Here is a 55,809-nt window from a genome sequence, read left to right as displayed (position 1 = left end):
CCAATATCGATACCAATATAATTAGTGTATAATTTCATAATGCCTCGAATTTGATTGTTTAGGATTGTAAGCGGACGTACTTTAAGGAGTCCAATCAACTATTCAAACGTTTCGAGAGCAGGGCCAGAGTACCTTGATCTCCGCGGTTGCTAAACCAATCCTTCGACGGTCGCTCACGCCCGCGCTCTTTACTCTTGAAGTAAAGAGCTACTCTCTTATCCGACATTATATAAAATTTTAAACTTACAATCCTTCGCGCAAAAAGACGTGCTCAGAACGAATGTTAACGACCCTGCCCTGATGAGGAGTTGGGTTGTGATGACGAGGATGGTTCATCCCACGAGTCATCGAGAGAGTCATCGAGAGAGTCATCCGAAGATGAATCCTCCGTTGTTGTAACTTTTCTGATCGCGTCTAGTTTTGCATAAAGTGCGACAAGTTCAGGTGGTCCTGACAGGGGTTTTACAGGCTTTTTTTTTCCCCTATAGTAGGTGTTGTATTTGAGGCCGCGTTGGCTTCTCTTTCTTTTAATACAGCGGCTAATTCGCTAAATAGTGATCCTGTAGATGCTTTCGCCGGTTTAGGAAAGAAGGTCGGCTTTACTGGGGTTGTGGTAGCAACAGCAGGAGCTGGTGGACTAATTATTCTTGGAGGTGGCGGTGGTAGTGGTGCCGTAGTGGTTGATTGATTGTTGATGATTGGTGCGGGTTCTGGCTCAGTCTTAACAACAGGAATTACTGGTGCGACAGGAACCGGGGCGGTAGATGTTTCTGTATGCTCTGTTACAAATACCACAGGAGGTGGAACTGCTTCAGGCTTTTTACCCGTAACTTCGCTCAGAGTCTGAATTAGAGCAGCAAAAGAAGACAATTGTTCTTGTGCGGAACTGATTTGCGGATGCAGGTCCCTAAACATTTGTTCATTACGCACCTGATCTTTCAAGAGTCGGTTTTCAGTTGATAAGCGTGCATTTTGTTCTTTAAATTCAGCAAGTTGTCTTTTCAACAAAGCAATTTCGGTGCTATTGGCTTGTTGCGACAATGCAAAAGCTTGCTGAGTGGTTTCCAGAGCCTTTTTAAGGTCTATCAACATGCGTTCAGATTTGGTTCCTTCTGGAGCTACCTGGATATGGACCGGTGTTTGGCCATCCATGCTACTAATAGGAGAGTAACTTTTAGTGGCCTCATTGTATTTGGTTAAAAAATCAATCCAGCATTCCAGTAGATAGCGATTAGTGTTAGCAGAAAGCAGAACAGTGACATTGAGGTGGTCAATGATACTGGCATCATGAAATGATTCCTGATTTGAATCAATGAGAGCCAGCAGCTCATCAAAAAACTGACTTATCTGGGTGTGATTATGTTCTTTGGCCCAGGTGTAAAAAGCGGGTGTACCTTTAATTTTGTAATTGGTTACAAAATCTTTAAATAGTGGAAGAAACTCCTTGCTGATGGGCATACATCACTCCTTTCCCTGGAACTTATAGTGCTTCATTTAATAACAATTGATCTTATATTTCAATAAGTGTGAATTAATTTTTTCATTTTGATTGAATTCAACCTTTTTTTGGGGGAGAGTGGCAATCTCAATAACCCGCGAGTATATTAGGAACCTATTGTTCCTTCAGGAGTAGTTATGTCATTGATGCAAAAGACAGATTTATTTGACCCAATGCAATTAGGCTCACTCACTTTAGCCAATCGTATTGTCATGGCTCCCTTGACCCGCAGTCGCGCAGGTAAGGGGGACGTTCAGGGATTAATGCATGCAGAATATTATGCTCAAAGAGCGTCCGCGGGTTTAATTATTTCTGAAGCAACACAGATTTCACCTCAAGGGAAGGGTTATGCTTTTACTCCTGGTATGTATTCACAAGAACAGGTGGCAGGATGGCGATTGGTTACTGAGGCGGTGCACGCAAAAGGCGGAAAAATATTTGCCCAGTTATGGCATGTAGGACGTATTTCGCATCCTGATTTACAGCCCGATAACCAGCTTCCGGTTGCCCCATCAGCAATACGCCCCAATGGCAAAGCCTTTACTGAAACAGGGTTTAAGGATTTTGTCACTCCGCGCGCTTTAGATCTTGGGGAAATTTCCGGTATTATTGATCAATATGCCCATGCAGCTGCCTGTGCCAAAGAGGCGGGGTTTGATGGTATTGAACTGCATGCGGCTAATGGCTATTTGATAGAACAGTTCCTGAGCGACAAAACAAATCAGCGTGCAGACAGGTATGGCGGCAGTATTGCGAATCGCGCCCGTTTACTGTTTGAAGTGCTTGATGCCCTCGTTTCCGTGTGGCCTTCAGACCGGGTAGGTATACGCCTGTCACCCGTCAGTCATGCCAATGATATTGATGACAGTACTCCTATGGAAACTTTTTCTTATGTAGTGAAAGGGCTCAATGCTTATAATCTTGCCTTTTTGCATTGTGTGGAGGGAGAAACCATAGGGCCACGTACTATCCCTGATGATTTTAGTTTTCCAGAATTACGATCGCTATTTAAGGGTATTTACATGGCGAATAATGGTTATGATTTGCAGATGGCAATTAAGGCACGTGAAGAGAACACGGCAGATTTGATTTGTTTTGGTCGTTTGTTTCTGGCGAATCCTGATTTGGTCGAGCGGCTGAAAACCGGAGCGGAACTGGTTCAGGCCCCCAAAGAAACCTGGTATGGTGGTGGGGCAAAAGGGTATACGGATTGGCCGACATTGTCCTAGATACCAACCCCATCGTCACGTCGTCCTGAGCGCGTCTTTTTGCGCGAAGGATCTCCCAATACTGGCACCATGCCGTTTTCGGGAGATCCTTCGCGCAAAAAAAGACGCGCTCAGGACGACGTGCATCTGTGTGAGTAATCGTTAAAACGGCCTGGTCTTCATCCAGCCCGTAATACTGTAACGGGGTTGATTCGTCAGACACACTTCATGCGGTAATTCACTGTTAAAACAAATGAAACGATTTCCTTGGGGAACAACATTTTGCAGCAGATTGTCCTGTCTGTCGTAAAGTTTTAATTCTCCGCCAAATTCATGACTCCAGTGTTCATTCAAATAATACACACAGGAAATTTTGCGGGTTTTCTTTGCCACAAATTGATCCACGTGTTTTTTGTAATAAGCGCCTGGCTGATAGGCTGCAAAATGCGTTTCAAATTCAGCCAAACCTAAAAACAAGGTTTGATTCAGGATATTTGCCAATACATTCGCCTGATTTAAATAGGCATGCACTGAGGGCTCATCAGATTCCTCTTCCAACCAACAGATTTCGTCCGTTCTGATTGCTTTATTGTGTTGCGCCTCGAGAGTTAAGCCAATCTTTGCTTGTCTGAATGAACCTTCGTGATGGAGTTTTTGTGCCAGTACACGTAACGAATGATAATGCTCCAATTCCAGGAAATTATCGATAATGTGAAAACCCTGGGTACATACATTATGGCTAATCAACTCGGAATCAAGCACTTTGGTTTCCTTGGGTACACAAAAGAAGGGCAATTTTACGTGATGACTCGGCAGATGCAAATAGTTTTTCACTATCTTGAGAATCGGGCTTTTCCTTCAAGCATGATTTGGTACTCGCGCCATTGTGGCATAAATTGCGTCATTAAGGCATAAAATCGTTGATTATGGCTGGCTTCATGCAGGTGAACCAATTCATGGACGATCACATATTCCAGGCAGATAGGGTGTTTTTTGATAAGGTTCAGATTGAGCCAAATCCGATGCGCGCGAGTATTACAGGAACCCCAGCGCGTCTTCATTTTTTTTATACCCCATTCAGCGACGTGTACCCCAATTATTGCCTCCCAGTGCTTTATTAGTGCGGGTATTACTGTTGCAAGCTCCCGTCTGTACCAACGGTCAAGAAGCATTTGTCGCTGTTGTTGGCTGGAATTGTGTGGCACATAAAAATGAATCAATTCATCCTTTTGTTTTATTTGGGGAGGACCGTTATGCTCCTCTACAATTAATAAAAGAGTGTTCCCTTTAAATTCAATCGTAGTTCCAGTTTGTAATACTTCTTCTTGTTTGTAAGAAGAACGTTGGCGAATACGCTCTTGCTGGCTACGAATCCAGTCCCTTTTTTCCAGCAAATGCTGTTTTATCAATCGCTCACTGTAACGCAGTGGAGCGCTGACCTTGATTGCCCCATCAGGTGGATAAATCCGTAGGTTCATGTTTTTAATGTTTTTTCTTGATACTTCTATGGAAATACCATCAATTTCAATGATCATGCGCAGAATATAATATTGACGATGTGCTGATTATACACATAAGCGCTTCAGAAATACTCTATTTGTAGTTGTAGCCCAGCCTGCTTGCAGCCGGGATGGTGCCACCTCGATCCCGGCTGCAAGCAGACCGGGCTACGCACTGTGCTACTGCGGAGCAACTTCCTTCCGAATTCACGTCGTCCTGAGCGCGTCTTTTGGCGCGAAGGATCTCCAAATATTGGCACCATGCTTTTCAGGAGATCCTTCGCGCCAAAAGACGCGCTCAGGACGACGTAGATCGGGGAACTGGCACAATCTCTCGGAAACACCTTGACCTAAGCGTGTCTTTTAGGGCGTTGTGCGCTTAGGACGCGCACACCGACCGCATGGATGCAGGTTTCCCTAAAAGACACGCTTAGGTTAAGGGGTTTCTTGCACCGGACTTTCGCAGTGGGCTTTCTGGAGCCTATATCAAAGCTCATTGCCACTTCGATCCCGGGCTACAAATCTTTGCTATTTCATCGATGGGGAGGTTGAGGGGGCTTGTGGTGCTTCTTGTAATTCGCGGGCTGCCTTTTTTAACAGGGTTTGTTGAGGTGAATTTAGAGGCAATATCTCAAAATCAGAGGAGTTCTTTTTCACACTATTAGTTATTTTGGCAAAAATATAATTCACGACCTTGATGAATGTTTGTATCGCATTATCTGGATTAGTGTTTAAAGTTTTCTGAACATGGGGTTGTTCAAACTGTTGCCTGTAATTCTGTAATTTTATAATGGGCTTCTCAGTGCCTTCGAGCTCCATGCCCAGCGTCTTGATTGTAAGATAACTTTCTGAGGCTATTCTTAATTGTTTTGATACTTCAGGGAACTGTTCTGGCTTATTTATTACAGCTGTAGCGAAGGATGCTACGTCAAGCTCACCTGTGTTTGCAGAAATAAATGGTTTTGTAACAGTGTCAGGAAGTTTTTTTGCTTCGACCTTTAAGGCATCAGACAAGTGCTGCAGGCAGGTAATATTATTAACTTTTAATTTTCTAATAGTGTTTTCTGCCGCCGCATCGTATTGCTGCGGGGGAGCCTTGTATTTCGCTGCGCTTATCTTTGTTATCGTACCATCTATAATCTCATCAGAAACTGGAAGTAGTTTTTCAGTCACCCGCTCTTCGCCCATAAGAACAGCATATATATTCATGGCTTTTGCCAGTGCATCACATTTACATATTTCGTACGTGTTTTCATCAATCTCGGCTTGCCCATACCAAACTATCCTGGCCTCAGATAATGCTCCGATTAACTGTACCTCTGGCAATTTCATCTCTTGAAATTGAGTGCTGTTCTTGCTGATTTTGTTAATTTCTTTTCGTAAATCATCCAATAACATACCGGGAAATTGTTCTTGAAGAAAACTGCCAAAACTCAGCATTACTTCAATGCTTTTTTCTGGATGACTTTTATTATTCAGAGATTTATTAATTTCTCTGATATGGCGCTCCAGGCTTTTGTCCAGATCTTCAGGGTATGCAGTTGCACTCATTTTCTACCTCATTAAAATTTAACGCTCTGCGCCAATACATGGGCTGTCTATATATTCGCCATTTATATCTAAAACCATATTCACACTGGCACGTTGATATCGTGCCAAAATATCGTATTGCTGTTTGCTGATATAACCATAGGAGTTACCGCAATACACTAAAGAGGTGGCTCCTGGTTTAGGTTTCACCTGAACTGGCAAATCACAATCCCAGCGAAATTTGCTTAAATCGCAATTCGCCAGGGCGACATTGAAAGGGAGTAGTAATAAGATCAAGGTGACATGCCATTTATTGTTCATTGTTTTCTCCACCTGAAACCGTTTTCTTTTAGTATAGGATAAGTATTGAGAATAAAATGAAATGCGAACAAGAATTTTATTGAGCATTTATTGCATATAGTGATATAAATAAATTATATGGCTTTTCTTATCTACGGACAGATATGCTTTCATCAAGCTCTGAATATATTCAAGCTCTTCGTGAGGGAAATTATCTTCGTTTTCTGGAATGGCCTCAATTTATTGCCCAACAGTACGCCACAGCTGATTATACCCAGGATGCTGATGATACTTTAAATCTTTTGATCTTTGAGTGGCTCAATAATGGATTTTGTGACAATGATGTGCAACATTTAGCGATTCTTTATGCAGTACACGATATGGAATCCAGGCCGTTAAGAGAAAACCTGTCCTATGCGGTTATTGCCATTTCAATTGCAGCCTTTCAATGCCGGGTGTATCTGAATAATAATTTACTTCCTCACTATCTTTGCAAAGATAAAATGAATATCAGACAATTATCGAGCTTTATGAAAAGCAAAGCTGTTCATATGGACAATGCTCTTTTTGCTGAGAAAGTAACCGCAGAACAAGTCAGATTTTTCAGTGAGGTGGAAGCGGTTGATAAAAATGCAGTGAATAAAGCCTGCGAAAAAATTAACTCAATTGTTCAATTGCGTTATTTGATCGAAGAATACCGCAGAACTCTGGAGCTGGCAGAGCTTCCAGAGGATCAGTTAAAATCCACCCGAATCAGCGTTATTATCAGGCTAGGACGATATTTGGATGAACAAATGGAATTAACTCCTGAAGTTACAGAAGAAATTGCTTCGTATGTAAAGAAACTATGGGAGATGCATCCGACAGTTTTTGAAGAAGATTATTTAAAAACCTTATCGCCACTTTCTTTTGTTGATAATAGCTGGAAACTAGTTACTGATTTTGGATTAAGATTTTTTAGCGTGTTACAGCTTAACACTACTACTCTTGCTATTACGGAAGCTCCCACAGATGCCCCCAAAAATGCGTAAAAGATCAGCTCCTATCAGGGAACGTTCGAGCAAGAGACAAGATCGTACTGCCATTAAGTTAAGAAATTCCGCCGTCCCGCGGCTTGTCCGCGGGACGGCGGAGTAGCGCTTAACTTAATGGCAGTGAGACAAGATCTCTCCCTGACCTCTTACAAAAACTCTTAAAAGGATTCCTGAGCAGTCACGAAGTCCTCATGCTTCAGTAAGGCTTCTTTATAAGAAATAGCAGAGGGATTTCCCATGTATCCACCCAAATTGCTTTTTCCCACCACGCGATGGCAAGGTATAAATAAGGTAATAGGGTTACGTTTGCAGGCTTGGCCTACCGCTCTGGGACTGCTTTGTAATTTGAGTGCCAGTTCACCGTAAGTTAATGTTCGACCGACCGGAATTACAAGAAGGGCATTCCAGACTTTTTGCTGGTACGCGCTACCCTGAGGTTTTAGGGATAATTGAAATCGATGGTGAGGATCAGCAAAATAACTTTTCAACTCTACAGCAATCTGTTGCGCTAAATGATTTGCAGCAGGTGTGGCAGATTTTTGAGTAAATGAAGTGCTATAAAGAAAATGCTCATCATGTCCTACTTCAATATTCCCCCAAGGGGTAGTGAAAATAGACTTGATGAGCATTGAATTCAAGGAATTAATCGCCTTTTTTACCAGTTAACTTTTCTTTGATGCGCGCAGCACGGCCAGCCAGGTTACGCAGGTAGTATAATTTGGCACGACGTACATCACCACGACGTTTTACAGTGATGCTGTCAACGATAGGGCTGTAAGTCTGGAATACACGTTCAACACCAACGTTGTGTGAAATTTTACGTACAGTGAAGGCAGAATTCAGGCCACGGTTACGTTTTGCAATAACAACACCTTCAAAGGCTTGTAAACGTTCACGAGTACCTTCAATTACCTTAACCTGAACCAGAACAGTATCTCCTGGATTAAACTCAGGAATTACCTTGCCTTGCATTTGCTCAGCATTCAATTGGTCAATAATATTAGTCATGGACTACTCCTCAAATTGGCTCATCCTTATGGAAATCACCATGTTCGCATTATAACTATTCAGTATCGCTTCTTAAGATTCACGATACTCGCATTTAAACTCATCAAGCAATTGCTTGTCTGTTTCGCTTAACTGTACTTTTTCAAGTAAATCAGGGCGCTTAAGCCAGGTTTTTCCCAGGGATTGTTTCCTGCGCCATCGCTCTATATCCCTATGGTTGCCACCGGTTAAAACGGATGGTACTGCCATCCCGTTTATCACTGCTGGTCGGGTATAATGAGGACAGTCAAGCAAGCCATTCATGAATGAATCCTGCTCTGCTGAACCAAGATGCCCAAGGCTACCAGGTATCAAGCGAATGATCGCATCAATAAACACCATGGCGGCCAATTCGCCGCCACTTAAAACAAAATCCCCTAGCGACCATTCTTCATCCACATGATGACTAATGACACGCTCATCAATTCCTTCATATCTGCCTGCAATAAAGAGCAGGGCTTGTTCGTTTTCTGCGATTTGATTCAAATCGCTTTGCCGAATTACTTTACCTTGCGGGCTTAAATAAATCGTTTTGCAATTATCCGGCATGTTACTTCGTGCATGCGCAATGGCTCCTTGCAGTGGCTCATACATCATGACCATTCCTGGTCCGCCACCATAAGGTTTGTCATCAACATGCCTGAAAGGCTTTGATGACCAGTCACGCGGGTTCCAGTGCTCAATTTTAGCCAAACCCTGCTCTATTGCCCTGCCGGTAATGCCGTAATTCAAACCTGCCAATATTTCCGGTATTAAGCTGATTACTCCAAGATGCAGCACTTAGAAATCCACATCCCAGTCAACAGTAATAACGTGTTGGCTATCATCAATATTAATAATAAACTGGCCAGGCAAATAAGGAATTAAATGCCTTTTTTCGCCTTGTACAACCAATACATCATTCGAGCCAGTTGGCATTATTTCCATGACTTTCCCAAATGATTGTCCTTTTTGGTTGATCACATCCATGCCGACTAGCTGATGCCAGTAATATTCACCGGGTTCCAATGAAGCCAGCTGTGATTTTTGCACAGCAATTTCTACATTAGTAAGGTGTGCTGCCAATTCACGTTCAGGATAACCTTCAATTTGAGCTACTATGGTTTTGTTATGAACTTCAACATGTAGTAACTTAACCGGTTGCCACTGATTGTTTAAAAAGGCATGCCAGTCAGTATACCCCAGGATATTATCACGAGGTTCTGTAAAGGAGTGAACCGTAACAAAACCTTTAATACCATGTGGCCGGCCAAATTTGCCGATTACTACCCAGTTTGCCTGATTATTCACGTTATTAAGCAGCTGTCTCAGATTGTTTATTAAATTCTTTTACCAATGCACTGACGCGATCTGACAATTGTGCACCCACATTTTGCCAGTGAGTTAATTTATCCAGTTCAACATGCAGACGAACTTCTTGTCCACGTGCAATTGGGTTAAAATAACCAATACGCTCAATGTAACTGCCATCGCGACGCTTGCGGCTGTCAGTAACAACCATGTGATAAAAAGGACGCTTTTTGGCGCCGCCTCGTGATAAACGTATAACGACCATTGTTTTCCTCTACTTTAAGAGTGGTTACATAAAAATGCCGTGTATTGTACGAAAATTAACTCGACATGTGAAGTAATTCTTTCGAATTATTTAAAATCATCTGGAAACATACCTTTCATCCCAGCCATACCACCAATTCCCCGCATCATTTTTTGCATTCCGCCGGGTTTGGTAAACTTTTTCATCATCTTTTGCATTTGTTCAAATTGCTTTAGCAATCTGTTTACATCCTGAATTTGTGTTCCTGAACCCTGGGCAATACGTTTTTTACGTGAGCCGACTATGATTTTGGGAATACGTCTTTCTTTAGGGGTCATTGAATTGATAATCGCAACCGTTTGTGCCATTGCCTTGTCATTCACTTGTTGCATGGCTTGCTGCGGCATTTGACTCATGCCAGGCAGTTTGCTCATCATGCCTGCAATACCACCCATATTATTCATTTGTAATAATTGCTGTTTAAAATCTTCCAGATCAAAGCCTTTGCCTTTTTTCAGTTTTTTGGCTAATTTTTCACTGGCTTGTTTGTCTGCCTTACGCTCTACTTCTTCAATCAGGGTGAGAATGTCTCCCATTCCTAATATGCGTGAGGCAATACGCTCTGGATGGAAGGGTTCCAAAGCTTCTACTTTTTCACCACTACCAATAAATTTAATGGGTTGTCCGGTAATTTGTCTTACCGACAGGGCGGCACCACCACGGGCATCACCATCGGTCTTGGTAAGGATTACCCCGGTTAGCGGCAGAGCTTCATGAAAGGCTTTGGCAGTATTTGCTGCATCTTGCCCTGTCATGCTGTCTACTACGAATAGTGTTTCTATGGGAGTGACTGCCTGGTGTACTGCTTTTATTTCCGCCATCATTTCAGCGTCAACGTGCAAGCGTCCGGCGGTATCAATAATCAGTACATCAACATACTGCTTTTTCGCACTTTCTAATGCTTTTTGCGCAATAGTAACGGGCTTTTCACTGGCTTCTGAAGCAAAGAAAGCAACATCAACCTGTTCTGCCAGCACTTTAAGCTGCTGTATCGCTGCAGGTCGGTATACGTCCACGCTGACCAGCATTACTTTTTTGTTTTCAGTTTCTTTTAAATAACGAGCCAGTTTTGCAGTGCTGGTTGTTTTACCAGAACCTTGCAAACCTGCCATCAGGAATACAGCGGGCGGCTGAGTTTTAAAGTCTAATTCAGCACGTTCGTCACCCATGATATGAATTAATTCATCATGGACGATTTTAATAAAGGCCTGGTCAGGATCAAGGCTTGTTAAAACTTCCTGTCCCAGTGCTTTTTGCTTTACTTGTTCAATAAAGTCTTTAATAACAGGCAACGCAACATCAGCTTCGATAAGCGAAAGGCGAACTTCACGCAAAGCATGCTGTATATTGTCTTCAGTTAAACGACCCTGTCCGCGCAAATTTTTAAAGGTGCGGGTCAAACGTTCGGTTAAGTTATCAAACATAGAGATTACCCGAAAAAAAACAGGTACTATAGCACAGAGATCTGAAAATATGCCACATCATGCTTCTTCTTAATAAATAAAGTCTGCGATTTGCTACGAGAAACTCTTGAGCCGTGGCTCAGCGTAGCCTGGTCTGCTTGCAGCTGTCTCTTGAACACATTTTAGTCTATGCCCTACACCAATGCTAAATTCGGTCTCTGTGCTGCAACAAAAATTCCGCTTCCTCACGGTCGCGGCTCGGTTTTCGTGCGTTCGTAGATACTTCATCGTGCACCGGAAACCGAGCCGCGACCGTGAGGAAGCGGAACAGTTATACTGGCAGGGACAGCATTTCTGCCTTGAAAGCCTTAGGGCAAGACGAGAGATGTCGGAGTCAATCCCAGATTGTGTGCTCAGAGAGGTATAGAAGAGTCAGCTGCTTGTCGCCGGGACTGTGCATATTTGATCCCGGCTGCAAGCAGACCGGGCTACAAAAGCGGTTCAAATACTTTTATACTGCTGAATCCTAAGGATGGAATGAGAGTTAACAGACATGCATGTCGTTTTATTAATTATAATGTGTTTAAGCGCGGCAGCCTTAATAACGGTCCTGATAAACACAGGACTTAATGCACTCAAAAGAATAAATAAAGAAAGCCTGAGCCATGAGGCAATACTTAACTTGCTAACCCAACTTGGGTATTCGGACGATTTCGAAGGGGTTTGTTACGGGTTCAGCCTGAACTGGGCTTTGGCCGTTGCCGAAGGTCAGGAGAAAGAGGCTTTATTTTATCAACAAGTCAATCTTCTGCGTGCCCACCAGTCTGATTTACCTTCAGCTTTGGCGCGAGTCGAATACAAAAAGCAAGTGCAGGAGCGATTATCTCCTGAAGAACAAATAATCGAAACCTTACCTGCGCTCTGTAAGAAAATCTGTACCGCACAGGATCCTATAATGTATAAAAAAACATATGGGAAACTGGTTTGGCAGCCTGATATTACAACCATTTTACAAACCATTGATACCGATGCTTCGAGCATCCGCCAAATCTTCTATAAAACGCATACGTTTTCTTCCCGACAGGAAGCTGTTGATTATTTTGAGTTGTTGAAAAGAATTGGAATCGGTAGCGATGTAGCCGTAGTGATTTCTACCGCAACCCATGCGATGGGGTTTAAACGAGAAGGGAACTCATGGTTATTTCTCAATATTAATGATTTATACCAACAACAGAAAGATAAACCTTATTTTACCTTTACTTCAAAACAACTGGTTCAGGAACTGTATCGGGTGAGTACCGCCAAACCCCTATCACGCAGGCTTACGGTGAATACCGATTTTATTGCCTTGAAGCCAAATAAACAGTTATCCATCGCATTGGATAATCAGTTCCCTGTTTTTCCAGCGGGTCCCAGAGCCACGTATAAGGAAAAAGTTTCGTTTATGGCGCTGGCTGCCTGGCAGGGAGATATAGCGACGGTAAAACGATGCGTCAGCTCCGGGCTGTCTATTTTTTCGCGTCATCAGTTTAGTGATGACTCACCTATATTTACAGCCATTCTGCAAGGACGGCGTGATGTGGTAAAAGCCATGATGTCTCCCATACAACACCACGTGAATAAACACCGTAAAAAAGATGGTACTACTTTATTACACATAGCATGTGAACATGGGGGCAGTGGTATTGTAGAGGATTTATTGAATGTTGAGGGCATAGAGGTCAACTCCAGAGATAAACGAGGCAGAACTCCTCTCATGTATGCCTGTAGGTCTGATAATGTTGCCATGGAGGAGCGTCTGTTTGAGTTGCTGTTTGAAAAAGGAGCCTCTCTTACTATGAAGGATAAGGATGGCTTGACGGCTCTGGATCATGCGCATGCGAATAAACACCGTGTTGCGATGAGAATGATCAATGAAAAACTACACACTGTTGTGCCCACACCAACTCCTGCACCAAGTGCTGGATATTCACCCATGAGCTTTTTTAACCGGGCCTCTAGTAACACGCCTTTGACTCGATACAATCCCTCGGATACGATACCCGATTTGGGCTCGGGCCGTTCTACTCTTCAGGGGACTGCACCACACAGCCATTAAAGAATTCCGCCGTCCCGCGGCTTGTCCGCGGGATCCNGGGTTCTAAGCTCGGATCGAGATCTCTGGATCCCGCGGACAAGCCGCGGGACGGCGGAGTCGCGACAGTGGGGGGCGACGCTTTTAGTAATGTGTTTTGGAGTTGTCATGCGGATTAATTGGGGTTTGATCGCGATATTCTGTTTCGTGGGTTGCGCAGCTAATTCAGGTGGTGCTGTAAATGTATCGGGGACTATTGCACCAGTGGGGGTGTTTGGTTCAGATAACCAGCACCATTTGGTTTATGAATTAAACATGGAACAAACAGCAGGTGAGAACAGCCATCACTATGAATTGATGAAAATTGAAATATTCAATAAAAAGAATCATCAGCTTATTGCTCAATATGAAGGGGAACGCCTTAAGCCATTGGTTTATTTAATCCGTCCGGATGGAACCAGCCTGAATACCACAGAATTAGACAAGGAAGGCCAGTTAATCGCTTTTCCTTATCTTGCTTTTGCCAACAAAAAGGAAATACCTTCTCAGCTCATTCATCGTCTTCAGTTTATTGATAAGGCAGCAGCCGGGAAAAAAAGTCGGTTTAAAGCGGTAATAAAACGCAGTAAAGAGGCGGCAGATGAAATTGTTTCACCAGTTCAGGGGGGCGGTTGGCTAGCCTGTAATGGGCCAGGTATTTTAAGTAGCCATCGTTTTGCTTATTTGAATGTCCATGGCACTTATTTTCTTGCCCAGCGGTTTGCAATCGACTGGAATCGTATTGATGAAAAAGGGAATGTTTTTTATCCTGGTTCTGACAATAAAATGAATGAAAGCTATCTGGATTATGGGGCAGATATTTATTCTGCTACGGCTGGAACGGTCAGCAAGGTACGCAATGAATTTTTGGATAATATTCCGGGCGAGATCCCTGAAGCAGTCCAGAATGTGGATAATGCGTGCGGTAATGAAGTTACCGTAGCCATGGATAATGGCCATTATGCCCATTATTGTCATCTTAAGCCGGATAGTATAAAGGTAACGACAGGTGAGCGAGTTAAACCGGGACAACTCCTGGCCGCCTTAGGTAATTCAGGCAATTCAATGGGACCTCATTTGCATTTTCATATAAGTGACAATCCGTCTGTTCTGGGCTCAGAAGGCTTACCTTTTACTATCAGCAATTTTGGTTTGCAACTGACTCCTGAGGTAGTTGAAGAAACGGGTATTCTGGATTTTCACCCCTCTGAAACATCATTAATGGATATTAATCTTCCTGGCGAAATCAAAAATAATGCCATGCCCATGCAAAATGGGGTTTACTATTTCAGCGAACATTGACGCCAACGTGATGAGCAAAAGGAAGGGTTTTGTAGCCCGGTCTGCTTGCAGCCGGGAGCGCGTCAGCACAATCCCGGCTGCAAGCAGACCGGGCTACAAACCCTGCCAGGATTTCTTGCCTGGTGGCACTTGTCTAAAAGACGTAAGTAACTTAACCCGATCCACGTCGTCCTGAGTGCGTCTTTTGGCGCGAAGGATTGATCTCCCTCAGCATTCCCCGATCCACGTCGTCCTGAGTGCGTCTTTTGGCGCGAAGGATTGATCTCCCTCAGCATTCCCCGATCCACGTCGTCCTGAGCGCGTCTTTTTGCGCGAAGGATCTCCCAATATTGGCAGTCCCTGACATCATTTTGTTTCTTCCTGAAAACTGCTATGATATTTTTTCATAAATATTTATGGTATGGAGTGCCTGTGGATATGCAAATAAAACGTCTGATGATAGCTGTATCTGCCAGCTGCCTGTTTTCTCTTTCTGCAGAAGCCTGTACCGATTTTAAATTGACGGCTAAAGATGGAACTGTGCTTATTACGCGCAGTATGGAGTTTGGTGCTGATTTGCAATCCAATTTAAGAACTTCTCCACGTGGCACAGAAGTGACGACAACTACGCCTAATAAACAACCAGGAATGAGTTGGAAATCAAAATACGGTTATATCTATTTAGATGGGTTTAATATTGATGCTGCTTTTGATGGCATGAATGAAGAAGGGCTAACCTTTGAATATTTATATCTGCCCGGAGAAACCCAATACCAGTCCATTCCAGAGGGTAAAGACAGCCAGGCAATACCTTATACTCAGTTTGGTAACTGGGTTCTGGCTAATTTCAAAAGCATTGATGAAGTCAAAGAGGCTTTAAACAACGTGTATGTCACCGATCAAAGTTTACCCCAACTCGGCAGTGCAGTACTACCTGCTCATGCATCAATTTATGATGCCAGTGGTAAAGGGATAGTTGTTGAGTTTTATAATGAAAAAATCAACGTGTTTGATAACATGGGCATCATGACCAATTCGCCCAAGTACGATTGGCATACAACCAATTTACGCAATTTTATTAATTTATCTCCGGTCAATGCAGAAGCCATTACGTCTAATGGTATTACTTATAATTCTGTCGGTCAGGGTTCAGGGGCCATTGGTTTGCCCGGTGATGCGTCACCACCATCGCGTTTTGTCAAAACTGCCTTCATGGTAAAAAATGTCTATGAAGCAGAAAACAGCAAAGAATTGGTTAATCTGGCAGAGCATATTATTAATAATGTTGATTTGCCCGCAGGCTATGTTCGATCTATTAACAACGGCCAAACTGCAACAGATACAACTCAATGGGTAGTATTTAAAGACATGACGAATAAAATGCTTTATTATCGTACATATCATGATATGACTTTGCGAGCAGTAGCCTTGAAAGAGCTGAATTTTGCTGAAAATGCACCTGCTTTGAAAATGCCGCTTTTAAGTGAGCCATTTCAAATCAATATGACGGAGCAATTTTTAAAAGCGTCAAAGTAAAAAATCGCCATTTTGTTTATTTTTTAAACCATTATTAAGATTTCCTTAAGGTTACTCCCATATAATAGGTTTTGACCAAAAACAGACTGCATTTATTTAATATTTTAAAGGAATGTAATGAGTAATAAAAAACACTCACTCACTATTTTTAGCCTGACTATGATTACAGTGGGCTCTGTAGACAGTATCCGTAATTTGCCAGCAACGGCTCTTTTTGGCAGCCAGTTGATATTTTATTTCATTTTGGGCGCTGTATTTTTTCTTATTCCCACTGCATTAGTCTCTGCTGAATTAGCTTCAGGTTGGGCGAAGCAAGGTGGAATTTATATTTGGGTGAAAGAAGCTTTTGGTAAGAAAACCGGGTTTTTAGCGATTTGGTTGCAGTGGATTGAAAATGTTATCTGGTATCCCACCATTTTATCTTTTGTTGCAGGAACCATTGGATATTTGATTAATCCGGCATTAACCAGCAATCCTTATTTCCTCTGGGCTGTTATTGTGACCTGTTTCTGGGGTGCAACCATTATCAATTTAAGAGGAATGAGTTCTTCAGCGGCGTTCAGTACCCTTTGCTCTCTGGCAGGTTTACTCTTGCCTATGTCTTTGATTATTGGTCTTGGTGCTGCCTGGATAACTCAGGGCAATCCATTACAAATTAGTTTTGATGTGCCGAGTATTGTCCCCCATCTTTCAGATAAATCCATGCTGGTTTCTCTGACCGCGATTATGATGTCTTTTTGCGGGATAGAGATAGCTACTGTCCATGCGAACGATGTGGAAAATCCTCAACGTGCCTTCCCTAAAGCCTTAATGTACTCGGTTGCCATTATTTTAAGTACACTGATTTTGGGTTCTCTGGCTATTGCCATAGTCTTACCTGGGAAAGATATCAATTTAGTTGCAGGTATTATGCAGGCTTTCGAAGCATTTTTTGGTTCATATAATATGCACTGGATGATGCCTGTGGTGGCTGTCATGCTGGTGTTGGGTGGCCTGGGAGGAGTGAGTAACTGGATTATTGCTCCAACGAAAGGGCTATTAGTGGCTGCGGAAGATGGTAATTTACCAGAAGGTTTTCAGCGTACTAATGCCAATGGCGCGCCGGTAGTTATGTTAATTGCCCAGGCTCTTATCGTTACCGTACTCTCGGCACTCTTCCTGTTTATGCCCAGCGTTAACGGCTCTTACTGGCTCTTGACTGCACTTGCGGCACAACTGTATATGCTGATGTATTTCATTATGTTTATTGCTGCTATCAAATTGCGTCTCAGCCAGCCAAATCATCATAGGGCATTTAAGATCCCTGGTGGAATGGCGGGTATGTTGTTCGTAGCTGGAATTGGTATTATAGGTGTTCTAACGACTTTGGCGGTGAGCTTCATTCCTCCAGAAGGCATTAATGTTGGAAGCATGGCCCGTTATGAAACCACTCTGATTCTGGGATTGATTTTAATGTGTGCTCCTCCGTTCATTACTACCTGGAGACAAGCTAAAGATGCGGATTTCGAACCAGCAGTCTAGTCGATTGATATGAAAAATCTGCACTCACATTCATATGATCGTTTGTCGGATAAAACATCGTTTCCTGAGCTGAAACCATGAGGTATTTGGCTGAATTACTGACAGAGTTAAGTTCACGCCTCCCGGAGCTGGAATGGAAAATCAGTGGCTTAAGTGTGGCTCTTTCCAGCCATAATTTGCCGAAAGGGCTGTTTCGTCATGGCGTGGAGCTGACTGGCTCTGGTTGCATTGATGAAATTAAAGAAGAAATTCACAAATTATCACAACAAACGAATGAACGCAGCGCTCATTTTCTTGCGGAGCGAATCAAACAGAAAATCAATGTTCTCGTTGCTTTATGCCAGATAGACAGCAAGAAAAATAAACCTCAGGCGAAAGCACATTTTGGTTTAACTATGTTAAGCACCCGCCAGCAATGGATCCAGAGTCTGGAAGCAGATATCAGTACTTTGACCAAACAGCAGCAAGCCATGACCAAATCACTGCAACACATGACTCAGAGTTCGAATCCTGACGCCATTCTGACTTTGCGCGCGGAATTGGGTGAAGTGGAGAGACGCTTGACTCTGGCACAAGAAACGTTAAACCGGGCCATCCTGTAAAGCGCGTTTTGCCGATTTTTGGCAACATCCCTTTTGTTCGAGAACATAATGCGTTAAATTAGTGGCGCGTGATTTATATAATAATAAGGAGTTATTCCGATGTCTGATAAATTTACTCATATTACCAAGGATATTAGTACTCAGTTAGCTAAACTTCGTAAGGAAATGCCAGAAGTTATGTCGGGATTTTCTGCTTTAGCGCAAGCGGCGACAAAAGATGGTGCCCTGGATAAAAAAACTAAAGAATTAATTGCTATGGCTTTGGCTGTTGCTAAACAATGTCCTGGTTGTATTGGTTTCCATGCCCAGACATTAATTAAATTACAAACTTCTCGTGAAGAATTACTGGAAATGTTGGGAATGGCTGTTTATATGGGCGGTGGTCCATCTTTGATGTATGCTGCTGAAGCATTGGAAGCTTTCGAAGAGTTCAGTCAGTAAGATTTATGCCGTAGCCCGTATTAGCGAAGCGTAATACGGGATTCTGAGCCCTTCCCAGCTCCACGTCGTCCTGAGCGCGTCTTTTTGCGCGAAGGATCTCCCGAAAGCAGCATTGTGCCAATGTAGGGAGATCCTTCGCGCAAAAAGACGCGCTCAGGACGACGTGGAGCTGATGGGACAGCATCTAGGAATCATTCTCTAATGCGACAATAAAGAAGCCACATGCGCCATTTGTTTGTCTGCCGGGCTTTGCTGACAGGGGAACTGTTTACTGATTCCCAACAAGGCAACCTGGGATACGGTCATGGTATCCTTATCACTGCGTTGGCTTGATATTTCTTTATAAGTCTGTTGAATCAACTCATTCATAGTAATCGAATTAAGCTGCACTCCCTGAGGCAAACAAAAAATAGGTTTTCCCTGCATTTTGGCGGCATCATTGGCTTGGGTTAATGTTTCTGCAATGCTTTCACAGGTAATTGTCAGAACATGACGGGCTGATCTTGCCCATGCCTGAGCTTGCGGGTCTGCCTTGATTTCCATTTGCGGTATGTTGTTGGCAATGTTCATATAATTATTAATGGTATCAGCATGAACATTACCAAAAATTAAACTCAAACTGATTAATAGAAAACGCATAATGAATCCTTAAAGTCCTGCATGATTATTTAACAAATAGTAGGATGTTGGGGTATCCGGACATCTGTATGGACCACATTGTATGAATGTACTGATTCCGTTGGCAAGAATCAAGAGCAGAAAAAAGCACATCAAAGCAATTAACCACTTATTATCTGTTTTATATTGGGGATTTAATCCGTCCTCGAGAATAAGGGCTACCGCAATAAAAAGACTTATCAGCATAAAAGCAATGGCAGCCCAGGTATAAAAATGAAGACCCAATAAGGTATTGCCAAATCCCGGATCATCAGGAGCCAGATGCAGATAAAGTTGTCTCATGGCAATGGCTAATCCCAGAAAAGCCTGTAACAGCATCATGCCATAATGAGATGCTTTAATACCTAAACGTAAATTCATCATAAGGCAAATGCCTATGCCGGCAAAGCAGATTCGCTGTAATAAACAAAGAGGGCAGGGCAGATCGTGATTGAAGATTTGATCGGCGAAGGCGAGAATAAACATGGCACATACAGCAAGCAGCCCCAGCCCATTGGCCCATACATGCAGTTTATTTTGTATCCTCATAGCGTCACCAAATGAGTGTGTAAATTAAAGCAAAAGGTAATGAGTAATAAACACAAAAGAAATTGTAATGGGATGCCATGGTTCGGTCTAAAAATAATTTGCAAGCCGATAAGTAAATAAAGCAAAAACAGCAGTATCATCATGAACGCCACCATCGCTTTTATTGAACACAATAAAAGTATAGTGGGTCATGCGATTATTTTCGAACTTCCTATGCTGTTGTTTTTTTTATTTTAAATCCCATGCGGCGAGATAAGGCCCAACTTGAATCCTATAAATAAAAAAATAAATAAACTGACTGAGAGGCCTATCCTCAGAGTCAATGCCCTAACCGTGCGTTTTGAGTTTCCTGCATCCTGGATCAGGAAAAATAAACCGCTGGCCAGTGAACCTGCGATAATAATCATTACAAAGATGATGAACAGTTTAGTGATCATTTGTTATACTCCCGAAATTGCTGCCTTCAGTCGGAAGTTAGCCAACCTTTTTGAGCAATTGATAAACGATGCCTAGTTTAACCTGTTTTAATGTTCGTTTCACCCCAAATTGGATAATGATTGTTCTCGCCACCGTGTTTATTGCCTTATTTACGCGTCTGGGCTTTTGGCAAATACAACGGGCGGATGAAAAAGCAACAATGCTGGCAGCGGAAGAAACTCGCGCCAGACAAGCGCCTGTGTTTTGGAATGAAACCAAACAATTACCCTTACAGTACCAACGCCTCAAAGTGGAAGGTGTTTATTTAAAAGAAGTTTTTCTTTTAGATAACCAGCACCATCAGCATCAGTTTGGCTATGATGTCTTGTCTCCTTTGCAGCTTGCTGATGGAACGGTTCTCATCGTCGACAGAGGCTGGGTGCCAGGTGATAACAGCAGACAATCGTTCCCTGAAATTCAAATTCCGCCTGGAACAATCAAAATTCAAGGCAGTTCCTATTTTCCCAGCAAAAATCAATGGCTCCTGGGTGAGGGCATAGAGGAAAAACAACATGGAATTAAAATTATTGAAGCTTTGGATACAAATTTATTAAGCCAAATTTTGCAAAAAAAAGTCTATCCGTTTATTATTCGCATGGACAAGCAAGATGCATACGGATTTGTGCGTGAATGGGCGATAGTATCCATGCCTCCGCAGCGGCATTTAGCCTATGCCCTGCAATGGTTTGCTATGGCATTCGTTATTCTGATTATATTTGTAGCCTTAAATCTGAAGAAAAAAAATGAAGAAACACGCCTCTAAATATTATGTTTTATTGTTGTTAACGATTATGTTTGCTGCTCCGGGCATAGCCGCCTATGTTTTTTATCAGCACCCATCCTGGTTAGGAACGACACGAGTGAATAAGGGCACTTTGCTCTCTCCGTCTTTAGAACTCAAAGCCTTTAATGAAAAAGCGAAATGGAAAATCGTATTATTCAACCCCGGTCAATGCAAAAAGGAATGCCTGGAACAATTAAACCTGTTGGCGCGCGTGCGTTTGGCTTTGGGGCGGAGACTGTATGAAGTGGATGAATGGCTTCTTCTTGATGAACAATCGGCTGCCCAGGCTGAAGAAATGCGGCCTGTGTTAAAAGATCAGGACATTCATGTTGCCACCTTATCAGCAAAAGAACAGGCAGAATTATCTTCTTTGTCTGCCGAAGACAGAATATTTATTGCCAATCCGGGACAATTTCTGATTCTTGGTTATAAAGCCAACGTTAATCCAGACGATGTCTATAAAGACATGAAACTGCTGCTGAACACATCAGAAAACAAGGGTGATACAGCGAATGCAAAATAAATCAATTCGAATTGCGGCGAGTGTTGCTGTCCTGTTAGCCTTATTTGTGGTGATGTTAGGAGCTTATACTCGATTAACTGATGCGGGCCTTGGTTGTCCTGACTGGCCGGGATGTTATGGTCATATGGTACTTCCTTCAGCAGAGTCTGGATTACAGGAGGCTCAAACCAAGTACCCGCAAATTCCTATTGAATCAAGAAAAGCATGGACGGAAATGGCACATCGTTATGTTGCCGGAACCTTGGGCCTGCTCATTTTCTATATTGGTTTTAGTGTGTTGCGTAAACGCTATCAGGGAAAAAATCTTCCCTGGCACTTGCCCGTAGCGTTACTGGTACTGGTCGTATTCCAGGCCGCTTTGGGGATGTGGACGGTTACTCTGAAATTATTACCTGTAGTGGTTATGGGGCATTTACTGGGTGGTATATTAATTGTTGCCTGTTTAAGTCGTTTTCGTCTGCAAATGAGTTCCTTACAAGGACAGGATTTGCCGCAATGGCGCATCTGGTTACGGTTGGCCGTTATTATAGTGTTCTTCCAGATTGCTTTAGGGGGATGGGTTAGTTCCAATTATGCGGGTATTTCCTGCATTGGATTCCCAACCTGTAATGGGGAATGGCTGCCTCCTTTACATTTTGCTAAAGGATTTAACTTATTTGCGTCTGTTGGTACTAACTATCAGGGCGGGGTTCTTGATAATGAAGTGCGTGTCAGCATTCAGTTTATTCATCGGATAGGGGCTGTTTTGACTGCCAGTTATCTGCTTATTCTTGGCACATTGATTTTATTTAAGTCCTGGTCGCGCTATTTAAAAATAACTGCTGCCTTAATGATGCTTCTCGTCTTGCTGCAATTTACTTTAGGCATAATGAACGTGGTTTATTTATTGCCTCTTGATATCGCGGTTGCCCATAATGGGATAGCTGCATTATTACTTGCCTGCGTCTTTTGCACCTTACATTTTACCCGAAGGGGAGTGACTTATGATCACTGATACACAAACACAACGCGCTGTTGATTGGCGTGACTATTTAGAGCTCTGTAAGCCACGTGTTGTTTTGCTGATGCTGTTAACCGTATTGGTCGGTATGTATTTGGCCACACCAGGCTGGATCAATTTATCTTTAGTCGGGTTCACCTTGCTTGGCGTTGGTTTTTGTGCAGGCAGCGCGGCTGCTATTAATCATTTGGTTGACCGTCACATTGATTCCATCATGGCACGGACTAAAAAGAGACCTATTGCTCATGGGCGTGTTTCTGTAACCCAGGCAATATACTTTGCTCTCGTGATTGGTGTGCTTGGCATTGTTGTTCTGGTCACATTTGTTAATAAATTGACAGCACTGCTTACTTTTGTTACTTTAATCGGCTATGCGGGTGTTTATACCGGTTATTTAAAACGAGCGACTTCACAAAATATAGTGATAGGTGGTTTAGCAGGGGCAGCGCCTCCTTTATTAGGCTGGACTGCTGTGACCAATCAGTTGGATCCGCAAGCACTGCTGTTGGTATTAATCATATTCACATGGACACCGCCTCATTTCTGGGCTTTGGCTATTTATCGCTTTGAAGAATACAAACATGCTGAAATCCCAATGCTTCCGGTGACTCATGGTATTCAATTTACCAAATTGAATATCTATTTATACACCATTTTATTGTTGGTAGTCAGCGTATTGCCCTTTGTTGTTGGCATGTGCGGATGGATTTATTTGGTTGGCGCCTTAGTACTTGGCGGCCGTTTTTTATTTTGGGCACATAAGTTGTATCGCACAGAAAAGCCGGTGGTGGCAATGCAAACCTTCAGGTTTTCTATCGTGTATTTGATGCTTTTATTTGTATTTTTATTAATAGATCACTATATATAAGGGGTTAATATGAGTGAAAAAAGAAAAGGTGTTACTCTGACTGTAACCATTTTGTTGGCCCTGGCAGGATTATTCACCGGTATTTTTGTATCACAACATCTTCATTTTAAGAAAAAAGTAGATGTGGCTCAGTTTCATGGTACTTATCTTGAAAACCCAAGAACGGTGAATCAATTTGCATTGACTGGAACCGATCAAAAGACTTTCGATAATGCCAGTTTACAAGGGCAATGGACTTTAGTGTTCTTTGGATTTACCAATTGTGGCTATCTCTGTCCCACTACTATGGCGGAGCTGGGTAAAATGTATCGGCTTCTGGAAGAGAAAGGTGCGAAGAACTTACCTCATGTTGTGATGATTTCCATAGATCCTGATCGCGATAATCTGGATAAGCTTGGACATTATGTTCAGTCTTTCCATGGCAGTTTTTACGGGGCAAGAGGTGATGAAGAGTCGGTAAAACTGATGACCCGTGAAATGGGCATAGCCTATGCGAAAGTGATGAACAAAGACGATCCTGATCCACAAAATTATGATGTGCAACACAGTGGTGCAGTGATGCTGTTTAATCCACAAGGCGAACTGAATGCATTCTTTACAACGCCCCATCATGCGGATTTACTGGCCAAGGACTATATGTTACTGGTTTCTTAAGGTAATAAGTAAGTTCCTGCTTCAGTATGGTTTTTATGAACAATACTCCCTCCGCCGTCCCGCGGCTTGTCCGCGGGACGGCGGAACTTAATGGCCGTGGTTATTGGGCATGTATTCTTTTGTTCATAAGTAGTTAAATACCCCCTAAATAACATGAAAAATTAAATTCTCATATTTTATTAAAATAGGAGGAGAATTTTTATTTTTTAAACTAGGCTTTAGTTGAAACAATAATAATAAAATTGAGGAACCATTCATTCATGAAAATTGCAATATTAGCGACTAACCCCAATTTGTATTCCCACAAGCGCCTGAAAGCGGAAGGGGAAGCGGCTGGTCATGAGGTTAAAATTATAAACCCCTTATATTGTTATATGAATGTTGCGGCTTCCAACCCCAAAGTGCATTATCGTGGTGGTGCTTCTTTACCTCATTTTGATGCGGTAATTCCAAGAATTGGCGCTTCAACTACTTATTATGGAACCGCCGTATTACGCCATATGGAAACCATGGGCATTTATACTGTAAATGAATCCATTGCTATTTCTCGTTCTCGCGATAAGTTCCGTTCCTTGCAGGTTCTGGCTCGCAAAGGTATTCCCATGCCCTTGACCAGTTTTGCCCAGTCACCAGATGATACGGAAGATTTGATTCATATGGTGGGCGGTGCTCCTTTAGTGATTAAGCTTTTGGAAGGAACTCAAGGCAAGGGTGTGATTCTGGCCGACAGCCATCAATCTGCGGTCAGCATTATTAATGCCTTTAAAGAAATGCATGCCAATATTCTGGTGCAGGAATTTATTGAAGAATCTCGTGGCACCGATATCCGTTGTTTTGTTGTGGGAGAAAAGGTAGTTGCTGCCATGAAGCGTCAGGCTAAAGACGGAGAGTTTCGGGCTAACGTCCATCAGGGTGGTAAAGCAATGAAAGTAAAATTATCACCACAAGAACGAGCCATTGCCATTAGTGCTGCGAAAACCATGGGATTAAAAGTAGCGGGTGTTGATTTAATTCGTTCCAATCATGGTCCCCTGGTTTTGGAGATAAACTCCTCACCAGGTCTTGAAGGCATCGAAAAGGCAACAGGTATCAATATTGCGGGAAAAATTATCGAATATATTGAAAAAAATGCAAAACCTATCAGTTTAAATCATCGATTTCATGGCTAGGGTGTGTCCTCACACCCTAGTGGGCTCCTTTAGAATCACTTTTACCCAATAACCAATCTGCATTGACCTCAAGTTCTCTTGCCAAGGTATTTAATAAAGCATCATCAGGATTGGTGATGCCATTAAGCAGGGCTTCAGCCTTGAATTTGGGAACTTTAATCAGCTTGGAAAGCGCGTCTATGCGTTCAGGAGTAGCTTCCGGGACACCAATACTGTCTAACTCTCTATTCAGTCGTTCTGAAAATCGCTTATTAAGCATTAGAGTCTCCTGTTGATGACCTTAATTCCATAATTAGCAAATTAAAACCATGTTGAATAAATGTTTATTTATTTGATATAGCATAAAAATCAGGTTTTGCAATTTTAGCTCTTTAATTTTGATTGACGCTTGAATAGAGTGATGTAAAATCGAAGCAATTTCATAGGGCTTACGCAAACTTGCGCCATAACCGGATTTTATAAAATGTTTAGGATAACCAATGCTGGAAAAAACAGATTCAAAATATCCCTGTGATTTTATTTTGTTTGGCACTTTGGGGGACTTATCCTGCCGTAAGTTATTGCCGGCTCTGTATCAATTGGAACGCGCTCAATTACTTCATCCGCAAACGCAAATTATTGGTTGTGGTCGGGAAGAATTATCTCTGGTTGCTTATCTTGATTTGATAAAGAAAAAAGTACAAAGTTTTTTAGCGGATACTATTGATGAAGAACTATGGCTCCGCTTGACGTCAAGAATGTCTTACTGCTCGCTTGATTTCACTGATCTTAATGCATTTCAGAAACTGGCAGATTATGTGAAGCCTGCACAACATGTTGCCATTTCCTATTTTGCCATTCCTCCTGCCTTATATGCCCAAACCTGTCATGGGCTTTCTTTATTAGGCTTGACCACGCAGCCTTCGCGTGTGGTTCTGGAAAAACCAATAGGCCAGAATCACGAATCATCGCAAGCGATTAATGATGAAGTGGCTCGTTATTTCGCAGAAAATCAGATTTATCGCATTGATCATTATCTGGGTAAAGAAACGGTGTTAAATCTTTTAGTGCTGCGCTTTGCCAATTCCATTTTTTCTTCTAACTGGGATCATCGGGTTATCGATAAAGTTGAAATCACCCTGGCTGAAGAAATAGGGGTTGAAGGGCGTTGGGACTACTACGACAAATCTGGCCAGGTCAGGGATATGCTGCAAAATCATGTATTGCAGATATTAGCCTTGGTCGCGATGGATCCTCCCTTAAGTCTGGCATCGGAAGATATTCGCAGTGAAAAATTAAAAGTATTAAAATCATTACGGCCAATTAATGAAGGCAATGTCTGTACTCACACGGTTCGTGCCCAATATGCTGCTCATTTAGCCCACGAAAAAGAAATCCCGGGTTATCTTGAAGAGGAGGGAGCGAATCCACAGTCTGATACCGAGACTTTTGTAGCGATTAAAGCCTATATTGATAATTGGCGCTGGTCTGGGGTACCTTTTTATTTGTTGACAGGAAAGAGGCTGGCGAAAAAGCAAAGTGAAGTCGTCATTTATTTTAAGCATCAATCGCATAATATATTTCATCAATTTACAGCAAAATTGCCCCCTAACCAATTAATTATCCGCTTGCAGCCTGACGAAGGTCTGGAAACTCGTATTATGAGTAAAGTTCCGGGGTTGGGGGATGGTATGGAATTACAGGAATCCAAACTGGATTTAAACTTCAGCGCTGTGAGTAATGCGCCTCGCATCATTGATGCTTATGAGCGATTGCTGCTCGAAGTCATGCTGGGCAATCAATATTTGTTTGTAAGCAGAGAAGAAATTGAACAGGCGTGGAAATGGATAGATGGGATCAGAAATTCATGGGATGTAAATCGTTCACCGCTTCATTCCTACCCTTGCGGAACCTGGGGACCTGCTGAAGTGGTCACTTTATTTGATGGTCAGGCTCATATTTGGGATAAACAGAATGCAACTTTATAGCTTCAGTGATGCACAGTTGTTAAATACGGATTTGGCAAATCAGCTTAAAAATATTTTATGTGAGGCCATTGCCTTACGTGATCATGCCTACCTGGTTGTTTCTGGAGGAAAAACTCCAGTTGAGTTATTTAAACTTTTGGCTCAGACCCCTCTACCCTGGGATAAAGTGACTGTAACCCTGGCCGATGAGCGCTGTGTCAAAGCTGATGATGCCGATAGCAATGAACGTCTCGTCAAAGATTTTCTATTACAGCATCATGCTGAAAAAGCTCGCTTTATCAGTTTGTATGATGGTCAGAGTGATTCGGCCAATCATTTAGATACAGTTGAGAGCAATATTGCTTCCTTACCTACCTTTGATGCCGTTATTCTGGGAATGGGAGAAGATGGGCATACTGCCTCTTTGTTTCCTTGTAGTGATGAATTGGCTTCGGCCTTGAATGACGAAGCAAAAGCACTACTTTATATTCAACCTAAAACAGCGCGCCATAAACGAATCTCTTTGTCCAAACCCAGGCTTATTAATAGCCGTATTATTTTCATCCAGTTAATTGGGCAAAAGAAGCGTTCTGTACTGAGTCAGGCTTTAGCGCAACGTGATCCTGGCATTATGCCTGTAAGTGCATTTTTAAATAATACGAATGCTAATGTTCAGGTCATGTACGCACCACAATAAGGAATACTTATGCATCCGGTCGTAGCCAAGGTCACTCAAACTATTTCTGAACGCAGTGCGAAAGGCAGGGCATCCTATCTGGATCATATTGCCAAAGCCCGCGTTACAGGGCCACAGCGCGGTGCGCTTCACTGCGGTAATTTGGCGCATGGTTTTGCGGCTTGCGCCAAACAAGATAAAACTGCTTTGCGTGGTGATGTAAAAGCCAATATTGCTATAGTCTCGGCTTATAATGAGATGCTTTCAGCACACCAGCCTTATGTCACTTTTCCAGACCGGATTAAAGAAGCAATCTCTGCTGCTGGCGGAGTCGCACAATTTGCCGGAGGAGTCCCAGCCATGTGTGATGGGATCACTCAGGGTCAGCCCGGAATGGAATTAAGCTTATTGAGCCGAGATGTTATTGCACTGTCTACGGCTATAGCCTTGTCCCATAACATGTTTGACGGTGGCCTGTTATTAGGCATTTGCGATAAAATAGTCCCTGGCTTATTAATGGCTGCTTTAAGTTTTGGGCATTTGCCCTTTATTTTTATACCAGCAGGCCCAATGCCTTCGGGAATATCCAACCAGGAAAAATCACGAATCCGTCAGTTATATGCTGAGGGTAAAGCGGATAAAAATGCCCTTCTTGAAGCAGAGGCTGCCTCTTACCATTCAGCCGGAACCTGTACTTTTTATGGCACTGCCAATTCCAATCAGTTAATTATCGAATTGATGGGTTTGCAATTACCGGGTTCGTCATTTGTTAATCCAGGTACCGCACTACGTGATGAGTTAACCAAGGCCGCTGCAGTACAAGTTCTGTCATTAACCGATTTAAATGATCACTACATGCCGATTGGACAAATGATTGATGCTAAAAGTATTGTCAACGGCATAGTCGGGTTGCTTGCCTCAGGAGGCTCAACGAATCATACCATGCATCTGGTTGCCATAGCGGCAAGGGCTGGTTATACAATTAATTGGGATGATTTTTCACAATTATCAGCAGTAACTCCTTTAATTACCCGCATTTATCCCAATGGTCAGGCTGATATCAATCATTTTCAGCGTGCGGGAGGAATGGCTTATTTTGTCAGGACATTGCTGGATGCAGGATTGGTTCATCACGATGTGAATACGGTGGTGGGTTATGGCTTGGAGCGTTATACGCAACAGCCAGTATTAGAGGATAATCAGCTTAAATGGCTTGATGGTCCCGTTGCTTCAAGCAATCCTGAAGTCTTAACCGCCACCGCCGCACCATTTAAACCACAAGGAGGATTACAAGTGCTCAGTGGTAATCTGGGGCGGGCGATTATTAAAACCTCCGGGCTTGGCGCAGGGAAAGAGGTGATTGAAGCGCCGGCAGTTGTTTGCACGAGTCAGGCTGAATTTGAACAGTTATTTCAGGCCGGTATGCTCAACAAGCATTGTGTCCTGGTATTGCGTTTTCAGGGGCCTAAAGCTTGTGGTATGCCTGAACTGCATCAACTGACTCCAAAGCTTGGGGTATTGATGGACAGAGGGTTTCATGTGGCGCTGGTTACTGATGGACGTATGTCTGGTGCATCAGGCAAAGTTCCCGCAGCAATCCACGTGACACCGGAAGCAGTTGATGGTGGCCTGATTGCTAAAGTAGAAACAGGGGACATGATTTTAATGGATGGAAATCGCGGTATCTTGCAGCTTTTACTTTCTGATGAAGAATTAGCCTTACGAAAAGCGGCTACTTTAAACGCGGAACAGGTTAAGCAGAATTCTTATGGTATGGGGCGTGAGCTTTTTGGCAGCTTAAAAGCTCAGTTCACCGGGGCAGAGCAAGGAGCCTGTAGTTTGTTTATAGGGAAAGAACATTGTTATGATGCATGATGATTTAAAACACTATGCAATTGTTGCCGATATTGGTGGAACTTTTGCCCGCTTTGCCCGTGTCAACCTGCTTAATTTACACCGGGATAAAATAGCAATATATACCTGCGCCGATTTTGCCAGTATAGAGTCTGTATTCATGGCCTATCAAAGCACTCATGCCCTGAAGGAAATTACTCAGGCAGCAATTGCCATTGCGTGTCCAGTACTTGATGACTGTATTTGTATGACCAATTGCCATTGGCAATTTTCAGTGAAAGCATTGAAAAATAATTTAAACTTGTCCCGTTTACAGGTGCTTAATGACTTTAATGCCATCGCGATGAGTATTCCTGCTCTGGCACAAGATGAACAACTGCAAATTGGTAATGGGTATGTCTGCACCGCTAAAATGAAGGTGGTACTTGGCGCAGGCACCGGGCTTGGTGTTGCTTCGCTGGCATGCAATCAGGGTATTTATACTGCTTATGCCGGCGAAGGTGGCCATGCTGACTGGGGCGCTAAAACCGAACAGGAATGGTTTATCTACACTTTTCTAAAAAACAAATACACGCATGTCTCTTACGAGCGCTTGTTGTCTGGCCATGGCCTGGAAAATTTATATCAAGCCATTGCCGCATATCAACAGCAGGAACGCCCAGCCTTGAAAGCAGCTGAAATTATTCGTTTGGCTGTAAGTCAGGAATGTTCTATAGCCCGTGATGCGGTGAGCCAGTTCTTTGCAAGTCTTGGAACGTATGCAGGCGATCTCGCATTAACTTTTGGTGCTTTCGGGGGTGTTTATATTGCTGGTGGCATTGTACCGCGTTTACTTTCCTTAATGCCCCATAGTGAGTTTCGTACCCGCTTTGAAGACAAAGGCCGTTTTAGTGATTTTAATGCCTTGATTCCTACTTTTGTTATTACGGCAGACCAACCCGGCATATTAGGGGCAGCGCTGAACTTAAAACAATCATTAATAGGAGAATATGATGTCGTTTCCTGATTGGGCTGTGCAACCTGCCAAAATATTTAACGCATCTCCTGTGATTCCGGTGATTGTAATAAACGATCTGGAACAGGCTATTCCGCTTGCCAGTGCATTATTTGCTGGTGGAATTCAGGTGTTGGAAATAACGCTGAGAACTCCGGTTGCAGTACAAGCCATCCAGTTACTGACGGATCGTTTTCCTGATGCATTGATTGGTGCAGGCACTGTAACCAATCCGAATCAATTAGGGCAAGTCATTGAGGCTGGTGCCCGGTTTGCTATTAGCCCTGGGCAAACTCATGCCTTGTTAATGGCTGGACGAGAAGCGTCTATTCCGTTAATTCCAGGTGTATCCAGCGTTTCTGAATTGATGTCTGGCCTTGATTGTGGTTATACCCATTTTAAATTTTTCCCCGCAACTGCGGCTGGCGGCATACCGATGCTGCGTGCTATTGCGGGACCTTTTCCTGATGTCCGATTTTGTCCAACTGGAGGGATTAACGCAACGAACTATAAAGAATATCTGACGTTACCTAATGTATCTTGTGTAGGCGGTTCATGGATAGTACCAGAACAGGCAGTGACTAATGGCGATTGGTCTTTAATCACTGAACTGTGTTTGTCGGTTTAACGAGGTGATACTTTAAGGAAGGTGTAGCCTGGATTAGGCGATAGCCGTAATCCGGGATGGCGTGGTACTGCTTTCCCGCATTACGCTGGCGCTAATGCGGGCTACACATTCTTTCAGTAACGCCATTATTTACTAGGCTAAGACAGTCGATAGAAAGACTTGAACAAGGAGTTAAGCATGGCTTGGGTTGTTGCGATAATAGGTTCAATTGCCGGTTTTTTATTTGGTTATGATGAGGGTATCATTGCGGGTTCCCTGGATCTTGTGAAAAATCATTTTAATTTAACAGCCACTCACATAGGCGTGATGGCTTCAGCTTTACCCTTTGGGGCATTATTGGGTGCTATGCTGATTGGTATGTTCATGGCTTTGAAAGGTGCCAGACGTTTCGGACGTCGCGCTTTGTTGTCCTTTGCAGGCTGCCTGTTCTTTTTCGGAGCTTTAGGGGCGGGGCTTGCTGACTCCATTAGCATATTAGTCCTGTCACGTTTAATTCTGGGATTGGCGATTGGGATGGCTTCAGTGCTGACTCCTCTGTATTTAGCGGAAACAGCATCACCCAAATCCAGAGGTGCTGTAGTGGCTATTTATCAGTTGGCCATGACTATTGGGATTGTAAGTTCTTACTCAGTAAATTATCTGTTAATCGAGCATCAGGCCTGGCGAACCATGTTTGCGTCAAGTGCCTTGCCGGCATTGTTGTTGAGCATAGGTATTTTGTTTATGCCAGAATCTCCGCGGTGGTTATGCAGTGTGGGTAAACGCGATGCTGCGGCTAAATCCTTAAGAAGATTACGTAAAAGCCAGGTCATAGATCATGAGTTGCGGGATATTGAAACGACTCTGGCGCATGAGCCTAAGAAAAGTAATTGGCTGTTGCTGTTCAGAAGACCATTGTTACCTGTTCTGATGTTGGGCACTATGTTGTTTTGCCTGCAGCAATTAAGTGGTATCAATGTCGTTATTTATTTTGCCCCGGAAATCTTCAAGAATTTAGGCCTGGACAGTACAACAGGGCAGATATTGGCAACTATGGGGATAGGTATTGTTAATTTACTGGTTACTGTTATCGCAATTTTATGTGTTGATAAATTAGGTCGCCGCAAATTATTGCTGATTGGCTTTACTGGAACCTGTCTCAGCCTTTTTGCCTTATGTATGTTTTCAGTAAACCAGGTTGTCTGGCTTCCCTATTTATCAGTTATTTGTTTAACTGTTTATATCTTTTCATTCGCTATCAGCATAGGTCCTGTTCCTCATATCGCGATGGCAGAAATATTCCCTTTGCATGTGCGTGGTGCTGGTATGGGCTTGTCCGCAATGAGCAACTGGACTTTTAACACAGTAGTTATTTTCAGTTTCCCTATTTTGCATAACATGTTTGGAATAGAGTTCACTTTTGCCCTTTATGCCATCATTTGTTTCCTGGGCTTGATTTATACCTATTTTTACATGCCGGAAACCAAAAATATAAGCTTGGAGCACATCGAAAATTACGTAATGTCAGGCAAACCATTACGCTTTTTAGGACGCGAAGACGAAGCATTGGATAAGGTGTCAAAGGATGCCGTTTTAAGTTAAGAACCCGTAGCCCGGTTGCTTGCAACCGGGATCGAAGTGGCACTTTAATAAGTTCGAGTATGAAAGTCCTGTGCAAGAAACCCCTTAACCTCGCCTGTCTTTTAGGGAAACCTGCATCCATGCGTTCGGTGTGCGCGTCCTAAGCGCACAACGCCCTAAAAGACAGGCGAGGTCAAGGGGTTTCCGAGAGACCGTGCCAATGTGGTAGTAACCCGGATTGTGCGTGTAGCCCGGTCTGCTCGCAGCCGGGATCAAATTGGCACCATGCCGCTTTCGGGAGATCCTTCGCGCAAAAAGACGCGCTCAGGACGACGTAGATCGGGTGAAGTTGTTCCGAAATAGCACGGTGTGTAGCCCGGTCTGCTTGCAGCCGGGATCGAAGTGGCAATGAGCTAATTCCCGTATTACGGCTACGCCTAATACGGGCTACACTAGCTATTCCAGCTTTTTTTCTATCTTTGCTCTCAAATCAATAGCACGTAAGACCGAAACATAACTCCAGGTCAGAGAGTATGCTCCTTGTTGAACGCCGGTGTTTAAATTAATTTGTTCGCTTAAACTCATATCTGGGGCATAGGTTTTAATCAGTTTTAAATAATTATCGCCTGTCTTCAGATAGCTGGTAATTAAGGATTTATTTCCATTTTCAGATGAGAGCTTATTGGCAAGCGTATAGTAATACTCAGCCATAGTTGCCGTAAGGATAAACCATGGGTTTCCTGTACTGCCAGTCTGATAACCATCATAAGTATCACCTGGATAGCGGCCAAACAAAATAGCTCCGGGCTGGTTGTCATTAATGGGGAACATTAAATTAAATTGTTGATGCAAAGCGTTCACCGTACCTTTGACATAAGTATGGTGAGGGGAGAACGGACCTTTCTCCTGTGGATTGAGCAAAATACCCAGGATTACGGATGAGTCGAGTTCCAAGGTTTTTTGTGGCCCTGGATGTGGTGGCAAGGTAGCTTTAATCAGCTTGTTGTTGCGATCCAGATGTTGTTTTAAACGCTCACTGATTAAACGCGCTTGCAGCTCATAAAAAACAGCGGCTTGTTTATCATTAAGCCTGTGGGCAAGGGCTGCGCCTTCAATCAACGCTTTCTGCTGAGCCATGGCTGTAAAAAAATGATGGCCAAAGATTTCTTCCCACAGGTCAAAATTCGCATCCTGCCAATGATGGGCGGTGTATTCCAAATCCATTTTAATTGCACCCATAGTTTGTGGATTCATGCTTGGATTGTAGAGATTTTGAGTTACATATTCTGTTTCGTTGTTGTCGAGCAATTGCTGAGCAAAACGTGTTAAAACCGAGGCGCGCAGCGCTGGGCCATCATTTTGCGGCCTTCCCCATGGGCCATCAAAGGGATAACCATCAATGTAGAATTTTGGCTCACCTAAAATGTCCTGGCCGGGAATAGGATCATCACGATGTTGAATGGTTCTTGTCCATGAAACATAGTGTAACAGGTGCTGTTTGTATTTTTCTGAATGTGCTGATTCATACCAATGTTCAATCAGGGTCATGGCTATAGCAGAATCGCGTACCCAGTCATAATAATAATTGGGGCTGACCTGGGATGGTGAGGCTACTATTGCCCCATTGGAATGAATGTTTGCAAAAAAATTTCGTTTTAAACTCTGGACTTCAGTAGGGGTGAATACTGAACTCATGGCTTGCGTGACGACAAAAATCATTAAAAAAAAGATCCGTTTCAACATAATCCCTCACAGAAAAAAGTTATAAAAATCAGGGTCGCCATAGTACAGGAAATGAAATCTGGAGGCTATATTATTCGATCTCCGTCGTCCTGAGCGCGTCTTTTTGCGCGAAGGATCTCCTGAAACCGGCATGGTGCTAATATTTGGAGATCCTTCGCGCAAAAAGACGCGCTCAGGACGACGTGGATTTGGGGAAGGCAACGGGGCTCCCTCTCATTTTTTAATATCGATAATAGCTTCAATCCATGCGGGAGAGTCATTCAGGCATGGGATCAGATTAAACTCTTTTCCACCTGACTCTATCCATTGTTCTTTTGCACGCAGGCCAATTTCTTCCAATGTTTCCAGACAGTCTGCAACAAAAGAAGGGCAGCAAATGGCAAGATTTTTGATTCCCTGCGCAGCAAGTTCGGTAAGCACTTCATCTGTATAGGGTTTTATCCAGGGAGTTTTACCCAGGCGAGATTGAAAAGAGGTGCTGTATTGGCCGGTATGTAACTGTAATTCGTCTGCTAACTGTCGGCTTGTTTCATAACATTGTGCTTTATAACATCCCTGATTTGTAACTGAGACAGGAGGGCAGCTTTCTTTGCAGACAGTATGGCAGCCGCTCTTATTGATTTGACGCTCAGGAAGGCCATGATAACTAAAGATCAGATGCTGGTCTTCGCCAAGGTTCTCTTTAATCAGGGCTGCCTGCGCTTTAATGTAGCCTGGGTGTTGATAAAAATCGCGGATGATGTTCAAGGAAGGTATCACTTCCTGCATGGAAAGAAGACGTATTACTTCTTCAATAGATGATCCTGTTGCTGCTGACGAATATTGCGGATAGAGAGGCAGTACGGTAATAGACGCACAATCTTTTAACTCATCCAATGCCGTTTTTATTGAAGGCTTGCCATAACGCATTCCTAAGGCAATTTTAAACTCCGGACTCAACCTGGCCTGAAGCTGGCTTGCAAGATTTTGGCTATGGCACAGTAGCGGTGAGCCTTGTTCTGACCATATTGATTGATAAGCGTGCGTGGATTGTTTTGTTCTGAATGGCAGAATAAAGCCATAAACGAGTACATAACGTATGAGAGCAGGCAAATCAATGACTCGTTTATCGGTAAGAAATTCACTTAAATAGGCCCTGACTGCCTTTCTGTCTGGATGACTGGGTGTACCTAGATTAATAATTAACAAACCTTCTTGCATCAGTAAATTCCGACCTTAAATTCAATAAGGCCATGATACCTGAATATTGTAGTTCTGTGCACTTCTACTCTCTTGGCAAAACTGGAATTATTCCATTTGGCTCAATCTTGCTTAAAGCACACAGAATCGGGAAGTGTTTATCAAATTAAGCCATTTCTTCTTCAGTAGCCTCACTCAGTGCCACAACGTTAGAGGCATGTAGACCTCTTTCGCCATTTTCCACATCGTAAGTAACTGCCTGTCCTGGAACTAAAGTTTTGTATCCAGTACCGTGAATGGATGAGAAATGAACAAAAATATCTTCACCACCACCTTCTGGAATAATAAAGCCCCAACCCTTGGCGTTATTGAACCACTTGACTTCGCCTCTAGCCATAAATCCTCCTTTTGCTAAAGCTTCTCGATCGTCGACTGACATTTGGGGTGTCAGCTGATCAATTGCATTCGTCCTTAAATGACAATTGTTAATGGCCTATTTTGTAATAGGTCAATTCAACATAACGCAAAAAGGGCTCATTACTCAATAGATTTAATAAAATTTCTCCAGCTAAGGTATAATTTGACGATTTTATTTTGCTACAATGTCAATAAAAAAGAGAAAGTGAGGTAATTTTGTTTTGTATTGATGAGCGAATTCAGTCTAGCTGTTTTACTCTGGGCGATTGGCCTTTGTCACGGGTATTATTAAAAAATGAAGTGCAGTTTCCCTGGCTTATCTTAGTCCCCAGAAAAGACAATATTCAGGAAATTCATCAGTTGGATAAAGACGAACGCATTCAGCTTATGGAAGAAATAAACCAACTCTCGCGTTTAATGACAGACTATTTTAAACCAGACAAATTGAATGTAGGTGCTTTGGGAAATATAGTATCCCAATTGCATGTTCATGTTGTTGCGCGGAGTACTACGGATTGCTTATGGCCACAGGGAATATGGCAACCTGCATTGAAGACAATACCTTATGATGAAGAGCAATTAAGTGTTTTTATTCCGAAATTATCCGGGCTGATTTCTAACGCTGGTGCAGTTTGGCGGTGATTTTTGGCCTGTATTTGACTTAAAAGATAAAAAATTAATTAATTCTTAATAATTTCTTAAGCTTTTTATGATATCTTCGTAAAGTATCAGTTTAGCAGGGAACTCTTAATGGTTAACAGTACGTCTAAAATATTAAGCAAACTGCAGGGAAAGAAAAAATCCAATCGTCCTGATGTTCAGGAAGCTGATCCTATTGATACCCCCAAATTACAGCCAGGCTCTGACATGGCGCAAGCACTTTCCAATATACTCGGTCCATCATTTAACAAAGAATTTACTCCATTTGATCAATAAAAGGCATCTCGATCCCGGTTCTATAACAGCTCTCAGATCCACGTTGTCATGAGTGAGGCATGGTGCCCGTTTGTAGCCCGTATTAGGCGCCAGCCGTAATACGGGATGAAGTGGCAATCAATTCATTCCCGTATTACGGCTACGCCTAATACGGGCTACAAAACTGTGCCATTCCCAGATCTGCGTCGTCCTGACGACGACGGGATCTGGAAAGCCTACTAGCATTACCCGCCATATTGGGTATATACTTTTTATAGAGAAAATTTTTTTAAGGTTTGGGATGGCTGGAGAATTTGCAGCAACGAGTCATTGGCGTGATTCTGCTCGTAGCGCACGATTTTTTATCGTCGACGCCCGAGCTGCATTTCCAATTTTCTTATTTTTGATGCATATCAGGGTCTGGACTGGAGTATTGGTTTTGGTTTCTGCCGTATTTTTTGGCATTATTGAACACTATGGCTTTACAGTCCCTGTTTTTTTGCGCTGGATAAGAAATTTTTTAGCAGGAAATGTCAAGTCTTCACAACCTTGGTGGAGATAAATGGAACGAAATATCAGTCAATGTATGGCAACTATTGCCGCGAGCATGAATGCCAAATTTTATCTGAACGATCGATTCGTAAGCTATGATGAAGTCTTTGCAGATACCGGTTTATTGCCGGCTATATCCAAACGGGCAGATCAATTATGCTCGCTTTGTTTGGGGTATGGATTAGGGGCAACTTATGATGAAGCAGAAGGAGCCTTATTGGGTATCCGGGTAGTATTTGATGAAGTGACGCCCAATGTGTTACGTTTGCTTTGTATGACTGATGTCGTGAACGAGTTAATCCAGGGAGGCCCAAGCCGTGACTATACTCCTCTGGATGAGTTAATGTATGATTAAGGCGAACAGTCAATTGTAAAGAATTCGAAAGATCTTTATAAAATGAAGCCAGACAGGAATTTATTTTGTTAAACTAATCTCATAATACGTATGAGTTGGGAGTTGTAACATGGCAGATCAAAGCGAAATCAACAGGTATGGCTTTCATGCTCCGATAACGAATGAGAAAGCAGGAGTATCTCCGGCATTTGTGCATTCTTCTGTGATAGACCGTGTTGAAGCACTTTTGAAAAATGCAGAAAAAGCATTCAGTTTAAAATCAGGCGATCCTGATTATCGCATGGCAGTTGACCTATTGAGAAAGTGCTGCGTGGATTTGCGTGCTCCTCTTGAGCCGACCAAATCAACTGCAAATGATGTAAACGATGCGGTTGAATCCGTTACCAGAAACTATGGTCCATCTACTTTTTAACAGTATATAATTTTGATTCCTTTCATTGATTTTATTTAAATGCTGTTATACTTCATATATGCTTCTCAAATTTTGGGCATCGTGCCCTAAGACTAAGTATTAATGTTATGAAAGATCGACTCTCAGATGAACAAAATGAGGCTATTTTAAAAGCCTTGAATGATGCTATTGAAAAAGGGCCATGGGAGAAATCCAACTTTCTAAAAGTGATTGGTAAAAACCTGACTGATGTGCGTGATGATTTTTTAAATCAGTTAGGTGCCAGCAGTCATGCCCAGTTAAAAGCAGAATCCCATTTGGCGAATCGTATTGCTCTGAGAAGTGGTCAGCAAGAAATTTATGTGTCTTTATATTCTGCAGACGGGGTGAATATCCAATCCTGGGAAAAGATCGTTATTAATTTACCAAGACAAATGATTTCACGCCCTATTTATGCCGATGAGGCAGACATCAAGGCCATGTTGAAAACGAAAGAAAACAAGCAAAATGAGGCTTATGTAGCGATCTACATTAATCAGTTTGATATTTTGCCCCTCTCTGCAGATAAAGCTCCGGTAGATAAACTGGGAAAAACCTTACTCAGCCTGAAAGATAAAACATTAAGTCTGGATAACATAAGCCGTTTTGTTCATGTTTCAGGTGTTTATCGTTACGAGCGCGGTCGCTTGGTTAAAATTTCCTGATTTCAGCTATTGACTGCTTTCGTTTAATATATTGCAATTGATTTGAATAGCATTTTCACGTTTCTTGAGTATACTTGAATTAAATAACCCAATTAAAAGTTTGCATCAATGGCTCAGCAACAACAGCAACCAGGTTCCGATAACTCAATGGCTCCAGTATGGATTATCATTCTGTTGTTTATTACCTGTTTTTTTATTTGGAAATTTGGACATCAGTATATAGTCAATTTTGTGTTTCAGATTAATATCTGGCAGGCAAAGCTGGTAAATTTATTCATTAATAATCAAGAGCTTGCGCAACGTATTTTCCAAATGCAAACTATGGATCCGGCTGGAGTTGACTGGAATACTCTGGTGGATATGACACGTGAAGTGGGTGATTTCATGCGCTATCCAGTAGTTGGCGTCTTGATTGTTTTAGCCATACTCCTTTATCGCTCCAACATTACTTTAAAATTCCGCAGAGCTCATGATATGAAAACATTAAGGGCTCAGGAACAGTTTAACTGGCCAGCTATTATGCCAATTGTCAAAGAAGATCTGGTCAGTGAGGATGTCAATAAAGGTCCCTGGGCCATGGCTATGACACCAATGGAGTTTGCCCGTAAATATAATTTGCTTAGAAAAGATGATGCCCTGTTGGATAATCCTATACCAGGTCAGGAAATGACAGCAGGAATCCGAAAAGGTGATGCGAAACGTGTATTTACCATGCAGTTGGGGCCTTATTGGGATGGTTTTGAACGGTGCTCACCACAAGCTTATGCACTGGCAGCAGTATTTATAGCGCGCATGAATAGAGACAGGGATGCGGCGAATCATATTTTAAAAGTATTGGATACTACCTTTGTTGCAGGAAAACCGGATTTTTCCGTTGCCAAGCCTGTGATTAAAAAATATCAAAATACTGAATTGGTTCAGGAAGTTATTTCAAAGCATGCATACATGCTTACCGTTTTAGGTTCTTTGCTTGAAGCTGCGCGCGATGATGGGGTCGTCCCCAGTGCAGAATTTCTATGGTTAAAGCCCATAGACAGGCGATTATGGTATATGCTTAATTGTATAGGCAGACAAACACCTTATGCAGAAGTTGCGGGGCCATTTGCTCATTGGCGTGCAGAGAAAGAAATGGGACGACGTTCTCTGGTACCGATGATAGATGAAGCAATCAGAGCATTGGAAATTGCCATAAAAGAAATCAAATTAACCCCTCGTCAAATGGGAGAATTAGAGCCATGATGCGCGGTATTGATTCACGTCATGAGTTAGATCCAACCCTGCTTCTCAGGGATACGCGGACCTTAACCCAAAGATTGGCAGATTTTTTTGCCGATCCTACAAATATTGCGATATTGCTTTTTGCTTTGTCGGCCGCTGCTTATTATTTTTCTGAAGCGGCTACCTTGCTTATGCTCCTTGGCAGCTTGTTTTTTTTATACAGTTATACCAGAAAGCAAAAACTGCCTTTTCGTTTGCCACTTATTTCACGGGTGAAAGATTATAACGATTTAAAACCTGGCATTAATAAACCGAATACCGCCCGTGGTATTGCTTTTTTTGGTAATGACCGAAAAAGCGGGGAAGAGCTTTGGTTCGCCAATGATGATATGAGAACACATGCTTTGATCTTTGGATCTACCGGTAGTGGTAAAACAGAAGCCTTGGTGTCTCTTGCTTATAATGCTCTGGTTCAGGGCAGCGGATTTATTTATGTGGATGGTAAAGGCGATAACTCTCTGTATGCCAAGGTGTTCTCTATGGTACGAAGCATGGGGCGTGAAGATGATTTGCTCTTAATCAATTTCATGACAGGTGCTCGCGATATTGTCGGACCGCAGGAAAAACGTTTATCTAATACCTTAAATCCTTTTTGTCAGGGTTCATCCAGTATGTTAACCCAGTTGGTGGTGAGCCTCATGGGGTCTTCCCAGCAATCTGGTGATGGCGATATGTGGAAAGGAAGGGCGATTGCCTTCGTTGAAGCGCTTATGCGTTTGCTTGTTTATATGAGAGATGACGGTGCTATTCTTCTTGATGCCAACTCTATTCGAAACTATTTTGACTTACAACGCCTGGAATCTATAGTCATCGATAAAATTTTTCCTCGCGATGATCAGGAAAGTGTTAATATTGAACAAATTCCCAAGCTGGTTACTGACCCCTTACGTAACTATTTAAATACTCTGCCTGGTTACAATAAAGAGAAAAAAGGAAAACAGGTATCACAGGTACTTGAGCAACATGGTTTTATCACCATGCAGCTGGTAAGAAGCTTTTCATCTCTGGCGGATACTTACGGCCATATCATCCGTACCAATTTGGCAGAAGTTGATTTTAAAGACGTAGTTTTGAATCGCAGGATTCTTGTCGTACTGCTGCCCGCACTGGAAAAATCTCCCGATGAATTATCAAACCTGGGCAAAATTATTGTTTCTTCGTTGAAGGCCATGATGGCTGCGGGACTTGGTGAAGAAGTGGAAGGGGATTATAGGGATGTTATTTTAAGAAAGCCAACCAATGCCCCAACTCCTTATATGTGTATTCTTGACGAGTATGGATACTATGCCGTACAGGGCTTTGCTGTGGTTCCTGCTCAGGCACGTTCGCTTGGTTTCTCGGCCATTTTTGCGGGACAGGATTTGCCAGCCTTCCAAAAGGCATCAAAAGAAGAGGCGGCATCCATTGGTGCGAACACCAACATTAAAATTTGTATGAAGCTTGAAGATCCGACCGAAACCTGGGACTTCTTTACAAAAACTGCGGGTGAAGCTTATGTAACCAAGGTTGACTCATTTCAAACCAAGGATACCAGTATTGCTAACAGCTACATGGATACCAAGAGTTCTTCATTTGAAAAGAGATCACGAGTGGATTTGCTGGATTTAAAAGAACAAACTGAAGGTGAAGCACATATCTTCTTCAAATCCAAAATCGTTCGTGCACGTATGTTTTATGCGAATCCCAAACCGGTTAAGCAGCTAAAAATTAATCAGTTCCTGAAAGTTGAGCCGCCACCAGATGATTATCTCATGAAGTTACAAAAGCAGCTGACTTCATTTAAGAAAATATTGGATAGCGGTGAATTAAGCATTGATAAAGTGGTAGAGAATGAAGAAATCACTTTAATTACCAAAGCATTGCGGGAATCTACGGTTGAGGAGCCTATTGAGCGCGGTGTGGCTGCTCTTATTGCGTTCCATGGCCATAATGAGCCAGAACCTGTTGAAGATATTGTCGAAGAGGAAGTGGAAGGTGCATTGACCATTTTCAGTAATTTGCGTGTGACACCTAACTCACTGCCTATTTTAGCTATTGATAAAGCAACCTTCTCTGAATCTTTACTGCCGATTAATGAAACAAGAAATCAAATGATGATGATTGAGCGGTTAGCTGGAGCCAAAGATAAGTATGCAGGTACTGTGGCGAATGAATTAATAAAAGATTTCCAAATGGCAACCAGTTATCCACCTGAAGAGCGCGATGTGATTGCTCCTTCTGATCTGACTGAGGTAGTCCGAACTTTATCGACTCGTATTGCTGATGAACGAACCAGGGTAAATAACAAGAAAGAAGAAGATTTCTCTTAATCTCATAGCGCATGCCAAGGCTTCGAGACAGCGCTATCGCGCTTCCTCAGCCCGAACGGCATCGAAGTAACGACTGGATAAACACTCTTCTTAACGTTACTTAAGTTTTTAGCACTATTCGTAGCCCGGTCTACTCGCCGCCGGGAACTGACGCTCGTTACACAATCGATGTTCTGACTAAGCCCCCATTCCCGGCTGCAAGCAGCCGTCTCTTGATCACCTCTTGGTTTATGTCCTCCACCAATGCTAATCAGTCTCTGTGCCGCAACAAAAATTCCGCTTCCTCACGGTCGCGGCTCGGTTTCCGGTGCACGATGAAGTATCTACGAACGCACGAAAACCGAGCCGCGACCGTGAGGAAGCGGAACAGTGATACTGGCAGGGACAGTATTTCTGCTGAACCCCTGGCTCCAGCGGACAAGCTGAGAGACGTCGGAGTCAATCCCGGATGGTGTTCTCAGAGGTGCGTAGCCCTGTCTGCTTGCAGCCGGGAAACTGACGATCGTTACACAGCCAGAGTTCTAAAAAGTCTCCATTCCCGGCTGCAAGCAGACCGGGCTACGGCTCCTGGTTCATTCCCTGATCCACGTCGTCCTGAGCGCGTCTTTTTGCGCGAAGGATCTCCTGAAGGGGGCACGGTACTCATTTTTGGAGAGCCTTCGCGCAAAAAGACGCGCTCAGGATGATTTCTGGGAGTGCAATGCAGGATGGCGTTCCTGTTAGTTGTCCGTATTTTTTCCATAATCGATCAAAAAAATACTAAGCCATTTGATTTGGTTAAATAATTTTTTTAAAAAAATAGCAATTTTTTGTGATTCATTGTAACGTAATCATTAGTGTGTTTTTATTCTCTCAAGGTAAAGATAACTGGACATCGAAGTCTGTTTTATAAAAATGGGGATATTGGGTGAAATCAGTGCTTGCTAAGTACATTATTATATCGATTCGAATCTTCGGATTGATTTTCTTACTTTTGGTAAGTGCTTGTCATCGCTCAGAAAATTATGTTCCTGAGCCTGAAGATCCCAAATTACCTTGTAAAGTAGAAGGCGCGTGTGACGCCACTATCAATAAAATGATGACTTCTTTTAATAAAAGGGGCATAAAAGTTGTGACTATAGGACAGGACTATCTTATCAGTATTCCTGCCAATGCCCTGTTCGAAGAGCAAAGCCCGCATTTAAAATGGGCTTCTTACGGATTGTTAAACCAGGTAGCAAGCTTTCTTAAGCAATTTCGTAAAGTAGCGATCAATGTGACCAGTTTTAGTAGCAAATATGTTTCTGTTCAAAGAGAGCGTGCCTTGACTGTAGCGCGTTCAAGAGTGGTCGGTGAGTATCTCTGGACGCGGGGAATTGACAGCCGTTTTATCTTTACACAAGGTTTGGGTAGTGATAAACCTATAGTAAGCTTTATTCAGGGTGGGGATGCATCTCCTAATGCTCGAGTAGAAATTACGTTTAGACGTGCTGTTGCATAATCGAGGAATGAATGAGTCGGGAATCATGGCGGTTAATCAAGGAGAATAAAAATTTTAACGTCCATATATACAGACGTGGTTTATTGATATTAATTATTTCTCTTTGCTTAAGTAGTATAACAGGCATTTATATGTTTTATTTATATATAAATCTGCCTGAACGTGATTATTATGCGACAAGCGGAGTTACTGCCCCGATTAAACTTAAATCGATGCCGACTCCTAATGAATCATCACAGGCTTTACTCGATCCTGATCCGCCTACAGATGATTCGCCAAGGGTCATACCGCAATAAATAGAGGATATTATGGCTGAAGATGCCTTAACAGTAGTTGCCTTACGAAATCAGTTTTATAAAGATAGCCAGCGCAAGGTTATATTAGCGCTTTTGGTTGCTATAATCGTTAATATCGTTTTGGCCTCTATGTTGGTTTATATTCTGACACACCCGCCAGCGCCCAAGTATTTTGCAACCAGCATCAATGGTCGCATTACTCCTCTGTTTCCATTAGATGAACCCAATCAATCAGACTCAGCGGTATTACAATGGGCTAACCAGGCTGCGATTGCTGCCTTTACTTATAACTTCGTAAACTACAGAGACGAATTGCAAGCGTCGTCAGGATTCTTTACTGCCGATGGCTGGGATCAATTCCTCAATGCATTACAACAGTCAAATAACCTGGATGCAGTAAAAGCGAAAAAACTGATTGTTTCTGCTGTGGCGACCAGAGCACCGATTATTCTGCAAAAAGGGGTGCTGAATGGAAATTATTCCTGGCGCGTGCAAATGCCAATCCTGGTTACTTACCAGAGTGCCAGCGAATTCACTCAGCAAAATAATGTGGTCACCATGTTGATTACGCGAGTATCAACCCTGAACTCTCCTCGAGGTATAGGGATATCTCAATTCGTAGTTGGCCCTGCTAGTGGTGGGGTAAACTAATGATGAATATAAAGAATTGCTTGTTTAAATATTGTTCCATTGGAGGCTTGCTGTCCTCCATTGCCTTAGGTATCCATGCAGCTCCTCAATCAGATGACGCCCAACAGGCATTACAACAATTACGTCTGCTGCAACAGAAATTATCACAAAATCCGGGACAAGATGGCCAGCCCGTAATGAGTGGCAATGCGGGTATGCCGGTAATGCCCCAGGCAGCGCAAAATAGTAATCCAGCGAATCCATCCAATACACCTGCTCAGGCAAAGCCGACACAGAATTCTGCAGGTAATGACAGTCAGGGAATTAGTCAAAACGATACTGAAGTTATTGATAATAAAGCATTTAAAGATATGACACGCAGTTTGTATCCATTAACTCCGGAGCAGATTGTACGTTTAAAACAAATTTATAACACTTCTGAATATGCTCAGGCATCAACAGCTGGAACACCTCCCAAGCCTACAGCAACATCTCAGTTTGTTAATTTATCACCTGGTTCGACACCACCGGTGATTCGTTTATCACAAGGCTTTGTGTCGTCTTTAGTCTTTTTAGATTCAACAGGTGCTCCCTGGCCTATTGCTGCTTATGATTTGGGCGATCCAGGCGCGTTTAATATTCAGTGGGATAAAACCAGCAATACTTTAATGATTCAAGCGATGAAATTGTATAATTACGGTAACCTGGCTGTACGTCTGAGGGGTTTGAATACCCCAGTCATGCTGACTTTAATTCCCGGTCAGAAAGCGGTTGATTATCGGGTGGATCTGCGGGTACAAGGCTACGGTCCAAATGCTAAAAGCATGCCTATGGAAGAAGGGATTCCGCCGTCAGCCAGCGATTTATTACTCCACGTTCTTGATGGGGTACCGCCGCCAGGAAGCAAAAGATTAGTCGTGAGTGGTGGTGATGCTCGTGGCTGGTTATTAGGCGAAAAAATGTATGTCAGAACAAATCTCACCGTATTGTCGCCGGGCTGGTTAGCAAGTATGACCAGTGCAGATGGAATGCATGCTTATGAAATGCAGAAATCTCCGGTGTTGTTGGTATCCTGGCATGGTAAAGTCATGCAGCTCAAGGTAGAAGGGTTATAAATAAATGGCAAGCAGAAAAGAAAATTTAAAGTCACTGTTTTCCAATACCCGCACACGGGTCATTATCATTTTTACAGTGATATTATTGGTACTTGCTGTAACCATAGGCTACTTTAAGCTTAGAGGTTCGACAGAAGGGCCTTTGTCATCAGCTGCGGTAAGTAGTGCCCCTGGCGGAATCCAATCAATACCTGGTGTGCTTGATCCCACCGCTCAATACGCAAAATTACAGGAAGAACAGAATGTCACCCAGGCACAGCAGGCGGAACAATCTGGTGGCAGTGCCATACCTACCATCATTCGTACTCAGGCTTTAGGGCAAGGGGTTGGTGTCATAGGCTCTCAGGGTGGGCAAAGTGGTGTCGGTTTCAGTACTTTGGCCCGAGAAGATGATGAAGGGGCTCAAAGAAGTCTTTGGATACAAGATTTACAAAACGGCAGTTGCAGTAAGGCGGTTATCAGTAAAGTAGTTAATGAAGGAGCGCAACTAAGTGATTTGAAATCTGCATGTAGCTGTGTGCAATTAAAGGATAGCGGCTATGGACTTCAGGATTTGGAACCAGTCTGCGCATGCAAAGAGTTACGAGCCGCTGGCTACAATGCCAGACAATTAAAAGATGCGGGATATTCTGCAGGCCGTCTGAGAGCCTGCGGTTTTGATGCCTGTGAATTACGGAATGCCGGATTTACTGCTCAGGAAATGAAGGATGGCGGTTTTTCTGATGGTGAATTAAAAGGTGCAGGTTTTTCAGATGCTGAAATAGCAAAAGCCAGTGGTTTACCCGATGGCATTACAGCTGACGACGTTAGAAATGCTGGCTGTGGTGCTGCTGCATTAACCAAATTACGTCAGGCAGGAGTGAGTGCTTCTGCAATAAGAAAGATTAGTGGATGCAGTGCAGAACAACTTAAGGCTGCAGGTTATAGCGCTAAAGATTTGAAAGACGCGGGCTTTAGTGCCGCTGATTTACGGAAAGCAGGTTTTACACCTGAAGAGTTGAGAGCAGCAGGCTTTACTGCCCGAGATTTACTTAATGCTGGATTTACACCTGCAGATCTTGCTAAAGCAGGTTATACAGATGCTCAAATTAAAGCCGCTCAGGGAGACTTGCCTCCAGGAATAACCCCTGCTGATGTTAAAAATTCAGGTTGTGATGTCGATGCCTTAATTAAAGAAAGGGAAGCAGGTGTGAGTGCTGCATCAATCAAACAATATGCTGGCTGTAGTGCCCAGGCTTTGAAGGCAGCAGGTTTTACCGATGCGGATCTTGCGAACGCAGGTTTTACACCGCAGGAAATCAGCGCAGCTACCCCTTTATCTGATGCCGATGTGAAAGCTGCAGGCTGTGATCCAGATAAATTGAAAAAGTTATTTGCTGCAGGAGTTTCTGCAAAACGGATTAAAGATTTAAATGGATGTAGCGCTCAAGCCTTGAAAGCTGCGGGCTTTGATGCAAAATCTTTACTTGACGCAGGCTTTACCCCAGCAGAATTATTAGCCGCAGGATTTACGCCCAGGCAATTGGAAGATGCCGGATTAAATCCTGCCAGCATCATTGCAGATGGCCGAAGTGCAGATTGTAGTGTTGATTCATTGAAAAAAGCGCGCGCAGCTGGCGTCAGTGCGCTGACTATAAAAGAAACGCTGGGATGTTCTGCGCAGGCATTAAAAGCTGCCGGATACACCGCTAAAGAGTTAAAAGATGCTGGATTCACAGCAGCTGAATTAAAAGCAGCAGGCTTCAGTGCCAAGGATTTGAAGGATGCTGGTTTTAGTGCCAAAGAATTGAAAGATGCCGGATTTAGTGCTGCGGATTTGAAAGCGGCTGGTTTTAATGCTCAGGAATTAAAGGATGCCGGTTTTACTGCGGCACAACTTAAGGCCGCTGGTTTTACTGCTAAAGAATTGAAAGCTGCAGGTTTTTCAGCCAAAGAGTTGAAGGATGCCGGATTTAGTGCTGCAGAACTAAAAGCCGCGGGCTTCACTGCCTCGGAACTTAAGGATGCCGGGTTTTCTAAAGCAGACCTTAAAAATGCTGGCTTCACTGATGGTCAGCTTGAGGACGCCGGTTTTCCTGCCGATCAGTCAAGTGTTGCCGGTTTACAAAATCCGGATTTGCAACAAAGCAGTTCTAACCTGACTGGTGTTCCGACTCTTGCTGGTCAGAATCAACAGGCAGCACAGTCTCAGGCGGCAGCGAACAATCAGCAGCTTCAGGATATTTTAAATAAACAAAACCAGCAAATGGCTGAGCAAAAATACCAGCAAAAAATACAGCAACGTACATCAGAAATGTTGTCGGCCGCGAATCAAGCAGTTCAGGATTGGAAGAAAGTAAATACTCAGACCTATGTAGCGAGTTCTATAGAAGACAAACAAGAAGAAAGTTCGTCTGCAAGCGGATCAAAAAATAGAGGTCCAGTAGATCCTGTAACAGGCCTACCTCTTAGCAATTACAAGGGCGGAAATGGTGGTGATGATGGCACTAATGGTTCCAACTTAGGTGGTTCTTCTGCTCAAAAGTCAATTATCAAAACAGGAGATATCCTTTTTGCTGTACTGGATACATCAGTGAACAGCGATGAGCCTGGCCCAATTTTAGCAACTGTAGTGTCAGGTAAATTAAAAGGAACGAAACTGATAGGCAGCTTTAACTTGCCCTCAAATGCAAACAAGATGGTTATTACTTTCAATACCATGTCTGTCCCTGGAGCAGCAAAAACCACTTCGATTTCTGCATTTGCAATTGATCCCAATACAGCAAGAACTGCACTATCAAGCCGCACGAATCATCACTATCTGATGCGCTATGGTTCTCTGTTCGCCTCTTCGTTCATTGAAGGCTTTGGTAATGCCTTCCAGTCAGCAAACACGACAGTGACTATTGGTGGTACTGGTGGAGGTAACAATATTACCGTGTCTAACGGTGTAGGGCGGTCTACCCTTGAAAACGCAGTAATTGGTTTGGCAACAGTGGGTAAAAGCTGGAGCCAGCAAGCTCAGCAGCTATTTAACACGCCAACTACTGTTGAAGTATATTCAGGAACGGGTTTAGGAATTTTATTTACTCAGGATGTAACAACTATTTAATTTGATGGCAGACGATAATGGCAGATAACGATCAAAATAATGATGAATATAAATTTGCAGAATTGGATTCACTAGACAATGATCCTATGGATGATTCGGATAGTGGCTTAAATAAAAGCTATACTAACACTGCCGGAACAAATCCTGAAAAAAAGGACATTAAGCGAAATGCTCTTATAGTGGTGGCAGTTGTTGTTGGCCTTATGCTGCTTTATAAGTTTATTGGACCGATGTTTTTTTCGGATAAATCTGAATCAGTACCCAAACAAACTATTCCCCCTTTGACCCAGGTTACACCCTCACAACCTGTGCAAACAACTACGGTAACTCCGGTTCCTGTGCAACAAGTGCAGCCAGTTGTGACTGCAAGTGACCCTGACCTGAAGCAAAAAGTAGCTGCTCTGGAAGTCGCTCAGCAAAGTGTACGCTCTGAACTAAGCAATGTGAGTGATCAGGTTAATACGATTAACAACAATATAAATAATCTTAATAATCAGATAGCAAATCTGAATCAGGTTATTGGTAATCTTTCGACACAATTAGCAAGACAATCAGAGCAGGTTGGTGTCTTGATGGCGCGAACACAGCCAAAACAGATTCGTCCTGTTGTGCGCCGGGCTACCCAACCGCGCCTTACTTACAATATTCAGGCAGTAATCCCGGGTCGCGCATGGCTAATTGCTTCAAATGGTTCTACAATTACAGTAAGAGAAGGGACAAAAATTGCAGGATATGGAGTGGTTAAACTAATTGACTCAATGCAGGGTCGCATTTTAACCAGCTCCGGGCAAGTAATAAGGTTTAGTCAAGAAGATAGTTGAGGCATATATGGCTGGTCCGACTTGTACGGGTGGTACTGTTGCTTGCTGGATAGCGAGTCAGGCGGATATATTAACAAATCTTGCCAATTCATTAGCTCCAGTTGAACGTTTGATCACAGGGGGAGCCTATCTTATAGGCTGTGCCTTTTTGTTTAAGGCCATATACAGTTTAAAGGTTTATGGGGAAGCTCGTACTATGATGTCCAATAGTGCCAGTGTAAAAGAACCTATAATTTATTTAATAGTAGGTGCAATATTAATCTATTTCCCAACCTCGTTTAGAACCTTGCTGCAATCTACCTTTGGCGATCAGAATATATTGCAATATGCACCTGCAGGCGGCAATCAGGCACTGGATACGCTTTTTGGTAGTGGTAGTGTAGTGAGAGGGCCGTTAGTAATGCTAATTCAGGTGATCGGGTTAATTGCATTTGTGCGAGGGTGGGTGTTAATTGCCCGCTCTGCATCTCAGGGGCAACCCCCAGGAGGTACGGGAAAAGGCTTGATTCACGTGTTTGGCGGGATTTTGGCGATCAATATTGTAGGTACTATCAGTATGATTAATAATACTTTATATGGAACCGGTTAAACTAATTTTATATTGGGAGAAAATAGTGGAAAATAAGATGATTAATAAATCAGGTTATAAGTACTGGTTAATGAGCGCAGCCTGTTTAGGTCTTCTTGCTCTTGTAAGCCAAGAAGCGGCTGCAGGTAATATGACTATTGGGGGGATGGCCTCTTCGATAACACAATCTTTTACAAGTCTGGCGAAACTTATCACAGCAGGTTCCTACCTGGCTGGTTTGGGCTTCTCAATTGGTGCGATTATGAAATTCAAGCAGCATAAGGATAACCCAACCCAAATTCCAATTGGAACCCCAATTGCTTTGGTGTTTATTGCTGCGGCCTTACTGTTCCTCCCTTCAATTCTTGGAGTAACAGGTTCTACCATGTTCGGATCAAGTGGTGGCCAAACAGCAGGACCTGGCGGTACAGTGTATAAGAGTGGTTCTTAATTTAAACGCAAATAACCGGGTGATATTCCAGATATCACCCGGATTGTTTGGTGTAGAACCAGATTCTGTTAAAACCACTAAGTGAACAGCAATAATTTCATAACCAGACTATTATTAAAGATACTAGTGTACCAATTAAGCTATGTGAGCCGAAAAGATGGCGGGTAACCAAGAACGCTGCGAATTAAAATTAGTTGCTACACCGGGTTCCTGGCGCTTATATTCAGCCAGAAAAGTCGATGAGCGTTTTAAAGCATATGAACAAAAAGTATTTCATAGGGATCGTTATACCTGTCAATTTTGTGGATTCCAGGCACGTTTATATCAGGAAATAGTAAATCTTGATAACGACTATACCAATAACAGGTTATCTAATCTGGTTACCGCATGTTGCTTTTGCGCCCAATGCTTTTTTATCGAATCTGTTGGGGTTGGAGGATATGGCGGAGGAACGCTGATATATCTGCCGGAAATAACCCAGCCTGAATTAAACAGCTTATGTCATGTTTTATTTTGCGCTATAACCAATGATACAGGCTACAAGTCCAGTGCTCAGAATATTTATAGAAGTTTTAAATTTCGTTCACAGATCATAGAAGAAAAATTTGGTGAAGGAACGAGTGATCCTGCTATTTTTGGCCAGTTAATGATTGATTCGGGCGTTAATAATAACGAAACCAGTGCTCAACTGTTTAAAAATATATGTTTGCTTCCTTCTCGAGCAAAATTCCGTAAACAAATAGAAAAATGGGCCGCCAGCGCTTTGGAAGAAATTGCGGATTAACTAAAATAAAATGGGTGTGAGTCTGTCTAAAGCAGGTTTATTAACAGGTTCAAATAAAACTCTTGGTAATTAAAATTTGGGGAAAAGGGATGGCTAAATGGTCAGAATCGTTTTTTGAAGGTATTGATACCTTTTTTGCCTGGTTAAGCACCTCTCTAAAGCAAACAACGGAGTCTTACGTTGATCTGGAAACAGCAGATAGTGAACATGTTTTAGTCAATCATGATGGTTCTTTATTATCCATTTTAAAAATCGAAGGAATAACCGCACTGGCTGGTGCTGAAGAATTTGAGCATTTGGTTGAGGGGTTAAATAACGCATTTCAGGGAGCTATGAGCAGACCAGGCCATGCGTTGCAAGTCTACTTTAGCCATGATAAACAAAATATTAAGAAAGTAATTCAGGATGTTTACGATCCTGCCGAAGCAACAGCAAAAAGGCTAGAACTCAATTTATCTGATTTATTCGAAGAACGTGTGGATTATTTATCACAATATTGTGCAGAGGAGCGTGTCTATTTTGTTTTGATCACCAGACCCTTTAATTTATCAAGCGATCAATTAAAGGTGGCGACTAAAACCAAAATGAAAATCATTAAAGATGCCAAACTGCCGCCGTTTAAAAACACACAAACAGTTTTTGCGGCAATTCCTGAGTTGCGTGATACCCACGATGCTTATGTCCGAGCCATTCTTAATGATTTAGATGCTTTGCGTATTATCGGAAAACTTCTTAATGTACATGAAGCAATTCATGCCATACGCATGACCGCTGATCCAGATTACACGGCCGACGACTGGCGCGCTACGTTACCCGGCGACAATCTTCCTGCTCGTGAAGTAAACAATTTTGAAGGAGATCCTTCTGACTTATTATGGCCGTCCCTTGCAAGGCAGGTAATTCCCAGAGATGCAGAGACAATTGATTTACGTACGGTCAGGGTGGGTGACAAGATTTATTCTTCTACCTATGTTGATTTGTTTCCCAAAGATGTCAGGCCATTTATAACTTTGTTTTCCCGTATTTTACCTTCACACGTTCCATGGAAAATTTCATTCCTTATCGAAAGCGAGGGTTTGAGTACTATAAAACTGAAAGGGCTTTTATCCGCCATTTTGAGTTTTAGTTCAGCGCAAAATCGTTTGATTAGTGACTCGGTAAACTTACTTAAGTATTTACAGTTAAATACCGATGAAGCTATCGTACGCTTGCGAGTTGTAGCTACAACCTGGGCTTTTGACGGTAATTTACCTTTACTCAGGCGGCGCAGTTCCGAATTGGTTAAGGCAATTCAGGGTTGGGGTTCAACTGACGTGTCTGAAATTTGTGGGGATCCCTTCGCCGGATTCGTGTCTACCATGCTGGGAGCAACCCTTAATAGCGCTGCAGTTCCTTCCGTTGCCCCATTGTCTGATGTGATTACCATGTTGCCGATAACACGCCCGGCATCACCCTGGAAGACAGGAGCATTACTGTATCGTTCTCCTGATGGTAAGCCCTGGCCTTTCCAGCCCGGCTCAACGGAGCAAACAACCTGGATTGATTTGGTTTATGCGCGTCCTGGTTCGGGTAAATCTGTATTGTCTAATGCGCTGAATTTGGCCTTGTGCCTATCTGGTGGTTTGCAGCGATTACCCAGAATTGCGATTATTGATATTGGTCCTTCGAGTAGCGGCCTGATTTCGTTACTTAAAGAGGCATTGCCTGCATCAAAAAGGCATTTGGTAGCCTATCATCGCCTAAGAATGACACCAGAATATTCGATTAACCCTTTTGATACTCAACTTGGCTGTCGATTTCCCACCGCACTGGAGCGATCATTCCTGGTTAACTTCATGACCTTATTAACAACTCCCTTAGGTGCGGCTAAACCCTATGACGGTATGCCCGATTTGGCTGGTATGGTAGTTGATGAGCTGTATAAAAGTATGGCTGATGAATTCAACCCTACTCCTTATGCGCCCGGCGTGGAAGAGTTTATTGACAGCATCCTGGAAGAAATAGGATTTGTTCGTGATTCCAAATCGACCTGGTGGGAAGTTACCGATTCTCTCTATTCTGCTGGCTTTGTGCATGAAGCCATGTTGGCACAACGCTATGCTATGCCTTTGCTTGCTGATGCCGCATCCATTTGCAGAACGCCATCTATTGAAGATTTATACGAAAAAGTTACTGCGCCAACAGGCGAATCATTAATTAACGCGTTTTCGCGCATGATTTCTGCTGCAGTTCGTGAGTATCCCATTTTGTCGCGAGTCAGCAGTTTTGATATTGGTGACGCAAGGGTTGTTTCTTTAGACCTCGATGAGGTAGCGAAAAGTGGTGGTGATGCTGCCGACAGGCAAACAGCCGTCATGTACATGCTGGCTCGTTATGTTTTGGCAAGGCATTATTACTTAACTGAAGAAAGTTTAAATAACATACCAGAGCAATATAAAGAATATCATAAAGAGCGGGTGCTTGAGATTAGAGAAGACCATAAGCGTATTGTTTATGATGAATTCCATCGTACCTCCAAATCAGCGGCAGTCCGGGAACAAGTGATTATTGACATGCGGGAAGGCCGTAAATGGAAGGTGCAAATCGCCTTGCTCTCCCAGTCAGTTGATGACTTTGATCCCGTGATGATTGATTTTGCCACCTCTATTTACATTATGGATGCGGGTCCTTCTCAGGCTATTGAAAAGACTACTTCTATTTTTGGGCTGTCGGAAACTGCAAAAGTAGCGTTACGAAACAGGGTTCATGGTCCGCGGCAAGGTGGAGCTACGTTCCTGGCGCAATTCGCTACAAAAACCGGGGTGAACGTCCAATTACTCACCTTGACTTTGGGACCGGTAGAATTATGGGCTTTTAGTACTACAGCAGAAGATGCGACGGTCAGGAACCATTTATACCGACACCTGGGCCCAGCGGAAGCCCGACGCTTGCTTGCTGCTCTATTTCCTAATGGTTCTATAGCTAAAGAACTGGAATCACGCCTGGCTGGAATGAAAGAACGAGGCGGTTTGATCGAAGAAGAGGAAAAGGATGGAGCTATAGATCAGTTGGTGAATGACATTTTGGAGGCTTACTCTAAAGATCCTAATATCAAGACCTTACCAGCCAAGGTGTATTAACGTTTATTTGGAATAGCAATGAGTTATTTACCACGTTTAGTCTTGGCTGTTGTATTCAGTGTCTGGGCATCCCTACTCTATGCCGTTGATTGTCCTGACATGAACAAAGTAAAGGTCATTGCGAAAGAACTCAATACGGTCCTAAACAGGGATTTTTGTATTAGAGCTGTGAATGATAAGCAGTTGGAATGGATTAGAACCACTGCTCTGCCGCAATTAATGACCCAATCGTTTTTAGGAGCAGAACCTCCTCCAGGATGGTCTGCAATGGCTGATGAAATTATTAAATGTTATAGCCATGGGGATTTATGTAGTCGCAAAGTTCAGGAAGAATTTTCCCAATGTGCGATGAGCAAAATGCCTGTCATAATTTTTCAGCTTAGTCCATGGATCAGTCAGAATTGCGTGCAGGTTAATAAGTCCGTTGTGGAACATTGGGCGGATAAAAAGCCTGTAGTGATGAAGTTGATAAAAGAATACTTAAAAGAATTTTAATCATCATCCACGTTGTCCTGAGCGCGTCTTTTTGCGGGAAGTTGCTCCGAAATAGCACAATGCGTAGCCCAGTCTGCTTGCAGCCGGGATCGAAGTAGCACACCCTGCCAAATCAGGGAGATCAACTATGTTTCAGAACATATTTTCAATGATTTAAATTTGCCTAATTT

57 protein-coding genes are annotated in these 55,809 nt (G+C 42.9%); 39 read left to right on the top strand and 18 right to left on the bottom strand.

All coding sequences use genetic code 11. The annotated features are described in order from the left end of the window. Window positions 1–462: 462 nt before the first annotated feature. A complete protein-coding gene (locus B094_RS16475) occupies window positions 463–1,458 on the bottom strand; it encodes a coiled-coil domain-containing protein (protein WP_018577108.1) in 996 nt (331 codons plus the stop codon). Between the two features lie 177 nt (window positions 1,459–1,635). Between B094_RS16475 and B094_RS0107055 the strand changes: the two genes are divergently transcribed. Continuing rightward, entirely contained in the window at window positions 1,636–2,727 is a 1,092-nt protein-coding gene (locus B094_RS0107055) for an alkene reductase (RefSeq protein WP_018577107.1), read from the top strand. A 141-nt stretch (window positions 2,728–2,868) separates the two neighbouring features. On the opposite strand, the gene B094_RS0107050 is transcribed toward B094_RS0107055, so the two are convergent. From B094_RS0107050 to B094_RS0107035, 4 genes are all read right to left on the bottom strand, one after another. After that, the gene (locus B094_RS0107050; RefSeq protein WP_018577106.1) at window positions 2,869–3,468 is read right to left on the bottom strand and encodes a 2OG-Fe(II) oxygenase; all 600 of its coding nucleotides are present in this window, start codon (window positions 3,466–3,468) and stop codon (window positions 2,869–2,871) included. A gap of 71 nt (window positions 3,469–3,539) precedes the next feature. Continuing rightward, window positions 3,540–4,241: a M48 family metallopeptidase gene (locus B094_RS0107045; protein WP_018577105.1), complete on the bottom strand. Its 702-nt coding sequence runs from the start codon at window positions 4,239–4,241 to the stop codon at window positions 3,540–3,542. Window positions 4,242–4,733: 492 nt separating this feature from the next. Then, entirely contained in the window at window positions 4,734–5,756 is a 1,023-nt protein-coding gene (locus tag B094_RS0107040) for a hypothetical protein (RefSeq protein ID WP_018577104.1), read from the bottom strand. 18 nt (window positions 5,757–5,774) lie between these two features. Beyond that, the gene (locus B094_RS0107035) at window positions 5,775–6,056 is read right to left on the bottom strand and encodes a hypothetical protein (protein ID WP_018577103.1); all 282 of its coding nucleotides are present in this window, start codon (window positions 6,054–6,056) and stop codon (window positions 5,775–5,777) included. A 143-nt stretch (window positions 6,057–6,199) separates the two neighbouring features. On the opposite strand from B094_RS0107035, the gene B094_RS0107030 reads away from it, so the two are divergent. Further along, window positions 6,200–7,066, top strand: a complete 867-nt coding sequence (locus B094_RS0107030; protein WP_018577102.1) for a helical bundle domain-containing protein — start codon at window positions 6,200–6,202, stop codon at window positions 7,064–7,066. A gap of 161 nt (window positions 7,067–7,227) precedes the next feature. Here B094_RS0107030 and B094_RS0107025 read toward each other — a convergent pair whose 3' ends face one another. The 6 genes from B094_RS0107025 to ffh form a co-directional block, all read right to left on the bottom strand. Next, on the bottom strand, window positions 7,228–7,698 hold the full coding sequence (locus B094_RS0107025) for a methylated-DNA--[protein]-cysteine S-methyltransferase (RefSeq protein ID WP_018577101.1): 471 nt from the start codon (window positions 7,696–7,698) through the stop codon (window positions 7,228–7,230). A gap of 13 nt (window positions 7,699–7,711) precedes the next feature. Next, on the bottom strand, window positions 7,712–8,077 hold the full coding sequence (rplS, locus tag B094_RS0107020; protein ID WP_018577100.1) for a 50S ribosomal protein L19: 366 nt from the start codon (window positions 8,075–8,077) through the stop codon (window positions 7,712–7,714). Between the two features lie 72 nt (window positions 8,078–8,149). After that, a complete protein-coding gene (gene trmD / locus B094_RS0107015; RefSeq protein ID WP_018577099.1) occupies window positions 8,150–8,896 on the bottom strand; it encodes a tRNA (guanosine(37)-N1)-methyltransferase TrmD in 747 nt (248 codons plus the stop codon). Then, window positions 8,897–9,406, bottom strand: a complete 510-nt coding sequence (gene rimM, locus B094_RS0107010; RefSeq protein ID WP_018577098.1) for a ribosome maturation factor RimM — start codon at window positions 9,404–9,406, stop codon at window positions 8,897–8,899. It abuts the gene before it with no gap. Between the two features lie 4 nt (window positions 9,407–9,410). Beyond that, complete coding sequence (gene rpsP / locus B094_RS0107005) at window positions 9,411–9,671, bottom strand: 30S ribosomal protein S16 (protein WP_018577097.1); 261 nt, start codon at window positions 9,669–9,671, stop codon at window positions 9,411–9,413. Window positions 9,672–9,757: 86 nt separating this feature from the next. Further along, window positions 9,758–11,134, bottom strand: coding sequence for a signal recognition particle protein (gene ffh / locus B094_RS0107000; RefSeq protein WP_018577096.1), 1,377 nt, complete (start codon window positions 11,132–11,134; stop codon window positions 9,758–9,760). Window positions 11,135–11,666: 532 nt separating this feature from the next. On the opposite strand from ffh, the gene ankG reads away from it, so the two are divergent. From ankG to B094_RS0106970, 6 genes are all read left to right on the top strand, one after another. Continuing rightward, window positions 11,667–13,211 carry a Dot/Icm T4SS effector AnkG/AnkZ/LegA7 gene (gene ankG, locus B094_RS15865; protein WP_018577095.1) on the top strand — a complete coding sequence of 515 codons (1,545 nt, stop codon included), beginning with the start codon at window positions 11,667–11,669 and terminating at the stop codon, window positions 13,209–13,211. Between the two features lie 144 nt (window positions 13,212–13,355). Beyond that, entirely contained in the window at window positions 13,356–14,528 is a 1,173-nt protein-coding gene (locus tag B094_RS16470) for a M23 family metallopeptidase (RefSeq protein WP_018577094.1), read from the top strand. Between the two features lie 417 nt (window positions 14,529–14,945). Further along, the gene (locus tag B094_RS0106985) at window positions 14,946–16,043 is read left to right on the top strand and encodes a linear amide C-N hydrolase (RefSeq protein WP_155823695.1); all 1,098 of its coding nucleotides are present in this window, start codon (window positions 14,946–14,948) and stop codon (window positions 16,041–16,043) included. Window positions 16,044–16,160: 117 nt separating this feature from the next. Then, window positions 16,161–17,564 (top strand): APC family permease, encoded by a 1,404-nt coding sequence (locus B094_RS0106980; protein WP_018577092.1) that lies wholly within the window; start codon window positions 16,161–16,163, stop codon window positions 17,562–17,564. Between the two features lie 77 nt (window positions 17,565–17,641). Then, window positions 17,642–18,166, top strand: a complete 525-nt coding sequence (gene priC, locus B094_RS0106975) for a primosomal replication protein PriC (RefSeq protein WP_018577091.1) — start codon at window positions 17,642–17,644, stop codon at window positions 18,164–18,166. Window positions 18,167–18,265: 99 nt separating this feature from the next. Then, entirely contained in the window at window positions 18,266–18,607 is a 342-nt protein-coding gene (locus B094_RS0106970) for a carboxymuconolactone decarboxylase family protein (protein ID WP_018577090.1), read from the top strand. Between the two features lie 198 nt (window positions 18,608–18,805). On the opposite strand, the gene B094_RS0106960 is transcribed toward B094_RS0106970, so the two are convergent. The 3 genes from B094_RS0106960 to B094_RS15855 form a co-directional block, all read right to left on the bottom strand. Continuing rightward, complete coding sequence (locus tag B094_RS0106960) at window positions 18,806–19,246, bottom strand: hypothetical protein (RefSeq protein WP_018577088.1); 441 nt, start codon at window positions 19,244–19,246, stop codon at window positions 18,806–18,808. A gap of 9 nt (window positions 19,247–19,255) precedes the next feature. Then, window positions 19,256–19,813 carry a disulfide bond formation protein B gene (locus tag B094_RS0106955; RefSeq protein WP_018577087.1) on the bottom strand — a complete coding sequence of 186 codons (558 nt, stop codon included), beginning with the start codon at window positions 19,811–19,813 and terminating at the stop codon, window positions 19,256–19,258. Between the two features lie 233 nt (window positions 19,814–20,046). Continuing rightward, window positions 20,047–20,220, bottom strand: coding sequence for a twin transmembrane helix small protein (locus B094_RS15855; RefSeq protein WP_237762238.1), 174 nt, complete (start codon window positions 20,218–20,220; stop codon window positions 20,047–20,049). A gap of 98 nt (window positions 20,221–20,318) precedes the next feature. Here B094_RS15855 and B094_RS0106940 point away from each other — a divergent pair, with 98 nt between their 5' ends. The 6 genes from B094_RS0106940 to rimK all read left to right on the top strand — a co-directional run bounded on the left by B094_RS0106940 (window position 20,319) and on the right by rimK (window position 25,288). Next, a complete protein-coding gene (locus B094_RS0106940; protein WP_018577084.1) occupies window positions 20,319–21,053 on the top strand; it encodes an SURF1 family protein in 735 nt (244 codons plus the stop codon). Beyond that, on the top strand, window positions 21,034–21,597 hold the full coding sequence (locus B094_RS0106935; RefSeq protein WP_018577083.1) for a hypothetical protein: 564 nt from the start codon (window positions 21,034–21,036) through the stop codon (window positions 21,595–21,597). Before B094_RS0106940 ends, B094_RS0106935 begins: the two co-directional genes overlap by 20 nt. After that, complete coding sequence (locus B094_RS0106930; protein ID WP_018577082.1) at window positions 21,587–22,591, top strand: COX15/CtaA family protein; 1,005 nt, start codon at window positions 21,587–21,589, stop codon at window positions 22,589–22,591. Before B094_RS0106935 ends, B094_RS0106930 begins: the two co-directional genes overlap by 11 nt. Continuing rightward, complete coding sequence (gene cyoE, locus B094_RS0106925; protein ID WP_018577081.1) at window positions 22,581–23,465, top strand: heme o synthase; 885 nt, start codon at window positions 22,581–22,583, stop codon at window positions 23,463–23,465. The genes B094_RS0106930 and cyoE overlap by 11 nt, the downstream gene beginning before the upstream one ends. Window positions 23,466–23,474: 9 nt before the next feature. Then, window positions 23,475–24,119, top strand: a complete 645-nt coding sequence (locus B094_RS0106920; protein ID WP_018577080.1) for an SCO family protein — start codon at window positions 23,475–23,477, stop codon at window positions 24,117–24,119. 260 nt (window positions 24,120–24,379) lie between these two features. Beyond that, window positions 24,380–25,288: a 30S ribosomal protein S6--L-glutamate ligase gene (rimK, locus tag B094_RS0106915; RefSeq protein WP_018577079.1), complete on the top strand. Its 909-nt coding sequence runs from the start codon at window positions 24,380–24,382 to the stop codon at window positions 25,286–25,288. Window positions 25,289–25,304: 16 nt separating this feature from the next. Here rimK and B094_RS0106910 read toward each other — a convergent pair whose 3' ends face one another. Next, a complete protein-coding gene (locus tag B094_RS0106910) occupies window positions 25,305–25,547 on the bottom strand; it encodes a hypothetical protein (RefSeq protein WP_018577078.1) in 243 nt (80 codons plus the stop codon). 220 nt (window positions 25,548–25,767) lie between these two features. Between B094_RS0106910 and zwf the strand changes: the two genes are divergently transcribed. The 6 genes from zwf (at window position 25,768) to B094_RS0106880 (ending at window position 32,967) form a co-directional block, all read left to right on the top strand. Next, window positions 25,768–27,255 carry a glucose-6-phosphate dehydrogenase gene (zwf, locus tag B094_RS0106905; protein WP_018577077.1) on the top strand — a complete coding sequence of 496 codons (1,488 nt, stop codon included), beginning with the start codon at window positions 25,768–25,770 and terminating at the stop codon, window positions 27,253–27,255. Beyond that, window positions 27,242–27,931 (top strand): 6-phosphogluconolactonase, encoded by a 690-nt coding sequence (gene pgl, locus B094_RS0106900; RefSeq protein WP_018577076.1) that lies wholly within the window; start codon window positions 27,242–27,244, stop codon window positions 27,929–27,931. Before zwf ends, pgl begins: the two co-directional genes overlap by 14 nt. 9 nt (window positions 27,932–27,940) lie before the next feature. Continuing rightward, window positions 27,941–29,785: a phosphogluconate dehydratase gene (gene edd / locus B094_RS0106895; protein ID WP_018577075.1), complete on the top strand. Its 1,845-nt coding sequence runs from the start codon at window positions 27,941–27,943 to the stop codon at window positions 29,783–29,785. Further along, window positions 29,775–30,770, top strand: coding sequence for a glucokinase (gene glk, locus B094_RS0106890; protein ID WP_018577074.1), 996 nt, complete (start codon window positions 29,775–29,777; stop codon window positions 30,768–30,770). The genes edd and glk overlap by 11 nt, the downstream gene beginning before the upstream one ends. Further along, complete coding sequence (locus tag B094_RS0106885; protein WP_018577073.1) at window positions 30,757–31,386, top strand: bifunctional 4-hydroxy-2-oxoglutarate aldolase/2-dehydro-3-deoxy-phosphogluconate aldolase; 630 nt, start codon at window positions 30,757–30,759, stop codon at window positions 31,384–31,386. Before glk ends, B094_RS0106885 begins: the two co-directional genes overlap by 14 nt. A 177-nt stretch (window positions 31,387–31,563) precedes the next feature. Next, window positions 31,564–32,967 carry a sugar porter family MFS transporter gene (locus B094_RS0106880; protein ID WP_018577072.1) on the top strand — a complete coding sequence of 468 codons (1,404 nt, stop codon included), beginning with the start codon at window positions 31,564–31,566 and terminating at the stop codon, window positions 32,965–32,967. 435 nt (window positions 32,968–33,402) lie between these two features. On the opposite strand, the gene B094_RS0106875 is transcribed toward B094_RS0106880, so the two are convergent. The 3 genes from B094_RS0106875 to B094_RS0106865 form a co-directional block, all read right to left on the bottom strand. Next, a complete protein-coding gene (locus tag B094_RS0106875) occupies window positions 33,403–34,665 on the bottom strand; it encodes a glycoside hydrolase family 15 protein (RefSeq protein WP_018577071.1) in 1,263 nt (420 codons plus the stop codon). A gap of 237 nt (window positions 34,666–34,902) precedes the next feature. Continuing rightward, window positions 34,903–35,889: a ferrochelatase gene (hemH, locus tag B094_RS0106870; protein WP_018577070.1), complete on the bottom strand. Its 987-nt coding sequence runs from the start codon at window positions 35,887–35,889 to the stop codon at window positions 34,903–34,905. A gap of 145 nt (window positions 35,890–36,034) precedes the next feature. Continuing rightward, window positions 36,035–36,265: a cold-shock protein gene (locus tag B094_RS0106865; protein ID WP_018577069.1), complete on the bottom strand. Its 231-nt coding sequence runs from the start codon at window positions 36,263–36,265 to the stop codon at window positions 36,035–36,037. Window positions 36,266–36,501: 236 nt separating this feature from the next. Between B094_RS0106865 and B094_RS0106860 the strand changes: the two genes are divergently transcribed. From B094_RS0106860 to B094_RS0106765, 19 genes are all read left to right on the top strand, one after another. Further along, window positions 36,502–36,927, top strand: coding sequence for an HIT domain-containing protein (locus B094_RS0106860; RefSeq protein ID WP_018577068.1), 426 nt, complete (start codon window positions 36,502–36,504; stop codon window positions 36,925–36,927). Window positions 36,928–37,035: 108 nt separating this feature from the next. Continuing rightward, a complete protein-coding gene (locus B094_RS0106855; RefSeq protein WP_018577067.1) occupies window positions 37,036–37,221 on the top strand; it encodes a hypothetical protein in 186 nt (61 codons plus the stop codon). A gap of 280 nt (window positions 37,222–37,501) precedes the next feature. Further along, the gene (icmT, locus tag B094_RS0106850) at window positions 37,502–37,762 is read left to right on the top strand and encodes an IcmT/TraK family protein (RefSeq protein ID WP_018577066.1); all 261 of its coding nucleotides are present in this window, start codon (window positions 37,502–37,504) and stop codon (window positions 37,760–37,762) included. Continuing rightward, window positions 37,763–38,107, top strand: coding sequence for a type IV secretion IcmS family protein (locus B094_RS0106845; protein WP_018577065.1), 345 nt, complete (start codon window positions 37,763–37,765; stop codon window positions 38,105–38,107). Window positions 38,108–38,216: 109 nt separating this feature from the next. Continuing rightward, window positions 38,217–38,519 (top strand): hypothetical protein, encoded by a 303-nt coding sequence (locus B094_RS0106840; RefSeq protein WP_018577064.1) that lies wholly within the window; start codon window positions 38,217–38,219, stop codon window positions 38,517–38,519. Between the two features lie 107 nt (window positions 38,520–38,626). Next, complete coding sequence (gene icmQ / locus B094_RS0106835; RefSeq protein ID WP_018577063.1) at window positions 38,627–39,202, top strand: Dot/Icm secretion system protein IcmQ; 576 nt, start codon at window positions 38,627–38,629, stop codon at window positions 39,200–39,202. A 108-nt stretch (window positions 39,203–39,310) separates the two neighbouring features. Beyond that, the gene (gene icmP, locus B094_RS0106830) at window positions 39,311–40,441 is read left to right on the top strand and encodes a type IVB secretion system coupling complex protein DotM/IcmP (RefSeq protein WP_018577062.1); all 1,131 of its coding nucleotides are present in this window, start codon (window positions 39,311–39,313) and stop codon (window positions 40,439–40,441) included. Beyond that, window positions 40,438–42,789: a TraM recognition domain-containing protein gene (locus B094_RS0106825; protein ID WP_018577061.1), complete on the top strand. Its 2,352-nt coding sequence runs from the start codon at window positions 40,438–40,440 to the stop codon at window positions 42,787–42,789. Before icmP ends, B094_RS0106825 begins: the two co-directional genes overlap by 4 nt. A 907-nt stretch (window positions 42,790–43,696) precedes the next feature. After that, complete coding sequence (gene icmN, locus B094_RS0106815; RefSeq protein WP_018577059.1) at window positions 43,697–44,269, top strand: type IVB secretion system protein IcmN/DotK; 573 nt, start codon at window positions 43,697–43,699, stop codon at window positions 44,267–44,269. An 11-nt stretch (window positions 44,270–44,280) separates the two neighbouring features. Continuing rightward, on the top strand, window positions 44,281–44,565 hold the full coding sequence (gene icmM, locus B094_RS0106810) for a type IVB secretion system protein IcmM/DotJ (RefSeq protein ID WP_026253921.1): 285 nt from the start codon (window positions 44,281–44,283) through the stop codon (window positions 44,563–44,565). A gap of 12 nt (window positions 44,566–44,577) precedes the next feature. Continuing rightward, the gene (locus tag B094_RS0106805) at window positions 44,578–45,216 is read left to right on the top strand and encodes a type IVB secretion system apparatus protein IcmL/DotI (protein WP_018577057.1); all 639 of its coding nucleotides are present in this window, start codon (window positions 44,578–44,580) and stop codon (window positions 45,214–45,216) included. Next, the gene (locus B094_RS0106800) at window positions 45,216–46,310 is read left to right on the top strand and encodes a DotH/IcmK family type IV secretion protein (RefSeq protein WP_018577056.1); all 1,095 of its coding nucleotides are present in this window, start codon (window positions 45,216–45,218) and stop codon (window positions 46,308–46,310) included. Before B094_RS0106805 ends, B094_RS0106800 begins: the two co-directional genes overlap by 1 nt. Window positions 46,311–46,314: 4 nt before the next feature. Next, a complete protein-coding gene (gene dotG / locus B094_RS0106795) occupies window positions 46,315–49,401 on the top strand; it encodes a type IVB secretion system protein DotG/IcmE (protein ID WP_018577055.1) in 3,087 nt (1,028 codons plus the stop codon). 17 nt (window positions 49,402–49,418) lie between these two features. Beyond that, window positions 49,419–50,222 (top strand): type IVB secretion system protein IcmG/DotF, encoded by an 804-nt coding sequence (gene icmG / locus B094_RS0106790; RefSeq protein ID WP_018577054.1) that lies wholly within the window; start codon window positions 49,419–49,421, stop codon window positions 50,220–50,222. Between the two features lie 7 nt (window positions 50,223–50,229). After that, window positions 50,230–50,811, top strand: coding sequence for a hypothetical protein (locus B094_RS0106785; protein WP_018577053.1), 582 nt, complete (start codon window positions 50,230–50,232; stop codon window positions 50,809–50,811). Between the two features lie 37 nt (window positions 50,812–50,848). Continuing rightward, a complete protein-coding gene (locus tag B094_RS0106780; protein ID WP_018577052.1) occupies window positions 50,849–51,241 on the top strand; it encodes a DUF6750 family protein in 393 nt (130 codons plus the stop codon). A 157-nt stretch (window positions 51,242–51,398) separates the two neighbouring features. Beyond that, window positions 51,399–52,025, top strand: coding sequence for a type IVB secretion system protein IcmJDotN (gene icmJ / locus B094_RS0106775; protein ID WP_018577051.1), 627 nt, complete (start codon window positions 51,399–51,401; stop codon window positions 52,023–52,025). An 89-nt stretch (window positions 52,026–52,114) separates the two neighbouring features. Next, the gene (locus tag B094_RS0106770) at window positions 52,115–55,144 is read left to right on the top strand and encodes a virulence protein IcmB (RefSeq protein WP_018577050.1); all 3,030 of its coding nucleotides are present in this window, start codon (window positions 52,115–52,117) and stop codon (window positions 55,142–55,144) included. 18 nt (window positions 55,145–55,162) lie between these two features. Further along, window positions 55,163–55,639, top strand: coding sequence for a hypothetical protein (locus tag B094_RS0106765; protein WP_018577049.1), 477 nt, complete (start codon window positions 55,163–55,165; stop codon window positions 55,637–55,639). The last annotated feature ends 170 nt before the right edge of the window (window positions 55,640–55,809 follow it).

Origin of the sequence: Legionella shakespearei DSM 23087, from assembly GCF_000373765.1 — a bacterium.
Taxonomy (GTDB): Bacteria; Pseudomonadota; Gammaproteobacteria; order Legionellales; family Legionellaceae; genus Legionella; species Legionella shakespearei.
Note: the sequence above shows the minus strand (reverse complement) of the source record. Positions and strands in the feature narration are given on the sequence as shown.

Excerpts from the sequence above, each read along its gene's own strand:
- zwf (WP_018577077.1), top strand. The coding sequence starts at position 25,768 with ATGCTGGAAAAAACAGATTCAAAATATCCCTGTGATTTTATTTTGTTT.
- B094_RS0106800 (WP_018577056.1), top strand. The coding sequence starts at position 45,216 with ATGATGAATATAAAGAATTGCTTGTTTAAATATTGTTCCATTGGAGGC.
- B094_RS0106985 (WP_155823695.1), top strand. The coding sequence starts at position 14,946 with ATGCAAATAAAACGTCTGATGATAGCTGTATCTGCCAGCTGCCTGTTT.
- B094_RS0106875 (WP_018577071.1), bottom strand. The coding sequence starts at position 34,665 with ATGATTTTTGTCGTCACGCAAGCCATGAGTTCAGTATTCACCCCTACT.
- B094_RS15855 (WP_237762238.1), bottom strand. The coding sequence starts at position 20,220 with ATGATTATTATCGCAGGTTCACTGGCCAGCGGTTTATTTTTCCTGATC.
- B094_RS16470 (WP_018577094.1), top strand. The coding sequence starts at position 13,356 with ATGCGGATTAATTGGGGTTTGATCGCGATATTCTGTTTCGTGGGTTGC.
- edd (WP_018577075.1), top strand. The coding sequence starts at position 27,941 with ATGCATCCGGTCGTAGCCAAGGTCACTCAAACTATTTCTGAACGCAGT.
- B094_RS0106885 (WP_018577073.1), top strand. The coding sequence starts at position 30,757 with ATGTCGTTTCCTGATTGGGCTGTGCAACCTGCCAAAATATTTAACGCA.
- B094_RS0106880 (WP_018577072.1), top strand. The coding sequence starts at position 31,564 with ATGGCTTGGGTTGTTGCGATAATAGGTTCAATTGCCGGTTTTTTATTT.
- B094_RS0106840 (WP_018577064.1), top strand. The coding sequence starts at position 38,217 with ATGGCAGATCAAAGCGAAATCAACAGGTATGGCTTTCATGCTCCGATA.
- icmG (WP_018577054.1), top strand. The coding sequence starts at position 49,419 with ATGGCAGATAACGATCAAAATAATGATGAATATAAATTTGCAGAATTG.
- B094_RS0106855 (WP_018577067.1), top strand. The coding sequence starts at position 37,036 with ATGGTTAACAGTACGTCTAAAATATTAAGCAAACTGCAGGGAAAGAAA.
- B094_RS0106940 (WP_018577084.1), top strand. The coding sequence starts at position 20,319 with ATGCCTAGTTTAACCTGTTTTAATGTTCGTTTCACCCCAAATTGGATA.
- B094_RS0106930 (WP_018577082.1), top strand. The coding sequence starts at position 21,587 with ATGCAAAATAAATCAATTCGAATTGCGGCGAGTGTTGCTGTCCTGTTA.
- B094_RS0106960 (WP_018577088.1), bottom strand. The coding sequence starts at position 19,246 with ATGCGTTTTCTATTAATCAGTTTGAGTTTAATTTTTGGTAATGTTCAT.
- B094_RS0106780 (WP_018577052.1), top strand. The coding sequence starts at position 50,849 with ATGATTAATAAATCAGGTTATAAGTACTGGTTAATGAGCGCAGCCTGT.
- B094_RS0106765 (WP_018577049.1), top strand. The coding sequence starts at position 55,163 with ATGAGTTATTTACCACGTTTAGTCTTGGCTGTTGTATTCAGTGTCTGG.
- B094_RS0106845 (WP_018577065.1), top strand. The coding sequence starts at position 37,763 with ATGGAACGAAATATCAGTCAATGTATGGCAACTATTGCCGCGAGCATG.
- B094_RS0107055 (WP_018577107.1), top strand. The coding sequence starts at position 1,636 with ATGTCATTGATGCAAAAGACAGATTTATTTGACCCAATGCAATTAGGC.
- B094_RS0106785 (WP_018577053.1), top strand. The coding sequence starts at position 50,230 with ATGGCTGGTCCGACTTGTACGGGTGGTACTGTTGCTTGCTGGATAGCG.
- icmT (WP_018577066.1), top strand. The coding sequence starts at position 37,502 with ATGGCTGGAGAATTTGCAGCAACGAGTCATTGGCGTGATTCTGCTCGT.
- icmM (WP_026253921.1), top strand. The coding sequence starts at position 44,281 with ATGAGTCGGGAATCATGGCGGTTAATCAAGGAGAATAAAAATTTTAAC.
- rplS (WP_018577100.1), bottom strand. The coding sequence starts at position 8,077 with ATGACTAATATTATTGACCAATTGAATGCTGAGCAAATGCAAGGCAAG.
- B094_RS0107025 (WP_018577101.1), bottom strand. The coding sequence starts at position 7,698 with ATGCTCATCAAGTCTATTTTCACTACCCCTTGGGGGAATATTGAAGTA.
- B094_RS0106955 (WP_018577087.1), bottom strand. The coding sequence starts at position 19,813 with ATGAGGATACAAAATAAACTGCATGTATGGGCCAATGGGCTGGGGCTG.
- B094_RS0106920 (WP_018577080.1), top strand. The coding sequence starts at position 23,475 with ATGAGTGAAAAAAGAAAAGGTGTTACTCTGACTGTAACCATTTTGTTG.
- icmQ (WP_018577063.1), top strand. The coding sequence starts at position 38,627 with ATGAAAGATCGACTCTCAGATGAACAAAATGAGGCTATTTTAAAAGCC.
- pgl (WP_018577076.1), top strand. The coding sequence starts at position 27,242 with ATGCAACTTTATAGCTTCAGTGATGCACAGTTGTTAAATACGGATTTG.
- ffh (WP_018577096.1), bottom strand. The coding sequence starts at position 11,134 with ATGTTTGATAACTTAACCGAACGTTTGACCCGCACCTTTAAAAATTTG.
- icmJ (WP_018577051.1), top strand. The coding sequence starts at position 51,399 with ATGGCGGGTAACCAAGAACGCTGCGAATTAAAATTAGTTGCTACACCG.
- B094_RS0106825 (WP_018577061.1), top strand. The coding sequence starts at position 40,438 with ATGATGCGCGGTATTGATTCACGTCATGAGTTAGATCCAACCCTGCTT.
- B094_RS0107030 (WP_018577102.1), top strand. The coding sequence starts at position 6,200 with ATGCTTTCATCAAGCTCTGAATATATTCAAGCTCTTCGTGAGGGAAAT.
- B094_RS0106910 (WP_018577078.1), bottom strand. The coding sequence starts at position 25,547 with ATGCTTAATAAGCGATTTTCAGAACGACTGAATAGAGAGTTAGACAGT.
- rimK (WP_018577079.1), top strand. The coding sequence starts at position 24,380 with ATGAAAATTGCAATATTAGCGACTAACCCCAATTTGTATTCCCACAAG.
- B094_RS0107045 (WP_018577105.1), bottom strand. The coding sequence starts at position 4,241 with ATGATCATTGAAATTGATGGTATTTCCATAGAAGTATCAAGAAAAAAC.
- rpsP (WP_018577097.1), bottom strand. The coding sequence starts at position 9,671 with ATGGTCGTTATACGTTTATCACGAGGCGGCGCCAAAAAGCGTCCTTTT.
- cyoE (WP_018577081.1), top strand. The coding sequence starts at position 22,581 with ATGATCACTGATACACAAACACAACGCGCTGTTGATTGGCGTGACTAT.
- B094_RS0107040 (WP_018577104.1), bottom strand. The coding sequence starts at position 5,756 with ATGAGTGCAACTGCATACCCTGAAGATCTGGACAAAAGCCTGGAGCGC.
- B094_RS0107035 (WP_018577103.1), bottom strand. The coding sequence starts at position 6,056 with ATGAACAATAAATGGCATGTCACCTTGATCTTATTACTACTCCCTTTC.
- glk (WP_018577074.1), top strand. The coding sequence starts at position 29,775 with ATGATGCATGATGATTTAAAACACTATGCAATTGTTGCCGATATTGGT.
- icmP (WP_018577062.1), top strand. The coding sequence starts at position 39,311 with ATGGCTCAGCAACAACAGCAACCAGGTTCCGATAACTCAATGGCTCCA.
- B094_RS0106805 (WP_018577057.1), top strand. The coding sequence starts at position 44,578 with ATGGCTGAAGATGCCTTAACAGTAGTTGCCTTACGAAATCAGTTTTAT.
- dotG (WP_018577055.1), top strand. The coding sequence starts at position 46,315 with ATGGCAAGCAGAAAAGAAAATTTAAAGTCACTGTTTTCCAATACCCGC.
- hemH (WP_018577070.1), bottom strand. The coding sequence starts at position 35,889 with ATGCAAGAAGGTTTGTTAATTATTAATCTAGGTACACCCAGTCATCCA.
- B094_RS0106770 (WP_018577050.1), top strand. The coding sequence starts at position 52,115 with ATGGCTAAATGGTCAGAATCGTTTTTTGAAGGTATTGATACCTTTTTT.
- priC (WP_018577091.1), top strand. The coding sequence starts at position 17,642 with ATGAGGTATTTGGCTGAATTACTGACAGAGTTAAGTTCACGCCTCCCG.
- B094_RS0106865 (WP_018577069.1), bottom strand. The coding sequence starts at position 36,265 with ATGGCTAGAGGCGAAGTCAAGTGGTTCAATAACGCCAAGGGTTGGGGC.
- B094_RS16475 (WP_018577108.1), bottom strand. The coding sequence starts at position 1,458 with ATGCCCATCAGCAAGGAGTTTCTTCCACTATTTAAAGATTTTGTAACC.
- B094_RS0106970 (WP_018577090.1), top strand. The coding sequence starts at position 18,266 with ATGTCTGATAAATTTACTCATATTACCAAGGATATTAGTACTCAGTTA.
- B094_RS0106980 (WP_018577092.1), top strand. The coding sequence starts at position 16,161 with ATGAGTAATAAAAAACACTCACTCACTATTTTTAGCCTGACTATGATT.
- ankG (WP_018577095.1), top strand. The coding sequence starts at position 11,667 with ATGCATGTCGTTTTATTAATTATAATGTGTTTAAGCGCGGCAGCCTTA.
- B094_RS0106935 (WP_018577083.1), top strand. The coding sequence starts at position 21,034 with ATGAAGAAACACGCCTCTAAATATTATGTTTTATTGTTGTTAACGATT.